Genomic DNA, 57671 nt, shown 5'->3' with positions numbered 1-57671 from the left:
GCGCCCGTACTTCTTTAGATATTGGATATCAAAAACAGACCGTTCACGGTATGCGTACTGATGTTGCCATTGGTAGTGCGACGGTGATTCCAGAACCACCGGCAGCCACCTTAAACTATGGTCAGCAGTGGGTCTATACCGATATGGCAACCACCTTCGGTATGCTGCGTAGTGAGTATGATTTAAGCCAGAACTGGACGGTATACGGTACCCTCGGTGCCAGCCACAATGACGAAACCGGGCAATATGGCTCACCAACGCTGACTGATAATAATGGCAACGCCACCATCAGCCGCCTGTATGTGCCTTATGTTTCTGACTCTATTGCTGGTTTAGGGGGGATTCGTGGTCATTTTGAAACCGGCCCAGTAACCCATAAGATGAATCTCGGTTATGCCGCTAACTACCGAACGGCTAAATCTGCCTGGAATATGTCAGGACCAGTAGACACCAATATCTATAACCCAGGGGTAATCCCATTCCCCCCAACTGCTTTTGCTAGCCCTAATCAAGACCCAACACTAAACAGTCAGGTTCGGGCCAGTAGCATCTCGGTGTCGGATACCCTGTCGGCAATGGATGATAAAGTGCAGCTGATGCTGGGGCTACGCCGTCAGGAAGTGGTTATTCGCAATTTTGACAGTGGTGTACCAGACAGTAAAAACGTGCAAGATGCCATGAAAGTGACACCAGTTTATGGCTTGTTGGTTAAACCGTGGGAAAATGTTTCCCTGTATGCTAACCACATTGAAGCATTATCGCCGGGGAAGGTCGCGCCTTGGTATACCGCCAATGCGGGTAATGTTACTGGCATTATTCATGCTAAACAGAATGAAGTCGGCGTGAAATTCGATAACAAACGCTATGGCGGTACCTTGGCTCTGTTTGAAATCACCAGACCTGCCGGTGCCATTGATGCAACAACCAATATCTACGCCTTGGGGGGTGAACAGCGTAACCGCGGCGTTGAACTGAACGTATTCGGTGAACCGGTATTTGGTACTCGTCTGTTAGGTAGTGCCGTGTGGTTGGACCCGATACTGACCGAAGCGCAAAGCAGCCAAAATAATGGTAATTATGCTGTGGGTGTGGCTCGCTATCAGTTAGTGTTTGGCGGTGAGTACGATATTAAAGCAGTAGAAGGTTTGACGGCTACGGGTACTGTCACACGTTCTGGTTCGCAGTATGCTAACCAGGAAAACACTTTAAAACTAAAACCATGGACCCGTTTGGATCTGGGTATGCGTTACACCATGCCGCTGAAAGAGACCAATCTGATCTGGCGTGCGAATCTCGAGAACGTGACCAACGAACGTTACTGGGAGTCGGTTGAAGATACCGGTACTTATATGTACCAAGGTAATCCGCGTGAGCTAAAACTGTCTGTTTCCATGGACTTCTAATCAGAGGTTGATGCCCGTTTGCTAAGCGGCATCTGAACCATAAAAAACCCCGCTATTCTTTGAATGCGGGGTTTATTTTTGCCCAATGATTTTATCAGCAGAATAGACGCGTTTTAGCCATTAAGCGACCCGATAGATGTGCTCATACAGAATATTAAAGCCGATCGCTATCAAGACTATCCCACCAATGATTTCGGCACGCTTACCCAATAATGGGCCAATATAACGGCCAATCAGCATACCTAAGGTAGCCATAATCATGGTTGCCAGACCGATCGCCATGGCGGTGTGGACAATGTTCACTTGTAAGAAGGCTAAACCGACACCAATTGCCATGGCATCAAGGCTGGTAGCAATTGCGGTCATGACCAAAACCCAGAAGCTGTGGCTGCGCATTTTTTCAGTCTCTGCAACTTGTTGTTTCGCACCCTCAAAAATCATGCGACAACCAAGAATAAACAGCAAACTGAAAGCAATCCAGTGGTCCCATTCCAGAATATATTGACTGGCGAACAGGCCGATACACCAACCTATGAGTGGGGTAATAGCTTCTATTACGCCAAAAATAAGGCCAGTACGTAGTGCTTCTCGAAAACGGGGTTTGTGTAGACTGGCGCCTTTACCAATAGATGCAGCAAATGCATCCATAGACATAGCAAAAGCAAGGATAAGAGTTGCAGATAGATTCATAGCAATAAACTCGGCCGGGCGGCTCCATATACACGTAACCCACCCCCAACCTAACGACGGAGCTACGTGTCTATGGTCTCGCCAACCTTACCTGGCTACCCGTACCACGTTTCAATAGATGAAACGAGTATGTTGATACGGGCGTTTCTGCTTATCAATAAATACCCTTCAATTACGTTAGGTACAATTGCACAGAAACCGGCTACTCCCCATGAACGGCGCAACCTTAACATATAAATTATTATATCGACAACCCCAAAGATAATAAGACAAACCACTATTACTGATAATGATTTTCATTATCGAGAGTTTTGTGCGAAATAGTACATATAAACATCGATAACAATGTGGGAATAAGCAGGAGAAGAGACAAGAGTATTGCTGGGAAATTAATCAGTTAAGTAGGCACTCAATAGACACATTTCCCAGGAGTGTTTGTTTATTGTTGATTTTCAAGGAGAAAATTATAAATTCTCTCTAGATCATCTAATTGTTTAACCTGGATTAATAATCTGCGCTGCTCTAAATCAATGACTAAAATTCCATCTTCAGATAAATTCATACTTTTTATTCGGCTATATTCAATAAAAGCATTAGCGTAGAAGAAACCGGTATTTTTAAACAATAATTTGGGCCAACGGATATAAGAGATATAAACCGCAATGAGCGCTAAACCCACTAATAAATAGGTGGTTAACGGTGCACCATTCGCCATGACATTATTGTAAATGAGGATAGCTATCAGTCCGACAAAGATGGCGCAGTCGATTTTGCTTTTACGTTTTAAGTGAACTTGCAGCCGGGTCTTCCCTTTCATCATGTTCATGATGAATTCATCATAAATAGCATAAGCGAGCAGTAGGGCGATAAAAACAATTAAAACGAAATCAGTAACCGACATGCAACAACTCCCAAGAGATACATCCCCATCATCTTTCAAACCACAGGTGTGTTGCTGCCACCTTCCTGCACTTTGAAATCTATTGGGTATTGGTATCTATCCTAAAAAAAACCGGGAGTAAACCCCCGGTTTTTACCAAATCTAATCAGAACATTAAGGTGCCAGGAAGCCAATCCAGTAACCGAAGATACCGATGGCGAAGAAGCCCATAATAATCCACAACGCGTTAACTTTACGACGTAATAGCCACATACAGCCGAACGTTAACAGTAATGGCACCAAACCTGGCATCAACTGGTCAAGAATGGTTTGCACCGTAGTTACTGTGGTCTGCCCATTCTGATTGGTTATCTTGGATACCACCACCGGTATGTTGACGTGGGTCCACTTGTTAACCAAGGCCCCCATAACAAACAGGCCGAGGATAGACGCCCCTTCAGTCAGTTTTTGCAGCAGGCCACCGTCCATATCGCTGACGATATTGACGCCTTTTTTATAGCCATAGGCCACACCGTAATAACGGGTCAGCAAACGTACCAGGTTAAACAGCACAAAGAACAGCAATGGGCCAAGCAAACTGCCGCTCATTGCGATACCGGCACCGAGAGCTGCCAACACCGGGCGCACAGTACCCCAGAATATTGGGTCACCGACACCTGCCAGCGGCCCCATCAGACCGACTTTGATCCCGTTAATTGCCGCATCGTCAATCTCGGCACCATTGGCTTTCTGCTCTTCCATCGCCAGCGTTACGCCCAGAATTGGCGCGGCAACGAAGGGTTGGGTGTTGAAGAATTCCAAATGACGTTTGATTGCCTGCTTACGCTCTTCCGAGTTCTCAGGGTATAGACGACGGATCGCCGGCACCATTGAGAAGCAGAACCCCAGCGCCTGCATACGTTCGAAGTTCCACGACCCTTGGAAAAGGTTAGAGCGGATAAACACCCCGCGAATATCAGCAGGCGTGAGTTTCTTTTCACCAGTCGCTGTGGTTTTATCAAGCACAGTTGTTGTATCAACCATTTCTCTCACCTTTTCCTAGTCTAATTCGTTATCAAGGTCATTATTGGACGGGCCAGACTGTACAACCTGAGACTTGTTGTATTTAGGACTGAGCTGGATATAAAGAAGGGCCATAACCACACCAATAACACCCAATGCCACCAGGTTGAAGTTGGTAAATGCGGCGGTCACGAAACCTAAGTAGAAGAATGGCATCAGGTAGCCGGCACGCATCATGTTAATAACCATGGCGTAACCTACTACGACGATCATACCACCGGCGATATTCAGGCCACTGGTAACCACATCAGGAATCGAACTGAGCAGCATCTGAACTTCAGATGTCCCAACAGACAGGGCAACGATCAGGGCAGGGATAGCGATACGCATCGCCTGCAAGAACAGGGCTGAAATGTGGATCCAGGTTATCGCTCGTAGGCTGCCACGTTCGGCGGCTCCGTCGGCGGCGTGCTGGAAGGCCACAGTAATGGTACGGACGATAATGGTTAATACCTGACCGGCTGCTGCTAGCGGAATAGCCAGTGCGATACCTGCACCGATGTCTTGGCCACCTGCAATAACCAGAATAGTAGAGATAATCGAGGCTAACGCGGCATCAGGAGCTACTGCGGCCCCGATGTTCATCCAGCCGAGCGCGATCATCTCCAAGGTACCACCGATAATAATACCGGTTTTCATATCACCTAAAACCAGACCTACCAGAGTACAAGCGACCAGGGGACGGTGAAATTGGAACTCATCCAGAATGGAGCCCATCCCGGCGATACATGCAACTATGAATATCAGCACAATCTGAAGAGTTGTGATCTCCATTGTACTTCTCCTATGACCAAAAAAGCTGAGTAAAAATAACCGTGTTCCAAACAGAACAGGGCATTACCTTTCTACGTAGTTTTTAATAAAGCTATTTATTAAGTTTGCTGATTAAATCCATCATCTTGAGTCGGCTATCCGAAGAGACTTTCCGAACTTCCAGCTCAATACCACGGGCATTTAATTTATTAAAAGCTTCAATATCTTTTTCATCAACGGAGACCGCATTATTCACCTGGGTTTTACCCTGACGGAATGCCATACCACCGATATTGACTGACTTGATGTCTACACCACCCTCAACCATACGGACGACGTCAGTTGGGTTAGTAAATAACAGCATGACCCTGTCTTTGGCATATTTCGGGTTGTCATAGACGCGAATCGCTTTTTCAACATCAACGACGTGCGCGGTGACGCCGGGAGGAGCAACTTGCTTTAGCAATGTACTGCGCACTTTGTCGGCAGCAACTTCGTCGCTGACGACAATAATGCGGTTTACGTTGGTTTCTTTGGTCCAGCGGGTGGCGACCTGACCATGTATCAAACGGTCATCAATACGCGCCAACACAATCTTCATATGATCATTGGGACCTAAAGCGACGGCTGGGGCCGCGACTTTACGTGCAGCGGCAGGGGATTGCGGGTGAGTGGTATCCACATCAGGTTCGACGGTTTTTAATGCTTTAACCCCCTCACGACCGGTTTGCACCGCGATGTTAACCAATTCAGCAAATGATGGGTTATCATCACGAGCCATAAAGGTTTCAACCAGCATCGGGATATTAACCCCGGCAACGACCTCATAATTTTCTTTATCAGTAACAATTCGACTGGCAGCGTTAAACGGGCTACCACCCCAGGTATCAACCAGGAATAGAACACCACTGCTGGTATCAAGCCCGGTCAATTTACCGTTGTATTTCTCAATCAACGTTTCGGCATTTTCACCGGGGACGAAATCGATATAAGCGACGTTAGCTTGCTCGCCTAAAATCATTTCAGCTGTTTTCAGCAGTTGTTCTGCCGCAGCCCCATGTGTGCCGATGATAATAGCTATACTCACTCGCTACCCCCTCTGTTAACTCAGAATTGAGTCCTAGCACGTAACAGAAAATCCAGTAATCACCCACAGCACTTCGGTATACATTGAATCTATTATGATAGTCACAATATCAGCGTACTGCTGATGATTTATTCGCAACACAAATGAATCGATTCAAGTAGGCCGCTTAATGTTGTTGGATGTGATTTATTTTAGTCAGTGAAAAAATAAATTATGTGACGTTGTTCATTTATTCGGACATGTTATGAATGATTTAGCTTACTTGGGTAATTAATCAACAGTTATATAAACGACATTGATGTATTCAGTTGGGCTGCTAGCGCCATATTAGACTTTTTGTGTTAACTATTTGTGTAATCGGTATAAAAATTGATTCATAACCACTTTTCGGCGAGGGATAAATTTCAGGTATAGAAAAATAGAAGCGCGGCTGATGATGAACCTTAAGGTGATGAGATGACTGTTTATCGTGGGTCAGGTAATAAATCCCCCTATGCTGATAAAAAAAATCCTGATAAAGTTAACGGCTATATTAATTGTCAGGAGTTAAGGGCCTCAGCTCTCCCTATGGACTGTCACCGAAGTTACTGTTTATTTAGCGTTAATACCCAACCAGTGGGTTTAAATCTGGTGACTCAATCACGCACCTTTGCTGCGTACAATCTCACCCAATCTTTCTGCGTATCTATACTGACAACCGTGCTACGGCGTTTTGCTGTATCTGTTGCAGTGCGCACATCATCTAAATCGTGTTCTTATTTTCGGAGTCTGACATGGAATTTCTAATGGACCCCTCAATCTGGGCAGGGTTATTGACACTGGTGGTGCTGGAAATTGTTCTGGGTATTGATAACCTGGTCTTTATTGCCATTCTGGCTGATAAACTCCCCCCCAAACAAAGAGACAAAGCGCGAATTATCGGGTTGTCGCTTGCGCTGATAATGCGCCTGGGGCTGTTGTCGGTCATTTCCTGGATGGTCACGCTGACGACACCACTGTTTAGTGTCGGCAGTTTTAATTTCTCGGGGCGCGACCTTATTTTGCTGGTGGGGGGGCTGTTTTTGCTATTTAAAGCCACCACCGAGCTACATGAACGGCTGGAGGGTAACCAGCACGATGACAGTGCCAATCGAGGCTATGCCAGCTTCTGGGCGGTAGTGGCACAGATTGTGGTGCTGGATGCTGTATTCTCACTCGATGCAGTGATTACTGCGGTGGGGATGGTGAATGACTTGGCGATTATGATGACTGCGGTTGTCATCGCCATGGGCGTGATGTTGTTGGCATCGAAAACACTGACCCGATTTGTCAATGCCCACCCTACGGTGGTGGTGCTGTGTCTGAGCTTCTTGCTGATGATTGGCCTGAGTCTGATTGCTGAAGGCTTTGGTTTCCACATTCCGAAAGGCTATCTGTACGCTGCAATTGGCTTCTCTATTCTGATTGAGCTGTTTAACCAGATTGCGCGCCGTAACTTCATTAAGCATGAGTCACGCTTGCCAAGACGCCAGCGCACGGCTGAAGCCATCATTCGTTTGATGGGGGGGCGTCAGCAGCAGGAACCACAAAATGGTGACTCGCAACAGATGATACCTACCGAGGCATTTGCACAAGAAGAGCGCTATATGATAAGTGGTGTGTTGACATTGGCATCCCGCTCGATGCGTAGTGTGATGACACCACGGACAGAGATATCCTGGGTCGATTGTAATCGCTCACAAGAGGAGATCCGTGAGCAGCTCTTAGATACACCACACAGTTTGTTCCCGGTTTGTCGTGATTCATTGGATCAGATAATCGGCGTGGTTCGCGCCAAAGATCTGTTAGTTGCCATTGAGCGAGGTGACTCTATTTGTGAGTTCGCGGCGACAACGCCACCGATTGTGGTACCCGATACCATGGACGTGATTAATCTGTTGGGTGTATTACGCAAAGCAAAAGGCCGCTTAGTGGTGGTCAATGACGAATTTGGTGTGGTACAGGGTCTGGTAACACCACTTGACGTGTTGGAAGCCATTGCCGGTGAGTTCCCGGATGAAGATGAAACACCAGACATTATCACTGACGGTGATGGCTGGTTGGTGAAAGGGGGCGCGGATTTACACTCTCTGGAACAGGCTCTGGACTGTCAGGAACTGGTAAGCCCGACCGCCGATTATGCCTCACTCGCCGGGATGCTGCTGTCTCACTCAGGCCATATGCCAACCGCCGGGGATGTGGTTGAACTGCATAACCTGCGTTTTGAGATTATGGAGGTTTCGGATTACCGTATCGAGTTAGTGCGAATCACCAAACTGAATAACGAACTGGAAGAGTAAAACCGGTAATTATCAGATTGCTGAAGTGCCAGGGCCAACACGCCAGTCGTGTCGTAACGGCGTAGGTTTTAAATCTTGGCCCACCGTCTGGTAATGACAGCATTTACTATCAAAGAAAAGGGGAGCTTCGGCTCCCCTTATTGATCAATGCATCACTTACAAACGAAATTAATTACATTGCACTTTGATAGCCAGACCGCCACGGGATGTTTCGCGGTATTTAGCATTCATATCTTTACCGGTCTCAAACATGGTTTCGATAACTTTATCGAGGGAGACGCGTGGATCACTGGTGCGGCGCATCGCCATACGTGCAGAGTTAATGGCTTTTACTGATGCGATGGCATTACGTTCAATACAAGGCACTTGTACCTGGCCGGCAACCGGATCACAGGTCAGCCCCAAATTGTGTTCCATGCCAATTTCAGCGGCAATACAGACCTTTTCTGGGCTAGCACCCAGTAATTCAGCCAGACCCGCGGCTGCCATTGAGCAGGCAACGCCCACTTCACCTTGACAGCCTACTTCAGCGCCAGAAATAGAGGCATTCATCTTGTACAAAATACCGACAGCACCTGATGACAGGAAATAGCGGATAAAGATTTCCGGGGTGACCGGCTCAATAAAGTGGTCGTAATAGGCCAGCACTGCGGGGACGATACCGCAAGCGCCGTTGGTTGGCGCGGTAACAACACGCCCGCCCGCCGCATTTTCTTCATTAACTGCCAGTGCAAACATATTGACCCAATCAATAACGTTCATTGGATCACTGGACAGGCTATCGGAAGAGACTAGCAGGCGGCGCAATGCGGAGGCACGGCGCGGTACACGCAGAGGACCCGGTAATACGCCCTCGGTGTTCAGACCGCGATCAATACAGGCGCGCATGGTCTGCCAGATAGCGGTGAAATAGGTTTCAATCTCTTCTTTGCTGTGCATCGCCAGCTCATTCTGCATCACCATACCGGAGATAGACATGCCGGTTTGCTTGCAGTTTGCCAGAATTTCTTCAGCAGAATTAAATGGATAGGGCACGCTGACGGCATTTACCGCAGCTTTGCCGAAATGCTCTTCATCAACGATGAAACCACCACCGATTGAATAATAAGTTTTGCTCAGGACTTTCTCATCACCGGCAAAGGCGTGGATTTGCATGCCATTTTCGTGCAGTGGCAGATTATCGCTGCGGAACACCATTCCGCCTTCCCGTGGGAAATCAACTTCACGCAACCCATTGGCAAGCATCAATTTCTGGCTTAATCCCACATCACGGATAAAGGCTGGGATGCTGTCGATATCCACGGTGTCAGGCATATTGCCGGCTAACCCCATAATAATGGCGATATCGGTGTGATGACCTTTCCCTGTCAATGAGAGTGAGCCGTAAACATCAACGGCAACACGCGTGACAGATGGCATCAGGCCCTGAGTCACCAGCAAATCAGCAAACTCCTTGCCAGCTTTCATTGGCCCAACAGTATGAGAGCTGGATGGACCGATACCAATCTTAAACATGTCAAAAACGCTAATCACGCTATAACTCCTTAACAACGCATTTTGTTATTCCCAGTGCATATGAATGTGACTGAGAATATCTATATTAAGTATAAGAGTTCTGTGGATAGCAGCAGGTTACTTCGCATGATAAATATTTATACATGAAGTATTGCCATCACAGACCCTTGTTTATTTGGGTCCTACTGGTGTTAGCCGCATCGATTTGATGCCGCAACAGTTACATATCACGATCAATTCAGGGCTAAAAAACGATCAAAAACCATATGAAATTAACTACATATGGTGTCCGCCTGTGTTATCACCCACGAACTAAATCGAGAACAGCTTAGGATGACATCAGTAGCGCTCACTATCAGGTTTTAACCTTACATTTTTAGTGGTTTATAGTGATGAATGTTATTTTACAGATATTTCATAACGCTGACAGGCCAGTTTACAGTTTTTTTAAAATGGTTGTGCAGGGAAAATAGAGTAAAAATCGATGTGATGGGGTGATAGGGATCGCTTTATGCTGTAATTCAGCTTTTTTAGCGGCAACGCTGTGAGGTATGTCACTCATTACCCATGCTTGAGTGATGGTTTTAGATTAAATACTCACCTGTTGTGCCAGCCGCCGGATAATTGCCGCCGTCAAGCCCCAGACAAACTGGCTCTCATACCAAGAAAGATAGACCCGGTGATTGACACCTCCACGATGTATATCCAGAGAATAGTAGCGTGAAAGGCTAAGCGCCTCGTGTAAGGGCATTTCAAACAGACCAGCCACCTCTTCTTCATTAGCATGAAAGGCAATATTAGCGGGGATCAAACCAACAATCGGGGTGACCTGATAACCACTGGAACTGTCTAATGGCGCCAGTTGCCCGAGGACATGTACCGCCGAAGCAGGAATAGCGACCTCTTCTTGCGCTTCACGCAGTGCGGTATCAATCAGTGAACTGTCTTCCCTGTCTGCTTTGCCGCCGGGGAAGGCAACCTGACCGGCATGTTTACGCAGATGATCAGAGCGCCGTGTCAGCAGCAAAGTAGGCTCTGGTCGACAAATTATCGGAATTAAAACCGCGGCATGGTGGCTATTGGCCGTAAAGCTGCCAGCTTGGGGCAGTTGCAGTTGAAACCGGCTGATAAATTCAGACAAAGTTTGCCCGATAAATAATTCACTCACAGAATGGCTCGCTTATAAGCTGTCTTTTTCAAAGCCAGGCATTTCCAGTTGCGGCAAAATGCGGGCGATTTTATCAAATGTTTCCTGATATTCAGCCTGCTCCTGGCTATCAGCCACAATTCCTCCACCGGCAGAACAATAGATTTTGCCGTTTTCGGTCAACAGCGTGCGGATGGTGATGTTGGTATCCATCGTACCACAGCAACTAATATAGCCAATGTTACCGCAATAGGCATTGCGCCGCTGTGGCTCCAGTTGTTCGATGATCTCCATGGCACGAATCTTCGGTGCTCCGGTTATTGAACCACCGGGGAAGCAGGCTCGAAGCAGCGCCGTCGCCGGGCATTCAGCAGGCAGGGTCGCGGTAATGGTGCTAACTAAATGGTGCACTGCCGGGAAAGGCTCAACGACAAATAACTCAGGCACCCGCACGCTACCGGGTTGCGCTACACGGCCGATATCGTTGCGCAGCAGGTCCACTATCATCAGATTTTCAGCCCGATCTTTCGGTGAGTTAGCTAAGCGTTCAGCCTGCAAGCGGTCCTGCTCGGGGTGCTCCAAACGTGGCAGTGTGCCCTTGATCGGGCGGGTTTGAATGTGATGGTTTTCCAGCCATAAAAAGCGCTCCGGCGAGACACTCAGTATGGCGTTGTGTGGCAAGCGGATAAAGGCCGAAAACGGTGCGCGATTACTGCGACTCAACGACAGAAAGGCTTGCCATTCATCACCTTGATATTCAGCACTGAATCTCTGTGCCAGATTAATTTGATAACAGTCACCACTGTGTAGGTACTCTTGAATCTGGCGGAATTTTTCGCCATATTCCGCTCGTGACATATTGGCCAGCCATGGGCTGGTCAGTGTGAATGGCTGGGGAGCTTCAGGACTCTGTTGTTGCTGTAGCCAGAGTAGGCGCTGCTCGGCATCCCCGTGACACACCAGCGTCAGCTTCTGCAAATGATGGTCGGCAATCAGCGCCCAGTCATACAAGCCGACCGCCATATCCGGTAATGCGATATCTTGTTCGGCCAGTGTCGGCAACTTCTCAACTCGACGGCCCAGGTCATAACCAAATAACCCCAATGCGCCGCCCAGAAATGGCAGGTCAGGGTGTGATGGCAGTGGCAAGGCGAATTTATCGAGCTGCTGCTGTAATAAACAGAAGGGATCTGCCGGGGAGCAGACTCGGCCGTGCGCGCTGATTATCTCCGTTTGCTGGCCCCGGGTGGTGAGTGTTACCTGCGGGTCAGCGACCAATATATCAAAACGATTATGGGCATGTTCTGCGAATCCCGAATGCAGCAGCATTGCCCAGCTTTGATTGGCGAGTGGAGCAAATTGTTGGAGCAGGGCGTCAGGCTGATAAGGCAAGGCTTTGATGGTCAGGGATTTCTCACTCATGAGTCACTATTCTTTTCTTTCGGATGGACATATTGGGGGCGCGATGACGCCGTTCGCAGCGAGCCGCAGGGAAGATTAGCATAAATTGGCGGGCGGGTCGTCTGGGGCAGTCAATTCACCGCAGACCCGAATAAACAGGTATACTTAATCAATTATATGTTGGAGATGAATCAATGCTAGCGGGTATGCCTTCACTTTCCCATGAGGAACAGCAAGAAGCTGTCGAACGTATTCACAAATTCATGTCGGAAGGTATGAGCAGTGGTGAAGCGATCGCACTGGTGGCCGCAGAAATCCGTGAGCGGCACCAAGATGATCCACAAGCCATGGCTATCTTTGAAGATACTGATTTTGATGATCATGATGAATCTGATTATCGCCGTGATAATGAGCAAGATGCGGATGACATTGAGGATCCGTACGAGGGATAACCTCGGGATATCAACGGATTAAACCCGCCGTTAATTGGCGGGTTTTTTTATGGGATAACCAGATGAACGGGCTGAGGGTTACCCACTGACCACGACAGCCGCTGCGGCCCGTTTCGCTACTTCGATGGCGGTAGTGATATCATCAGCGACGGCCAGCGCCACCCCTAAACGCCGTTTGCCGGCAATGTCAGGTTTACCAAATAAGCGAATTTGCGTATCACCAGCCAAAGCAGTTTCTAAGCCATGATAAGCAATATTCTGGCTGGTCAATTCAGGTAAAATAACCGCTGAAGCGGCCGCGCCATATTGACGGATAGTGCCAATCGGGAAACCAAGAAATGCCCGGACATGTAATGCGAACTCAGACATATTTTGTGAAATTAACGTCACCATGCCGGTATCGTGCGGGCGCGGTGACACTTCACTGAAAATCACTTCATCGCCACAAACAAATAATTCCACGCCAAATAAGCCATAACCGCCGAGAGCTTTCACCACCTGAGACGCGATCGCTTTTGCACGCGCCAATGCGGTCTCACTCATCACCTGTGGCTGCCAGGACTCACGGTAGTCGCCATCTTCCTGACGGTGGCCAATAGGCGCACAAAAATGGATGCCATCAACAGCATTGATTGTCAGCAGGGTAATTTCAAAATCAAAACGAACCAAGCCTTCAACAATCACTCTGCCACCCCCGGCGCGGCCACCTTGTTGGGCATAATCCCAGGCGGTTTGCAGTTGATCAGCATGGCGGATCAGGCTTTGGCCTTTACCGGAAGAACTCATTACTGGCTTAACGATACAGGGATAACCCACTTCACTAACGGCCTGACGGAATGCGCTATCAGTGTCGGCGAAACGGTAGCTAGAGGTTGGCAATTGCAGGGTTTCTGCCGCTAAACGGCGAATGCCTTCACGGTTCATCGTCAGCCGGGTTGCCTCGGCACAAGGCACGACCCGTTGGCCCATCTTCTCGAGTTCAACCAGCATATCGGTGGCGATAGCTTCTATTTCCGGCACGATATAGTGCGGTTTTTCCTGTTCGACCAACTGTTTCAGCGCCGAGCCATCCAGCATATTAATGACATGGCTGCGATGGGCAACATGCATGGCGGGTGCATCTGCATAGCGATCCACGGCAATTACTTCCAGCCCCAGTCTTTGGCATTCGATAGCCACTTCTTTACCCAACTCGCCAGAGCCAAGCAACATGACACGGGTAGCGCCTGGGCGCAGAGCGGTTCCAATAGTTAGCATAGTTAGGTACCTACATCAGTGGGATAGTTGCACATTTATTTGTCGCGCGATCAATTTTACGGGCGCCAGTATACGGCAAAATGGCAACGAAAACGATTGCGTATCTGGCCAATGGCAGTGAGTCGATATCAATATATGCGCAGCGCATTGCGTATTTGGTCTGTTTTTTGCGGTTTAACTCCGGCTATGCCCCCATTTCTGGTATTATCGCGCCAAAATCTTGCGCTTGCCTTCAGGCTGTCGCTGCCATTCCATCCAGTTATAAGAGTTACTGCCGTGAGCACAACTTCCTTTTCTTCCCTGACGCTGCCTGCTGAGCAGTTGTCCAATCTTAATGAACTTGGCTATACCGAGATGACACCGGTACAGGCCGCGGCTTTACCGGCAATCCTCAACGGGCAGGATGTCCGGGCGAAAGCCAAAACCGGCAGTGGCAAAACTGCGGCATTCGGTATTGGTTTACTCGATAAAATTGCGGTCGGTGAGTTTGTTACCCAGGCATTGGTACTGTGCCCGACCCGCGAATTGGCTGATCAGGTCAGCAAAGAGTTGCGCCGCTTGGCCCGTTTCACGCAAAACATTAAAATCCTGACCTTGTGCGGTGGCCAACCGATGGGGCATCAATTGGATTCACTGGTACATGCGCCACACATTGTTGTGGGCACGCCGGGGCGTATTCAGGAGCATTTGCGTAAGAAAACACTGGTACTGGAAGATCTTAAGATTCTGGTATTGGATGAGGCTGATCGCATGCTGGATATGGGCTTTACCGATGCCATCGACGATGTCATTGCCTATACCCCGCCACAGCGCCAAACCCTACTGTTCTCAGCCACCTATCCGGTCGGTATCGAACGAATCAGTGCGCGAGTTCAACGCCAACCAATCAATGTTGAAGTTGATGATGGCGATGAAGTTCCTGCCATTGAGCAGGTGTTCTTTGAAACCACCCGCGAAAAACGTTTGCCGCTACTGATATCAGTTCTCAGTCATTATCAGCCGAGTTCTTGTGTGGTTTTCTGTAACACCAAGAAAGATTGCCAAAGTGTCTATGAAGCATTGGAATCTCGTGGAATCAGTGTGCTGGCTTTGCATGGTGACTTAGAACAACGTGACCGTGATCAGGTGCTGGTACGTTTTGCCAACCGCAGTTGTCGTGTGCTGGTGGCAACCGATGTAGCAGCCCGAGGCCTGGACATTAAAGATCTGGCGCTGGTGGTTAACTTTGAGCTGGCCTTTGACCCAGAGGTTCACGTGCACCGTATTGGTCGTACTGGTCGGGCAGGGATGAGTGGTCTGGCGGTTAGCTTGTGTACACCACAAGAGATGTCCCGCGCGCATGCCATTGAAGATTATCTGCAAATAAAACTGAAATGGACCCCGGCGGAACAGGTGAGCCGTAGTGCTAACGCGATGCTAGAGCCTGAAATGGTCACGTTATGCATTGATGGTGGGCGCAAAGCAAAAATTCGCCCAGGTGATATTTTGGGTGCTTTAACCGGTGAGGCCGGTCTGACCGCCGCTGACGTCGGTAAGATTGATATGTTCCCAGTCCATGCCTATGTTGCAATCCGTAAAGCCAGTGCCAAACGTGCCTTACAGCAATTACAACAAGGCAAGATTAAAGGCAAAAACTGCAAAGCCCGTTTATTGAAATAATTACACGAAGGGGAGATGACTGTTGCATCCCCCCGACAACTCACATTATACTGTTTATATGTACAGTTACTTGTGGGCGTGAAAGACATGAAAAGGACATACAGCAATGGCCGTTGAAATAAAATTCGTCGTGGTAAGACAGGGTGAGGAAAAAATGACTTTCACAACCAAAAAAGAAGCCGATGCTTACGATAAAATGCTGGATTTGGCTGACAATTTGTCTGAGTGGCTGTCACAGGCTCCCTTAACCCTTGAAGAAGATCAACGCGAGGCGCTGAGTTTCTTCCTGGCAGAAAATAAAGAGGCTTTGGGGCAAATTCTTCGAGGTGCTAACCCTGCGGCTCCTATCGATGGGCAAGCAAAAGTGAAAGCGGAAAAGAATGTGCCAGAGAAAAAAAACAAATCTGAAGAAAATCAAGCCGCTTAATTTGCCAACTTTCAGCAGAAAGTGAAAAAGGGATCTAAAATGAATCGTGAAATCACCTTCTTTAGCCGATTTGAGGCGGATATTCTGGCAGATCGTAAGACGATCACCATCCGGGATAGCAGTGAATCCGATTTCCGCCCAGGGGAAACCTTGCGCGTATGTCGCAATGAAGATGGCGTATTCTTCTGCCACATTATGGTCAAATCAGTCACGCCAATCACGCTGGAGGCACTGTCTGACCGTCATGCGGAGCAAGAAAATATGTCATTGGATGAGCTGAAAAAGGTGATTAAGGAGATCTATCCTGGGCTGGAACAGTTTTATGTGATTGAATTTACGCGGTGTTAATTAAACGGCGTTATCATTATTACCCTGCAACGCTGTTCACTCTGTAACCTACCTTTCAATCATCGTTCCTGCCATAGGATAGAAATAATAATATTTGGAGGAATGATGAGAAAGACAGGATTAGCCTTGGTATTGATCACTGCATTGGCGGGTATCACCAGTGGTGTACAGGCCCAAGAGCCGCGAGTAGCGAAATTACCTACTTGCCCCGGTTTAAACCAATCTCAGGTAGCAACGCAGGTTAAGCGAGATTTTCTGCAAAACAGAATTACGCGTTGGGAAGCGGATAAGAAACAATTGGGTACTGATAGCCCGGTGGTTTGGATTAGCGCGGTAGACATTACAGGCCAGGATGATGTCTGGCAGGTTCCAATGACTGTTCGTGGTAACAAAGGTGACAAAACCTACCAAGTGGTACTTGACTGCAAAGCTGGCAGCATTACCTATAATGGCCCTAAATAGGTATACCTCTCATTAGTAATTGACTCAAATAGGTCTGGGTAGAATAACGTCTGCATAAAGTTAATTGCTGCCAAACAGGTGCTGGAGGAAACGTATCTGGTACCTGTTTATCCCCCCCTCACGGCGGATACCCTCTCAGGTCTCTTTTATAATCATATTTATCATTTAATTAGCTCCCTTCAGCTAAATTATAAGCATATGCTGGTACTTGGCATCCACAGGTAATCGTGTCACTCTCGCGTTAACGAACACAGATGGATAACTCAACCAATGACCATACCTCCAAAGGCCGATAAACGCCCTTATCCAATAACTATGCACGGCGATACCCGTGTAGATGACTATTATTGGCTACGTGATGACCAGCGTACTGACGCCGATGTTCTGAACTACTTGCAAGCTGAAAATGATTTCACCAACGCAGTGTTGCAGCCACAGCAACCTTTGCGAGAAACCCTGTATCAAGAGATGGTTTCGCGAATTCCGCCACAGGAAGAATCAGTCCCCTATATCCGCAACGGCTATCGCTATCAGACGCGTTTTGAGCCGGGTAATGAATATGCTATTTACGTGCGTCAACCGGTTTGGGCTGATAGCAGTTGGGAAACGTTATTGGATGGCAACCAACGGGCAGCGGACAGTGAGTTTTATACCTTGGGTGGGTTGGATGTTAGCCCGGATAATCATCTATTAGCGGTTGCAGAGGATTTCTTATCGCGTCGCCAATATGATATCCGGGTGAAACATTTGCAAAGTGATGTTTGGCACGAAGAAGTTATCAGCAATACCTCAGGTAGTTTTGAGTGGGCCAATGATTCAAAAACGCTCTATTACGTGCGCAAACATGAAAAAACATTACTGCCTTATCAAGTGTATCGCCATGTAGTAGGAACCGACCCTCAATTGGACCAACTTATTTATCAGGAAACCGACGATACATTTTATGTTGGGCTGGAAAAAACCACCTCTGAACGTTTCATTGTTATTAATCTGAGCAGTACCACTACATCTGAAATCTTGTTGCTGGATGCTGATAAGCCTGAATCCGCACCACAGATGTTTGCACCGCGCCGTAAAGACCATGAATACGGGTTGGACCACTATAAGCAACATTTTTATTTACGCTCAAATAAAGATGGCAAGAATTTCGGTTTGTACAAAATAGCCGAAGAAGGTAAGGAACAACGTGATTTTGCCGATGAATCTCAATGGGTGTCATTAATCGCGCCAACAACTGATGTTATGTTGGAGGGCTTCAGCCTATTTCGTGATTGGTTGGTAGTGGAAGAGCGTAGTGAAGGGCTGACGCATTTACGACAGATTCACTGGGCCACTGACGAAGAGAAATACATTACTTTTGATGACCCAACCTATGTTACCTGGCTGGCTTATAACCCCGAGCCAGAAACAGAATTGCTGCGCTATGGCTACTCCTCTATGACCACACCAAGTTCAATGTTTGAACTTAATATGGATACAGGTACGCGCCAGCTACTGAAACAGCAAGAAGTGAAGAATTTCACCCCGGAAAAGTATCGCAGCGAGCGGATATGGGTCACTGCAACCGACGGCGTAAAAGTGCCGGTTTCATTGGTTTATCACCAAGATCACTTTGTTTCAGGCAGTAATCCACTGTTGGTTTATGGCTATGGCTCATATGGCAGCAGTATGGATCCCGCATTCAGTGGTAGCCGATTAAGCCTATTGGATCGTGGTTTTGTCTTCGCTCTGGCTCATATTCGGGGCGGCGGAGAATTGGGGCAGCAGTGGTATGAAGACGGTAAATTGCTCAACAAGTTAAATACTTTCAACGATTTTATCGATGTTACCAAAGCACTGATAACAGAGGGTTATGGTGATGCTAACCGTGTATTTGCCATGGGAGGCAGTGCTGGTGGCTTGTTGATGGGGACGGTCATCAATCAGGAACCCGGGTTATATAAAGGCGTAGTGGCACAGGTGCCGTTTGTTGATGTGGTAACCACAATGTTGGATGAATCGATTCCTCTCACCACTGGCGAGTATGATGAATGGGGCAACCCGAACGATAAGGCGTATTACGACCATATTAAGCAATACAGTCCTTATGATCAGGTAAAGGCTCAGGATTACCCGCACATGCTGGTGACTACCGGCTTACATGATTCACAGGTTCAATACTGGGAACCGGCAAAGTGGGTCGCCAAGCTGCGTGAAATGAAAACGGATGACCACCAATTATTGCTCTACACCGATATGGATTCAGGTCATGGCGGTAAATCAGGTCGTTTCAAAGCGTATGAAGACATCGCTTTGGAATATGCATTCATACTGGCTTTGGCTTAATCTAGTCAGGAATATTATGTCAGGTAATAGGTCAGGGTATGGCGCATATCTGGCGTAAGGTCAGTTATTGAAGCTAACATCCAACGCAGATAGTCCGGGTCTTGCCGGGCTATCTGTTCAATGCTTTTGCCCCGGTATCTCCCAAATTTAAATGTCTGTAATAACAGCGGCTGCTGTGTCATCTCGGCCATTTGTTCGGCGTTCCAACCAGAGTCTTGCATAATGCGCTGTAATAGCGCCGCAGTGACATAGCAGTCGTATAAAGCACGATGCGGGTATAGATTATCCGGTACTGAAACATTCAGTCGCAAAGCGTAACGCAGATATTGATTACTGTGCTTAATGTCAGGATAGAGCATTCGTGCCAGCTTAAGCGTGCAAATCCATTGGCCGCCCATCTCCGGTAATACCCCACGATCAAAAGGCGCATTATGGGCAACATAATATGGGCTGCCTTGATATCTTCTAATCGCAACCGCAATTCGTGGTTTACCTTCGACCATTTCTTCAGTGATATGGTGGATTACCATCGCATCAATGCTGATTGGTCGGTCTGGACTAATCAGATCACTCATAGGGTTAGCCAATGCTCCATCAACTAAATCAATAGAAGCAACCTCAACAATCCCACCGGCTAAACCACAGGTTTCGGTATCGATAACACGAAAATACATTTCTATCTCCCACCGACTATTGCTAAATAATAGCAACAAAAAACCCGCCTAATATGGCGGGTTGACTGACGAGACGAAAAGCCCGTTTATTCTGCGCTGGTAGAAGATGACTTCTTAGCGCGTTTCTCCGCTTTTTTCTCAGCTGGAGTTTTTAGTGGCTTTTTCTTCGCGTTCTTTTTGCTGTCCATTCCCTTACTCATGGCTTGCCTCTCTTTACCTTCGGTTAGGTTGGTACGCCCACCTATTAACCACCTTATGAGGGTAAGTTGCAAGGAGATAAAGCATCAATGCAATTAATCTATTGTTTAACAACAGTATTATTAAATCTTAATCTATCTTGTTACCGTTTAAATCGTGTTATCCCGAGGATATAACTGCGCAGAATGCATTGAGATATGGCGTAATTATCGCCAGTTGGAGGAATTAATTGGCTGATTGGCGTAAATGTGATGTTTTATCGTTGACCCTGCGTGCTGTATAGGCTTTGATAACTTTAATGTCTAATAACAAACATGGAAAAATAATGGAACAATTACGTGGGCTTTATCCAGCGTATGAACCCTACGACAGTGGTTTATTAGACACCGGCGATGGGCATCAGATTTATTGGGAACTCTGTGGCAACCCAGAAGGTAAACCAGCTGTATTTATACATGGTGGACCGGGAGGGGGTATTGCACCTTATCACCGGCAACTTTTTAACCCTAAAAAATATAAAGTGCTGCTGTTTGATCAACGTGGATGTGGTCGTTCAAAACCCCACGCCAGTCTGGACAATAATACAACCTGGCATTTGGTCGATGATATCGAACGGCTACGCAAAATGGCGGATGTAGATAAGTGGCTAATCTTTGGTGGTTCATGGGGCTCAACACTCGCATTGGCTTATGGTGAAACACACCCCGAACGGGTCAGTGAGATGGTTCTGCGTGGAATTTTCACACTGCGCAAAAAAGAGTTGAATTGGTACTACCAGGATGGGGCCTCTCGTTTTTTTCCAGATAAATGGCAACGTATACTTTCCATTTTATCGCCAGAAGAACGGAGTGATGTTACTGCTGCTTACCGTAAGCGGCTGACATCACCTGACAAGGCGGTACAACTGGAGGCTGCCAAAATTTGGAGTTTATGGGAAGGTGAAACTGTTACATTATTACCGACCAAAAGCTCTGCTTCCTTTGGCGAAGATGATTTTGCTCTGGCCTTTGCCCGTATTGAAAATCACTATTTTACCCATCTAGGTTTTTTAGACAGTGATAACCAATTGTTGGATAACGTGACACGTATTCGTCACATTCCAGCAGTTATTATTCATGGTCGATATGATATGGCGTGCCAGCCACAGAATGCCTGGGATTTAGCACAAGCCTGGCCAGAGGCTGAATTGCATATTGTCGAAGGTGCTGGGCATTCCTTTGATGAGCCAGGAATTCTGCACCAGTTGATTCTGGCTACAGATAGATTTGCGCGTAAGTCATAATTGTCTTATTCGGTTCACTCCCGCAACTTAATACCTGCGGGAGCTTTTCGTCGCTTACTTTATTTTGGGCTCATAGGGTAAACGTGAGAATTTAATTGATTCAGCACGGTAGTGAGCTAAGCGTTGTAAAAAATACTCACGCAGTTCTTCCGGCTGTTCCCGGGCGATCATTTCAGCAATCACTGGCATATTGTAACGCTCTTTAAACGCCACGCCTGAAGCGGCTAAATCAACATTCATTTTTGCCGTTTCTTCGTCAGAAAGCTCCGTCAGATTATATCCCATCGTTTTCTCCTTCTTAGGCTGTGGGGGGTATGGCGCAAAAGGTAATGCAGGTAACGTGGATTGGCAAGTAGCGGATGTGACCAAACCATCACATTAATCGGTTATCTGTATTGGGATAATATTAATACCCACTGTAATTAATTATTACTTTAAGGTGAAAATCAAATAATAATCATTCCCTTTAGTATTTCGTCGGTAATGTGAATGATTCTTATAATAATTACGGTAATTTGTTTTTTATTATTTTTTTGATTTAAATCAAATGGTTGAGTTGTCTTTATCTTTTTAATGTTTTTATTGTAAATGGGGTGTTCTTATTTTGTATTTATCTTGGCATAATACGAAAAATAATCGTCACTTACCTGCATTATAAAAATAAGGGAATTATTATGTTGAAAACAGAAATGGCAAAAAAGCTCAATGAGCAGCTTAATCTGGAATTTTACTCTGCGAATCTTTACCTGCAAATGAGTGCCTGGTGCAGCGATAAAGGTTTTGAAGGTGCTGCGGCATTTTTAAAAGAGCATTCTCAAGAAGAGATGCAACACATGCAGCGTTTGTTCGAATATCTCAGCGGAACAGGCTCTATGCCGGTTTTGGGTACGATCAGCGCCCCACCAATTGATTTTGCTTCTCTGGCTGATGTATTCAAGCAGACTTACGAGCATGAGCAGCTTATTACTACTCAAATTAATGAACTCGCTCATGCAGCAATGGAAAACCACGATTATTCCACGTTCAATTTTCTGCAATGGTATGTGGCTGAGCAGCATGAAGAAGAAAAACTGTTCAAATCCATTCTTGATAAACTGGCCTTGGTGGGTAACAGCGGTAATTCATTGTTCTTCGTTGATAAAGATCTGAAAACAATGGCGGCCCAAAGCCACGTTCAAGCTTAAACTGTATTGTTAGAGTGATTGACGCAGTTTTTGATTCTCGATCAACAGAATCAGGAACTGCGATTTTCGTTTTTCCCCCGCTAACTTAGCTACACAACTCCCTCCATCTTATTGTTTTCGTGCTAATTGCATATTGTTTAGCTATGGTTTCTCGACTTGCCATATTCAAATCGTTATCATTTGCAATAACGACAAGGCAGTGAGTTGAATTGCTGCCCAATTATTGGTGATATTTCAATCACCACTCAGAATTTGGCGTTTTGTTTTGTGTGCTATCTCACAGGTAGTGCAATTGACTGGAAGTGATAGGGGTTCGCGCTGCCAATATAGGATATGGTTGGTAGCAGATTGATTTTTTCCCCCATTGATTAAGGGATACTATGTTTATTCGCAAAGTCCGTTCTTCTTGCCGCATGCTTTCGGCGCTTATTGTGTTGTTTGTTGGGCTATCTAGCCAGCAAGCTCTGGCTCACGCACACCTGAAGATAGAGTCGCCGGCTGCCGATACCACTATCGGTTCAGCACCAGAAGCAGTGACGCTGGGTTTCTCTGAAGGTATTGAACTCAATTTCAGTGACGTGAAAGTTACCGGGCCTGATAACAATGTAGTGAAAACTGGTGCGTTAAAATTGGATCCGGTGAATAACACACAGTTGATTTTGCCTATTGATCATGCATTAACGGCAGGGAAATATAATGTTTCATGGCACGTGGTGTCTGTCGATGGTCATAAAACCAAAGGCACATACAGCTTCACTGTGAAATAATATGTCTCTGGCGGCTCTATTCGTTCTGTGTCGCTTCTTGCATTTTCTGGCGGTGATGCTGATGTTTGGCATCAGTATATTCACCGCTGTATTAGCACCAGATCGATTCTCTTCAATACTCAAAAACCGTCTGTCACCTCTACTTATCTTCAGTACTTTTCTGGGGCTTATCTCTGCCGTGGGGCTTTTAGCCGTTCAGGCTGGAATGATGGGTGATGGTTGGGCTGATACTTATCGATTGACCGTTTGGTGGTCGGTATTTGGTACACGCTTCGGCCAGGTGTGGCAATGGCATATGGGTTTATCCATTTTGATTATGTGGATAGTGTTGCTGGGTTCAACTCGTAGCAACTATCGACTGATAGCGGGCTGCTCAACGCTGTTACTCGCGAGTCTTGCTTTTACCGGGCATGCGGCGATGCATGCCGGAGTAGTGGGATGGATTCACCAAACTAATCAAATCATACATCTGCTCAGTGCGGGTTACTGGCTGGGTTGCTTGCCAGCGCTGCTGATTTGCCTCGTTTATACCCGCAATAATGATGTCAAACGTGAAGCAATCACTACGTTGATTCGATTCTCAAGCTGGGGACATCTGGCCGTAGTATTGGTACTGGCGAGTGGTGTTATTAACAGCATCATTATACTGGGCGATACCGCGCTGACGCTGACATCTACTTATCAGATACTTCTGCTCTGCAAAGTGATATTGGTGATGTTTATGATTATTGTTGCACTGATTAATCGTTATCTCATCGTTCCATTGCTTAAGCAATTACCCGCTAAAGCTCACTATTGGCTAGTGGTAAATAGTTGTGTGGAAATTATCCTCGGTGTAGCGGTATTACTCTTAGTCAGTGTTTTTGCCACTATGGCACCGGTATAGGGTAAAGCTATAAGTAACAGATATTGCTACTGAGCTTGCATTGGAGCCTTTGGATGCGAGAAAATCTAAGCAATCAATTAATTGAGGATAATTAAGATGAAAGGTTTTGTGCTGACGTTATCGTTGCTGATGCTATCAATTAACGCTATTGCTGCTGGAAAGATAGTGACGGTCAGTAAATTTGAATTTGGTAAGCAATGGGCATTTACCCGGGAAGAAGTGATGCTGGAATGCCGCCCAGGTAATGCTTTATTTGTGATTAACCCGAGTACGTTAGCGCAATATCCCCTCAATGATATTGCTACCGAGCAGATGAAATCTGGCCTTGTATTAGCGAAGCCGTTAGATATTTTGTTGTTAGATGACAGTAACAACCCTGGGCAGAAGATGAGTTTGGTGCCTTTCCAGCAGCGTGCAATGTCATTGTGTCAAAATTAAACCTGAGATTGTGAGACTCACCAATATTAACCCGTATTTTTCAAATGATTACTATTACTAGTAATAGGTTTGAGTTTTCGCCATTCAGATTAGTTTACAACCGTAATTAATTAGTTCTATTGCCAAGTTGGCGAAACACATGTACTCGACTACGCTTAAGGAGTACGGCTGAATAAGCCTACGTTAATGCCAACTTTTAGCGCACGGCTCTCTCCCAAGAGCCATTTCCCTAGACCGAATATAGGAATCGTATTCGGTCTCTTTTTATCTTATTGATTTTAAATAATTTTTTTTCACAACAAACGAAAATAAACGAAATTTCCACGAAATCCTATACTCGGCCTAAATCTCAACCCACTCATTTTTACGTGAATCCAGGTATACATTCGTCATTTTCATCGATTTGTGTCCAAGCAATTTCTGTGCAAATTCCTTACCGTATTCTGCTTCATACAGCCGCGATGCCAGGCTGCGGATCTCGTGAAAACTGGGCGGGGATATTTCATAAACCAGATTGGTGGCCTTCAATGCTTTAACAAATGCTTTGGTGAGCGAGTCCGCATTTAAGGCTCCGGGTTTTCGGCCTGAGCTTTTACTGGATGAGCTGATGAGATATTCACTTTTACTGTCATTCAGGCACTTTTCTATAATGTCCCCAACGTTAGCGTTCATTATTTCCAACCGTAAAGAGAGTGATATAGCAATTTGATTGCCGGTCTTGCCCTGAATTACCCAAAGTTTGCCGTCATGCACATCGCTGGCCAGTAATTAGCGCCAATGCCAGGCTGAGTTGAACCCAGTTCTGCTGTTGGCCGACAGCCTCATAAATCTTGCAAAAGGCAGCATAGTCGAGCCGTTCCCGCTTAACTTTTGGTGACGGCGTGCGTGTTGCTTCCACTGGGTTGGTGCTAATTAAACCATCAGCTATTGCTTCGCGAAAAACATCCGACAAAACAGAACGTAGATTTACCGCCATCGAGCTTTTACCATTATCGACATAGGCATTAATAAAATCAGCAATATGCCTGGTGGTAACGGTCTCGATCGGTCTCTCGCCAAATTCTTGCTTAATATATCCTATTTGCAAGACTCTCATTTTCATGGTGTTCTCAGCCAGCTCGCGACGCTTTAATAGTTCTGAATAGCTCTGAATAGCGCTTTAGCCAACTTGCTACGGTATTAACTTCAGCTTTAGCCGCAGGAGTTGGGGCAGGGGCTTGCAATCGTTCAAGGAGGGCTACTGGCTGAAAGTTTGATTCAATATAGTTGTTAGCCTGAATGGCCTGAGAGATGGCATCCCTCCGGGCAATTTGCCCTAAAGATATTTCAGAGCCGGTTATTGGATTGCGCCAGCAAAATGATTTTTCTCTACGCCGATATGTCAGGTTTCTTGGCAAATTGGCATCATACTTTTTTGGCCTCTTTGCCATGAATAATTCTCTCTATTAATGGTGAGTTAACATCGGGTGATGCTTTTATTATTTTTTTAGCTAAGCGATAGCTTTTAGGTTGAATATAAATAGCACAAGGTTGTACCCGATATTCGCGCCCATGTTTTTCAGGGGCCGGATAAATATTGCCACCTCGCGCCCAGCGCTGAAGTGTCTGGGGGGTTGGTTGCTTGCTGTGATAGGTTTCTTCCGCCCATTCTTCTAATGTCAGTAGTTTGGTCATTGGTCTTTCCTCAGTAGGAAAGGGCGCAAAGATGTTACGCCCTATTATGGTCGTTTAGTCTGGGGTGGTAAGGGGCTATGTTTTAGTGATACTGCTATCGAATGCTACGGTCGGATATGGTTAAACCTCCCGAATTAACCGGTTGATAATGTCTCTTTTGGAGGGAATGCGAAGCTGGTGTGCCAGTTGCCATGCTTTGCGCTGATTCTAGGTTTTATGCTCCAACATTTTGCGGATAGTGGTCACCAGGATACCATATGAATGGAGGGCGGGAGAGAAGGAGCAAACTCTGTTGTTAGCATTGTACAAAACAATCGAATTGTGGATAAAATCGGGAAAGGCATTTAACGGATAAGGGACTATTGATGCGTCATAATATATTGTTTTTTAAATATTTCTATTCCACGATATTCGGTTTTTTTTCTATTACTTCGGTCGCTTTATCAACTGTAAGTAATGTGGACTCGTACATCCAATATGCATTTATATTTGGAGTGTTTGGGGCTTTTACTACAGGGTATCATGCTGGTTTGGCTTTAATAGCCGAACAGTTATCTATGTCCAAAAATGCGAGAAAACGACAAAAGGGACGCTTATTTTATAATAGATTAACAGGAAATAACCCTTCACCAGTAAACCTATTCATAATAGCTATTCTCTATGCGTCAGCTTACTTTTCGTTTCTTGTTCATCATATATTTTCCAATGATGCTCACTTTGGTTGGGCCATCGTGTTATCACTGATTTCGCTCTCTTTATTTATATGTCATCAGCTAAAGAAGCTTGATTCTTTTACCGTAAGCAAAAATGCTTAATATCATAGATGCCATTGGCATCATCGGAACAGCAGCAAAGCTGGAAGTGCGTAACGGGAAAGTTCGTAAAGTTAACCACCAGGCGGAAACCGAGGAACAGGCCGCGCTTATTGAATGGGCAGATAAAACTGTTATTGATGGTATTTGTATCGGGGACTATCTGATCCATATACCCAATGAGGGGAAGCGTGGGCCAAAGGCGGCAAGGGATGCCAAGCGGCTAGGGTTGAGGAAGGGGGGGCCGGATTTGTTTTTGGCGCTACCGCGCGGTGGGTATGCGGGGTTGTGGATTGAGATGAAAGCTAGCGATGGAAAACCCACCAAGGAACAGGCCAAGTGGATCGACAGAATGATAAATGCTGGGTTTTTTGCTGAAGTATACCAAGGTTCCAGAAATGCTAAAGATTCAATAGAGTCTTATCTTACATATGGTTATAGTGATTTCCCGAATGCGAATATATAACTGCTGCTATATTGGAGATTAAATATGGAACATATTGATATTATATATACCTTGATACGAAATCACTGCTTGAAAAATTTCCCATCAAGAGCTTGGTTTGATGTAAAAGAGATCATAGATAGTGGCCTTAAAATAGTTCTCTTCGGTGAAGAGTTTACGGAGTGAACAACTCATGCTGTTGTCTCAGGAACTGATAGTTACGGTTCACCAATAAACCAATATTGCTTTATGGATAATTCTAATAACGCTGGCAACATAAAAGATAATCCTGCTAATTATTATGCTGACTACATTAAAGCTATGTATAAATGGTTGTACGATGAAAAATATATTTCTTTTACTCAACCTGATGGATATTTGGCAACGGAAAAGATGTTATTGACTAATCATATCAAAGTACTTCAGTAATTTTATTTTTTGCAATAATTCTGTTTTTGTTGCGATTTATGCAATGAAATATAGAATCAGTCTTGTGAATTTAAAACACAGGACTGACCAATGACTACAGCAATTGAACGACTGATCAAAATACATGATCCTCGCTGTGTCAGCATAGAATCGCTGAATATTGGCTGGGGTCGTGCAGTTCTGACCAAAGACCAGATATTAGGTACTTTTGCTACCTGCCAGCATCTACACCCTGTCGGATTCGATATTTTGATGACCAAATATCGCAATGACGGTAAAGCCGAGCAACGCTTACGGGCCGCAATTAGTGTGTGGCTGCATAAGCGATCGCATCCACCTCGTGCCATTGCTGCCTGCCAGTTAGCGCTGAATATGGTATTGGATAGAAATCTCCCGGCGCAGGTAGAGCAAATTGCAACTGTATTACGACGTTACGGCTCCCGTACTGGAATAACCAGAAAAGTCGTTGATGGGCTATATGGGCCAGATATTCTTCAGAACTCGATTACTCTGCTATTGCCGCAGGGTTTAAGGGATTATTACCCGACACCTCTGGTACTCAACAGTCATGCTGTGATGATGAGGGTCTAATTGTTGATGGTTGTGTTGCCCGACTAAATCAATATCGACCTGATGAGTACGAACTGATTATACGGCATTATGTGTAGAATCAGTCAAAACGGGCCATTGCTCGGCAGCATAAACGGGATGAAAGAGCCGTCAGGGTGAGCATGCAGATGGCCGAAGGATTTGTTGATGGTTGCTTGTCGATGATAGACGTTTGCCTGGAAATGGACCCGGCAACAATGAAGTCAGAAATTTATGATAAAAGTGTTGGTGCGGCCGCAAAAAGTGCATTAGTGTGATAAGAGTTGGTTATGCAGTAGCGCTTATCCAGTCAAATAAACCTCGCCTTTGTGCGGGGTTTTGTCGTTTCTGGAGTTTGCATTAGTGGGCTGAATTATCTGAAAAGTAACCTTGCTGATGGCGTGCTTATAAATTGATGCGTAGAATCCGCTTCCTAACCGCCACTAGCTCAGCTGGATAGAGCCGATAACCATAGTTGTTGTAGGTGCGAGGTTCGAGACCTCGGTGGCGGGCCAAATTTCAGCCCTTAGCTTAACAGCAGGGGATTTGCCGTTTTGTGAGTCATGCCCACTATAAAACTGGTCATGTTTAATGTTTGTTTATTATTGCAATGTAAATTATACAGTGCTGTGATAGTTACCTTGGTGCAAGGATTGCATTATCATTGGTACGGTTACAGGGTCAGCTATCACAGCACCAAATTCAAAGCCTCGGTTAATCGCCGAGGCTTTTTATTTTAAGTAAATCACTATTCGTTTAAAAATGGGTTATTAATATTTTGATATATTCCCTTAACAAATGATAGGGATGTGATTTATGAGAATGTTAATTGCTGTTGTTTTGTGTTTAGCATTGTCTGCTTGTTCTTGGAGTTGGATACCAATGCCGTACCCAAGTTCTTCAGAGATATGCCCTCGCGGGACGGATAGTATCTCTCAGCAATGCCGTTGAATTATTGGTGGGAGCTGTAATTACTGGAGGGCTCATTCGCATGAGCGCTGGGTAAATCAACGATACACACTATCGACTTTCCAAAAGAAGCTAAGTGTACCTTACTGATGTGAAGTGACGGTCGGGAAAGACAGGCAACTTTCCAGCCCTTGAGTTAATTGCTCAGGGGCTTTTTATTAGCTATCGATGTTGTTCTCCACCATATATACAAAGTGCGTACCAGGGCTCTGACCAAGAATTACAATCTTTATTACACGTGTGACTAACACCCATAGAGACACAAGCAAACGTAGGGGTTGCTATTGTAAACAACAAGGCTACCGCTCCATACTTTATAATTTTACACATAATGATTTCTCCAAATTTGCAGGTGAGCTTTTATATGCTCACGTCCATATACTTGAAATATTTAATGAGTGTCAAAATAAATACATTGGTCATTGATGAGTTGTATACTAGTTAATAATGCAATAATTATGGTGCTATTTAATTTTGGTCTTTTTTCATTTCTACATTCGCATGGGTACTGGATTGGTTAATCCAATCGTTGTGAAACAGTATCCAGCCGAATGTGGTGAAAGCCGGCGCCGATATGTGGGGATACCAGTGGAACACCAGTGAAACGACGTCGGCGAATTCCTCGCCACCACAGAAGTACATTTAAAGGTATGTAGTCAGCACATCGTTAGATGTTGACGCCGGAACCGTAACCGACTTCAAAAATGATAAGCCCCGACATAAGTCAGGGCTTTTTTGTTTGTGGAATGGGCGGATACCTTCATTGAAAAGCGCATGTTTTATTAATGATCAACAGCGTCACCATTAGGCATTCTTTGTATTACTCGCCACACAACAGTAATGACGGATTGGAATCATCACCTTAATTTACTATTTATTTCGACCACATGGACAAATAATCCTGAAAGGTATTCATCATGTCTAATTCATTAAAATATCCCATTATTCTCGTTCACGGTTTCAGTGGTTTCGATAAGATTGCTGGAATCTATCCTTATTTTTTCGGTATTCAGCAAGCACTGGAAAAAGCCGGAGCTACTGTATTCACTGCCTCTATATCGGCAGAAAACAGTAATGAAGCTCGTGGTGAACAATTGCTCAGTTTTGTAAAACAAGTCACCCAGTTAACCGGATCCCACAAGGTCAACCTGATTGGCCACAGCCAAGGCCCTTTGGCCTGTCGCTACGTCGCCGCCATTCATCCCGAACTGGTTGCGTCTGTTACCTCCGTTAATGGGGCAAACTTTGGCTCAGAAATTGCCGATCTGGTCCGTTTGGCGATGAAACCAGGCTCCCTTCCAGAAGATATTGCGGGCGCAGTGATGAACGCTTTTGGCTCATTCCTTTCCATTATGACTGGTCGTCCCTCCCTGCCACAAGACAGTGTCGCAGCGCTTAACTCGCTCACCAGCGAAGGCGTCGCTAAATTCAATGCCAAATATCCGCAGGGTTTGCCAAGCAACTGGGGAGGAGAAGGTAAAGAATATGAGAACGGCGTTTATTATTATTCTTGGGGTGGGGTGATTAATTACAACCCGATTGAGCAGGGGCTCAATAATTTTGATCCGCTGCATATTTCAATGGTTGCCCTCTCATTTCTGTTCACAAAAGAACGTTTACAGAATGATGGGTTGGTTGGGCGCTATAGTATGCATCTCGGCAAAGTTATACGCTCTGATTATTCAATGGATCACCTGGATGCTATCAATCAAACTGCGGGGGTTGTTACCAGCAGTACCAACCCTGTTCAACTATTTGTCGAGCACGTGGCACGATTAACATCGAAAGGGTTATAACTTTCGGATAAGAGTGCTTGCGAGCTCTGTCCCGTTTAGCTAATTGACACTGCTACAGTCAGGGCTACACCGAGTGCTTTTATAGTGTAATAGATTTAATTTTAGTCACTAGTTTTATGCAACGCTAAGCGATCAATTCACGACATTTTTTAAGGCTCGCTTCGGTGATTTTTTTGTTTATTTTTTTGGGGGGTGACGAGGAGCTCAATAAAAATGAGTGATATTTACTAATTGTTTATGTTGTTGGTGTAAATTATAACTTGCCGTGACAGTTGCTTTTTGATGATTGTGGCTCAGTCGTCCTACCTGTGGTAGTTAGCTATCACTGCACTTTATTTTATCGACCAATCCAATATGATTATTAGGCGCAAAAAAAAAAGCCCTTACCTCTATCTTATTTGGTAAGGGATGCCAATTCGGCCAACACCAGGGAAAGTTATGTTGATTTCATTTTACCGAAGGGATCGTTCCCGTCAATGAATATATAAGTTCAATTAATTGAATTAAAATAGATTATTTATAAATGGGTTTTATATAATTAGCTCGTTATTAATATCTATAGATTAAAACTGATATAGCCAGAGAACATCCCGATCACTACAGAATAATTTTAAGGCTACCAATTTGGTGGCCTTTTTTATTTAGCTCCCGTCAAAACAGTCAATTACTGAAAACACCCTCATATCTCCGAGTGACTACGACGGGAGCTATTACCTACTTGATCCAGTTGTGGCCCCCAGAATCAGCATTGGTCATATGCGAGGTGCCGGAGTTCGTTGGTGCTACATGGGGTGATAGTGGGCTGTATACACTAGCTCTCAAGCGTGAGCTGCGGATCTGCAAGGGTCGGCTCGATGAAGTCATTAGTTGGCGGAAAAACGCCGGAAAGAAAACGTAATAACTAATGGTTAGCTGCCAATCGGGACGCTAGCGAAGATAGGTGGCACTATAAATACCACCTAAAATGATAGTTGATAAGCTATAGGGCTAGCTGTATTGCACGGTCTCTGACCTGTCGTGCGATTGATAATCCATTAGTGAAACGTTGCTCTGCCGACGGTAAATCGCTTGGGTGATTAATATAAGCATCTGGCAAGTTTAGGTATAACTTTTGAACGATAGAGAGAAAGTATCACTCATGTCTCATGCATCTGACATGATAGGCGCATTGTCAGATGAAATTGAAGAGCTGGAAGATAGCGATGATGTTGTACCGGATAAATTCCGAGCCGACTTAAAAGCCTGGAAACAGTATCGGGTAAAAGTGAAGAACATCGATGTTTCCCTAGTGCCCGATATTGAGTGGCCAGAGTCACCGGATACTGTTTTATCTGAAGCATGAAATACAAAACCGGGCTTAATTGCCGCCCGGTCTGTCAACTTATTTAGTTTGAATGTTGCAATCAGTATTAAAAGTTATATTTAACCCCTAACATCACCGCTGTATCGCTGTAACCTTTGTTGCCCACTTGCTGGCCAACATTACCCCAGAGATTGACTTGCTTGTTGATCTGACCTTCAACCCCCACTTTCACTTCCGCAATATTCGCTGCGCCTTCTTGTTTCACGGTCACACCATCCATATTGGTGCCAAAGTCTTTGGTGTTATGAACCCAGTTAATTTCAACAAACGGCTGGAACACACGATCTTTGCCTTTATCCTGAGCAGCGTACCCATTCATAAAGGCTTTCACACCCAGACGAGTCTGGATATTGCCATCACCTTCACCAGACACATTGGTGCCGTTGGTTTCTTTATGGTCGTCTGCTTTCACCCCCATCCAGGTAATCTGTGCTTTGGGCTGGATAAAGTAGGTGGCGTTTTTAGCTGCATTCTCGCCAACTTTAAAGGTATAGCCACTCTCAAGCGAGGCAGTCACACCCTTAGATTTGTACTCCTCACTTGCCAAATCCTGACCTTCAACGGTATTGTTGAACCAACTGTATTGTGCCCAACCGTCGACATACAATCCGGACTTGTCTTCATCGTTGGCATACCAGGTGCTGTACACGCCGACAGTGTAACCATCAACAGAGCCGTCTGACTGGTAACCGGATTTCGAGCGTGTATTGCTCTTGCTGTTACCGTAACCGGCCATGACACCTAAATGTAAACGGTTCAGGTCATTGTTACTCCACTGCGCGATATCGCCACCTAATTGCATCACATAGCGGTTACTTTGGGTTTTCAACTGCCCGCTGGTATCACGTGAGCGGTTATGCCCACCTTCATTGCGTAACCACATGCTGGTCACTTTATGCTCGCCTGTCAGGGCATCGATATATTGAGTTTCCCCTAAACGATCGTGCAGACGGGTGACAAACATATTGTTAGCTGCCGCCAAGTTCGCTGTATAACTTCCCGCCTCAGGGCGTTTCATTTCTTCACCTGGACCAACGGGATTTTCAGGGTCAACCGGTTCATTGCTTAGGCTAGTCAAATACCAGTTGGTGGTATTGCTACCTATCCCGCGGGCCAGTGAGTAATCATAGGCCCCGGCCACGATGCGACCACTTTTGACAAACTCACCGTCAGATAAACCGTTTACTTGGATAAGTTCAATACCGTTCAGGGTTTGTGCACCGCTGCCGCCGAGGTTATCCACCCTTACATGTGTATTGCCGCTCGTATTGCCGTTAATCACCAGTTTATCGGTGGGAGAGTTATCATCGGACAAATGACTGTTGAGTATTAACTTACCGTTGTTACTAGTATAATCACCATTAATGGTTAATGTGTTAAATCTGGAACCTATTCGAGTAGGGGAGTCAATACTCGATGACGATAAAATGCTCGGTGCGATTAATCCGGAATTTTCAACATTACCATTAATTATACCGCTACCACCCAACATACCTAACTCGGCAATATTAACTTGTCCGCCTAATACGTTATTCACAATCAGGCTACCACCATAAACCTGAGTTTTACCGGCAAAGTAACGACTATCACCGGTCAATGTGGTGGTACCTGCCAACTGGTTAATCGTGCCATTACCGTCAATTACCGCAGCCAATATATAGTCGCCGGTGTTATCTGTATGGTTCAGGTTAAGAATACTTTTATCAGCGGTGAACAGCTGAATGGCCGGAGCATCAAGATAGCCTGCGGCATGAGGCGCACTGATTTCAGTACCACCAATATTAATAACGTTGGTGCCGGCACTTGCCAGACTAGCATTATAATCGCCATAGCCCACACCGATCGCCTGACCGACAGAAACTTTACCACCGTCATTAATGGTTAATGCTCCGCTAGCGTTGCCCCGGCCAATAAATAAATTCGTACCTGCGTTCCATTCTGAACCTTGCCCAGTCACTAGCACACTATTTTCTACATCGTTTTGCTGGTCAGCCAGATAAGAAGATGCGGTACTCAGTACATTAACTTTAGCACCGTTAGAAACTGACATATTGCCTGATGCGGTATTGCCAATATAAACATCACCAGTAATATTCAAGGTCGAGCCAATGCCGTCGACCGCCACCACTCCACCACCGCGGTTATCACCGTTATATCCGCCAATCAGTAAACCGTAACCATCATATGAACTATGAGCATTTACTGTGCCACCATTGGTAATATTCAGATAGCCTTTGCCATCACCGCCAACGGTAAGATTACCCGCTATATCGATCAATGAACCCTGACCGTCGACTTCAGCAATGCCTGTGGCACTAAGATGGTCAGCTAAAACTAATCCCCGACTGGCATTTAGCATATACATTTTTCCGCCGTCGATAATCTGTAACTCACCGTAGCCGTATAGGCCAACATAAAGAGATGCATTAGCCATGGTTAACGATGCATTGTCGCCACTCACGACTATTTTGCCACTACCATTACTTCCACTTTCGCCACCGACAGCAATAATGTTAGTGCCGACCATCGTTAAATGACCATTATCTGAAATGGTTAATTGGGAATTATTATTTAAAGAGGGTGCCAACTGAAGCTGAGTAATAGTGGATATACCATTACTAAGATTTACTAATCCATTATTAATTATCGTTGTGGTAGTGGTGTCGGGTATAGTATTCGGCAACCAGTTACCACCCTCAAACCAATTATCAGAGACTGAACCGTTCCATGTCCCGGCTAAAGTCGATGAACTTATACTGACTAATAATAATGACAACGTGATATTATTTAACTTTAAGGCGCTGAATGTAAACATTATATTTAATTTCACTCTTAAAATAGGTGCAAATAGCCACTTAGGATAAAATGGATTTTTTCCTAAAAGGCCTTAGAGGCAGATAATGTAATTTACCAGATACATTTCATCTTGGGGATAACCCTGGTACTAGGGTTCTTATTGAGTTTTACGCAACGTTCACATTACCTCGATACGCTAGATCGTGGCGTAAATTGTCTTCAACTTATAGTGGGCATATACAACCACATCATTTAGGTATTTAATCTGAAGGTCGGCACTTTCCTATTTTCCAACAAAGAATAGCCTTTATAGCTTTGTTTAAAATAATGTACTTATCGTCCGTTTTATACGATTGAGCTTCAGACTACTCCTTTAGCCCAAAAGGAACTTCAGCTTATCATCCCTCGATTTTTACAACAGTGTATTTTCAGTCGCTAAGGCCTGAGACTATATCTTACATGAGACCCATATGAAATGAGATGTCGCCCTAACTTTTGTAGGAAATTTCAATAATAAAGTGCTTGATCCGACAACTTTCATTACAGAAGTATGGCAGCGCCAAAAATGCCGCCAACTGTGGTAAATTGAGGGGAATTCAGATGGGAGCAGCTATGAGCACAAAAGATTCAGACGTGCTATATAACGAAATGTGCCGAGTAGTGGGGAAGGTGGTGCTTGAGATGCGTGATCTTGGACAAGAGCCAAAGCATGTGGTCATTGCGGGAGTGTTGAGGACATCATTAGCTAATAAAAAGATAAAGCGTTCAGAGATTACAGAAGAGGCGATGAGGGCTGTGGTGGAAGCGCTGGCTAGGAAGCAATAAAACCTGGCAGCGGGGCCGGGTCTATATTTATGCGGCTTGATTCTCAGCTTTAATTATACGACTTGCAGCTTGGTGTACTGTTGTTACAGGGACAACCCTAATAGAGTGTTTATCATCGATCTCTTGTATTGAGAATAGGGCTTCATTGAGTTTTGAAAATTGAGATTTACTATATGTCGGCTCATCTTCTGGTGGGCGATAAACAATGAATTCATAAGTGCTGCTATCCAGCAAGTCATAATCTTTTACAGAAAGTAAATCCAATATTCTAGCTGTATTACGATCAAGGTGGGTTGCTAGGTTATTGGGTATCAGTCTATCTGTGTTAACTGCCACTTTGTCGCCACTCTCAAATCGAGCTAATGGATTAAAGTGAATCGCGTCTTGCAGGTGGTCTGGCGCGAAGTGAGAGTAGCGCATGGTGACCCGAATATCTGAGTGGCCGAGGATACGTTGCAGCACGATGATATTGCCACCGGCCATCATATCCTTCGAAATCGTCTTTATGACTTTGCATTCTCTCTGTTAAGCTGCTCTGCCGGCTTCATAGCCTAACGTGATATAATCTTATTTTTACGGAAGATTTATGCTGACCAACTCATCCACTCGTCTTAACAAATATATTAGCGAGAGCGGTATCTGTTCTCGTCGTGATGCCGATCGTTATATTGAACAAGGACATGTTTTTATTAATGGCAAACGGGCCGCTGTTGGCGATCAAGTATATGGCGGGGATGTAGTCAAAGTTAACGGTCAGCTTATCGAACCGCGTGACGAAAACGACTTGGTGCTGATCGCACTGAATAAACCGGTTGGCATCATAAGCACCACCGAAGAGGGGGAAAACGATAACATCGTTGATTTCGTTAATCACAGTAAACGAGTCTTCCCTATCGGACGTTTGGACAAAGACTCGCAGGGGTTGATTTTTTTGACGAATCACGGTGATTTGGTTAACAAAATCCTGCGCGCTGGGAACGACCACGAAAAAGAGTACGTGGTGACGGTCAACAAACCGGTGACTGACGAGTTTATTCTCGGTCTGGGTGCTGGTGTACCGATGATGGGAACCGTGACCAAAAAATGCAAAGTGAATAAAGTCGCGACCTTTGTATTTAATATCACGCTGGTGCAAGGGCTTAACCGTCAAATTCGCCGTATGTGTAAACATTTTGGCTATGAAGTCACCAAGCTTGAGCGCACTCGTATCATGAACGTCACCCTGAAAGGGCTGCCAATGGGTGAGTGGCGAGATTTGACTGATGATGAGTTAATCGAGTTATTTAAGCTGATTGAAAATTCATCATCTGACGAAAAACCGGTGAAAAAAGCCAAGGCTAAGCCCGTGGCAGATAAAAAACCGAGTGTTAGTGGGGCGAAAAAGGCCGAAAAACCCGATGGTAACTCAGCTTCCCGCAAGCGCTTTACCCAGCCCGGACGTAAGAAGAAAGGGCGCTAAGCTCACGTAATTATTATCGGTCTCAGTACTCAAGCATATAAACTCGGCAATGGCCGAGTTTATATTGATGAAACACCCGGTGTGAAACCAATCATCAGTCTTTTTCCTCATGTCCTGTCAAACCTAACCTGACGCTATGCCCTGAGTACGGCATTAGTTCCCAATATTTAATATAGAGCATACTTTCTTGCTCGTATTGACGTCACAATAATAGTAGGTAGACTGGTATACCTATAATAATCCAAAGCAGGAAGAAATTTGCCATGTCCTCACGCGAACTATCAGAAAGTGCCCGAGATCGGCTGCTGAGTGCTGCAAGGGTGTTGTTCTATAACGATGGCATTGCGGCAACGGGTATTGATGCCATTGTTAAAAGGGCAGGTGTTGCCAAGAAAAGTCTCTACAACAACTTTGAGTCCAAAGCAGAACTAGTTGCTACTTATTTACAGATTCGTCATGAAGAGTGGCTCGCACTGTACGCTAATCGTCTGCAACAAACGGCGAGTCCGAAAGAGAGCGTGATGGCTGTTTTTCTTGCTTATGCAGACCATGCTGAATTTGCCTATGAACGTGGATTCAGAGGGTGCGGACTACTGAATGCCGCGGCTGAACTGCCCGCGGGCGCACCGGGCAGACAGGCAGTGCGCGGGCACAAGGAGCAGGTAGAGTCGATTCTGACTGAACATCTTTGTGTGCTTCTCTCTGGTGATGAACAACGTGCCATACGGATGGCCAGGCACTTTTCATTTTTACTCGAGGGGAGTATGTCTCGCGCGGGCTTGGAAGGGAATGGTGAGTGCGTTCGTCAGGCAATGACAATGGCCGCCGAAATGATGGAGTCGCTATGACTGTCACGCCAAGAGATCGCATGATGGGCAGGGTGGGAGTATTGATTGCGGCCATCTTGTGGGGAACCACTGGAACAGCGGCAACATTTGCTCCTGCGGTTAGTGCTGTTGCCATAGGCGCTGTTGCGATGGGACTTGGGGGGCTACTCCAGGCGATGATAGCCGCTGGGAGTATCATTAGTTATGTAGATAAACTCCTTCAACAGTGGCGTTTACTGCTGATAGGGGTCATTGCTGTTGCCATCTATCCGCTGGCATTCTATGCCTCTATGCATTTAGCGGGTGTCACTGTCGGGACTGTCATTTCTATTGGTTCTGCCCCCCTGTTATCTGCTCTGATTGAATATGTCTTGGAGGGCGAGCGGCTGACGATTCGCTGGATGTTGGGGGCGGCTCTTGGCATTGCAGGCATGGTGTTGCTTTGTATGGCTGAAAGTGGGGGCCACGGCACTCTGGTTCAGTCACCCAATGTCACGATAGGGGTAATTCTAGGCCTTCTTGCTGGTTTTACTTATGCGCTGTATTCGTGGGCTGCTCGCCGTTTGATGCAGCGAGGGCTTCCTTCTCGCACAGCGATGGGGGCGACTTTTGGTCTTGGCGGCATTTTGCTAATGCCAGTACTCTTTATGACTGGAGCCCCGCTGCTGGAATCTTGGAGTAATGCTGCAGTGGGTGCCTATATGGCGTTGGTTCCGATGTTTCTTGGCTATATTTGCTATGGATATGGGCTGGCTCGTATAACGGCAAGTATGGCGACCACCATTACCCTCATCGAGCCTGTTGTTGCTGCCATATTGGCAGTGATTATCGTGGGAGAAAGACTGCCTATTACGGGGTGGGTGGGGATCGGGCTGGTGGTGGCTTGCCTGATATTTATTACTGCCCCGATAAAATGCGCTCTAATTGTTCGGGTAAGAGAAAACAATAGCCTGTAGTGGCACAATGATGCCTGATCTTGCCCGCTTGCAGCTAGATTTCTCCATTATTGCCACCTTCGCTTCAATTGTTGTTCCGATGATCAATCGTCCCTCTGTGCTATTGAGGGGAGTTCATCCAGGCACTTAAGTACGCCACAGCCTGTTTATTAACCACAATTTGTGGGCCAATTATCTATTTCAGGATGGTGTACTACGCTCATTCCCGGATAATCCCTATTTATGGGCGCACTATTTAGTGTGATGTTTGCTTTGTTCATTAACAATGTCGTGGTTGTGGTGATATCTAGTCTGTTAATGTTTTATATCATTGGTTCGGTAATTTAGTCAGGCAACTAATATCAGCAGTGTGTTTATCACTGGTTTTCTGTGATATTACATTTAACTCAGCAGGCCATTTAACACTTTATTTTGGTGATTAGCATTAATGATTGGCAAATGTAGTTAACGTCACCTTGGTTGTTTTTTTGTGAACTTCCCAATTTCTTACAGAATAAATGTAGGAAATAAAGCACATCCTCTAATATTAAAAAATAATATCGGAACAGATGTTCAGCAGATCGAATTAATACAGTGAAACCCTCAATGAGATTGATCGCTGTCAGGCTGGCGGTATACTTCACCGCAAATCAAAACCACATCAGGTCTGCGTTCATGAAGACGAGTAGCTACAGCCATGCATTCGTGGCGTGTTGTATAGACATCATCGGTCACGGGCAGTGCCTCGCAAGCATCCATACCGCAGGTGCTAACCAATAAAACAAATCCTATGAGCATATATTCTCCTTATTTATAGGATTTATATGAGTATAGCGCGTTTGCTGAAGAAGTAGTCTTCTCCTTTTCTAAGAAATGGCGTTTACATTTTTTGGTTAAGTATTAGCCAAGTTTGGTTACTGCTACCCCCATCAGAATAATGGCACTGGCGATGAGTCGTAACATCGATGGTTTCTCTTTTAGCATCCAGATTGAGATTATCATGGCGAACAAGACACTGGTTTCACGTAGAGCGGCAACGAGGGCGATTGGCGTGCTTTTCATGGCCCAAATGACAATGCCATAAGCCAGTAATTGCATCGCGCCACCAATCACGCCGTGTCGCCAGTGCTGGCGTATTTGACGAAAAACCACATTGCGGTGCATTATCCAAAGTAATGCAAACATGGCTATGCCGTTGCACATAAACAACCAAAAAATATAACTGAGTGGTTCAATGCTGGCGCGGCTGCCAGCCCCATCAGATAGGGTGTAGCAGGCAGTAAAAGTCGCCGTAATTAAGGCATAGATAATAGCCCTGCCATTGACTTTGTCAGTGCCACGTCGGCCATCAAATGTCATCATGATGACACCGGAGACTAAAATAGCCGCCCCAACTAAAGCTAACGACCTGGGGATTTCCGACAAGATTAACCAAGAGAGCAGAGCACTTAATAAGGGGGCAACGCCACGTGCGATAGGATAGATTTGACCAAACTCGGCTTGTTCATAAGCTTTACTTAGAAACAGGCAATAACCTGTGTGAAAAGCAACCGACAACAGTAACCAGGGAAGCGCGCTCAGCGAGGGTAACGCCACAAAAAAAAATACCGAACAGTGAAATCACTCCGGAGAAAATTGCCATCAAAGAGATAGCGACAAAACGATCATTGCCAAATTTAACAAGAGCGTTCCAGCAAGCATGTAACAGTGCCGCGCCCAGCACGGCAAGAAATATTTCACTACTCATTCTATCCCCTTATTTAGGCGTCTCAGTTTACCTTAATTGCATTTATTTTCACGTCTGTAACACGTAAAAATTGTTGCAGATAGCTGATTCTTAGTGAGGGAAAAGATGAAGAAATGAGTTCAATGTCCCGATTTATTGCAAGAGTAAATATAACTAACTAACAACATCTGTATCATCTTATTTACTTTCTTAAGCAATAAATAAGGTTGGATTACGCCAAGGTGACATTGGTCTGATTAAGTAAATGGGGGTGTTTATTGCATATGATATTCGTTGTTTTTTCCTTATCATTGATAGTAGTCGTGTTTCTAATTTTATTTATGATAAAAGGGAATAATTAATTAGGACATATCTTGGATGATCTCAATGGACTAAAAAGAATACCAGTGGATATAATTCAACGGCAATAAATTATTATCAAAAACAGGGTCTGGCTATTATTAACCAGAGTCTACATTCATTTTATTCTGGGGTGTCTATTTTGTTAAAAAAAAGTGTTTTCCTATTATTTGCTATGGTCGTTGTTCTTGCCGGTTGTTCTGAACCTGAACCAACAGGCACTAAAGTTTTTGGTGGCAAAGCTTACATTGAGATGCCAGCTGAATTCACTTTAATGTCTAAAGAAATGCTGGCAACTAAATACCCTCAGCAGAATGCACCACAAGAAGCCTATTCCGTTGAACAGGGCAGTGTGTCCTTCGCATTCAGCGATAGCAATAGCGCCATACCCGATGGCAAGCTCGCTGAAGTTGTTAATATGATGAAGAAACAATTTGCGCCATTCAAACCGACTCTGGAAGAGAAGGATGTTGATGGGCGTAAAGCTTATATCATCACTATGGATACCCCGGCTGCTGATGGAACCATCAAGAATGTGATGTTGCTCACTACGATTGATGGGAAATTAGTTATTGCTACGTTTAACACGACTGAAGCTTTAGCTGACAAATATATGGATGTTGGCAAGAATGCACTGCTTTCTTTAAAGTTTAAGAAGTAACCATTAGTTAATTCAGTTATTTTAAGTCTAAAAAAATAGATAAATAGTAATAAAGGTTGCCTGATTAACAGGGCAACCTTTCTCATTGCTAAAGCAACGTTGTTGAGCGCTAGTGGGGAGACGGTATGCCGAACACTTCCTAAAACAGCTATAAATTGGCATCATAGCGCTATGTTGTTTTTTTAGGATGAGTAATGAAACAGTTCCCTTTTGATAAACGTTATGAGATTGAAGATGCCAGTGGTGTTGTTGAGTACTACATTGATGGTGATGAGTATATTCGCCGCCAGGATGGCGTACCGGGCTATCGAATCACAGGTTATGAAGTATATGAACATGATGCAGAGGCTAAACTCGCTGGTTTTCTCGAAGGGAAGCATATAACAACCCCGGATGCGGATATTCTGCTGACAATTTTAGATGACCAACAACCTACGGATTAGATTTCATTACTTTGGCTTTCGTCTGTGCAATGTTGCTATATGAAGATCATCTGCGGTTTTTGAAACAGAAAATAGGGCGTAATTAGCGATAATATTTTTTTGCAGAAGCTGCTATTCAATCTGGCTAAAACCGATTAACGTCAATCTACTTAGTGATAATCAGTCGGGGTTTCGATGAGCCAGCAAACTATTACGTTGTATACCGATTCAGATTTTTTCAGTCCTTATGTGATGTCGGTATTCGTATCATTGACAGAAAAAGCACTCCCTTTCTCATTAAGCGTCATTAATTTGTCTGCCGGTGAGAATCTGCAACAGGCTTATGCCCGTCTGTCGGCGACACGTCGGGTGCCGACACTGGTTATCGATGATTTTCAACTCTCTGAGTCTTCAGCTATTGCTGAATATTTAGACGAGCGTTTCCCGGCGCCAGATTACGCTCGGCTGTATCCGCAAGATAGGCAAGAGCGTGCCAGAGCGCGTGAAATACAGGCATGGCTGCGCAGTGATTTTATGCCGATCCGCACTGAACGGCCAACTGAAGTGGTCTTTGCTGGGTTAAGGCTGCCTCCTTTGTCTGATAGCGCGCAACAAGCGGCGAATAAACTTATTTCTGGGTTGGAGCGTTTGCTGTCGGATGGCAGAAGATATTTATTCAGTGAATGGTGTATTGCAGATACCGATTTGGCACTGATGCTTAACCGGTTAGTTCTGAATGGCGACAACTTACCTGAGTATCTTCGTCAGTATGCAAATTACCAATGGCAGCGGCCTTCTGTGCAGCAATGGCGAGCATTATCGCAGAAATAGAGGTAAGAAAAATTGAGGGTGGGGGCAATCCTCCACCTTGAACCAAAGTAGGATTAGCTTCGCTAGAATGAAAAACGTTATTGAGTTTGAAACTGAGCGTTTACAGCTACGGCAGTGGCTACCGTCAGACCGGGCACCTTTTGCAGCGCTTAACGCGGATCCTCGCGTTATGGCATTTTTCCCAGCCCCTCTAACACGTGAAGCAAGCGATATGATGGCTTCACGTTGTCAATTATTGATAGCACAGCGTGGCTGGGGGTTGTGGGCTGTTGAACTGAAAGCTAGTGGGCAGTTTGTCGGCGCATTGGGGTTACATATTCCTACCGTTAAATTACCTTTTTCACCTTGTGTCGAGATAGGCTGGCGTTTTGCTTTTCCATTTTGGGGGCAAGGGCTGGCAACGGAAGCTGCATTGGCAGTATTGACGGTGGGTTTCGATCAATTAAAACTGGCTGAAATTGTTTCATTTACTGCTTTAATTAACCTGCGTTCACAAGCATTGATGGAACGAATCGGCATGGTGCGCGCGCCAGACCATTTTCCCCATCCAATTGTCAGCCCTGACAGCAAGTTAAGCCAACACTGTTGGTATCATCTTTCTCATCAACAATGGCATAACAGACAGGATGATTTTGTGAGACTATCATCAAATTAGTCTACGTTTAGTCAGTAATATTTGGCCGCATCTGCTAGGACATATAATGATAATAAGCTGGAAATTAGTTCGTTCCATGGCGTTGCTAACCGGAATTTCTTTATTGGCGGCCTGTAGCCAATTACCTAGAAATCCAGTGCCAGTGGAGTTAATGCCAGCGGCCGAAATCCCTGGAATGCCGGATATCCGTGCCGGCGCAGGGCACATTAGCCCGATATTTGAAGCGGATTTACTGCAATCTTATAAAGATGAATCGAAAGAGATGTTCCGAGCCGCGGATGGAACATTGGTTTATCCCCATCTGGCATTATCTGGTGGTGGCCCAAATGGTGCCTTCGGTGCTGGCTTTTTGAACGGCTGGACGAAAACAGGTAAGCGCCCCGTGTTTAAGGTGGTCAGTGGGGTTTCCACTGGCGCGTTAATCGCACCTTTCGCCTTTTTAGGGAGTGATCACGACCAGGCATTACATGACTTTTATACCACCACCACCACCCGTGATATTTTCCATCTGGATAATCTATTATTTCGCCTCTTTTTCCGCGAATCATTAGCGGATACCAGCCCGTTGTCTAAATTGATTGATGGGCATATTACTCCTGAGTTAATGAGTGAAATCGCCCAGGCACATCGGCATGGTCGGCGGTTGTATATGGGTACGGTGGATCTCGATTCGCAAAGATTTATTGTCTGGAACATGGGGCTGATTGCGATGAAAGGGACTCCTGAAGCCCTAATGCTATTTCGTAAGGTAATGCTGGCTTCCTCTTCAGTCCCTGTCGCGTTCTCACCGGTATTTTTTGATGTGGTGGCTCAGGGTAAGCATTACGATGAAATGCATGTTGACGGCGGTGTGGCGGCGCGGGTCTTCTATAATGGTGGTGTGTACAGCTCAAAAGTCGTACGTACCAGAGCGGGCCTGGCAGACAGTAAAGAAGATATTTATATCATCCATAATGGACAGCTTGGCCCACAACCAGAACCGACCCCACGGTTGGTGCGTAATATCGCTATGCGTACTCTTGACTCAACCAGCAAAGCGGCATTGGTCGGGGATTTGTATCGTATTTATGCATTCTCTTTGGCTGAAAATTCAGGATTCCACTGGATAACGATTCCATCAAATGTTGATACCAATGGCGCAGAGATTTTTGATCCCATCAAGATGGAGCGTTTGTATCAGGCGGGTTATGCAGAGGCATTACAGGGGCCAAAATGGTCACTACGGCCACCAGGTACCATTGAGATGAACTCCTTACTACAAGATGCTGCTGCCATGCACAGTAACTAGAGGGGGCGCTTTGGCGTTGATGCCATTGTCAGGCTGGTACTTGGGTTACATTAGGTCAAGCAGTGGGAGTGAGCCATCAATAAGCGCCGCGGTGATATAGATAATAAATAGTGAATAGAGAAAGAAATTGCTGATCATTCGGCACCTCAATTACTCACACAGATAAGGTCTTTGTCATGGCAAAGCCACTACAATATAGCATGTGAACTGACTAAAAAACGCACTGATAGTGAATAAATAATGAATCTGCTGAGGTGGATTTAGCATGATGAATGCTTTTTAAGCAACTTCTGAGCGCGTAGTAGGGTTTTAGAGTGACTGAACAATGAGGTTAGGAGCAGATCTTGCCTGTCAGGCTTGGTTGAATATGCTGTAATATCAAAACGTTATCTTCAATTGAAAACAATTTAAGCAGCATATGATCAGAGAGAGTGTAATTGTGCTACACTATGCGACCGATAATCAAGGATAAAACATGAAAAAAGTCTCAATCATTGCTCAGTGCTTAATAAACGCTAAGAGTTTCAGTGAGATGTCCGAAGCTGAATCCTCGATAAAAAAAGTTTTCAACGATAGTTACGCAGAACATTCTTTTGATGAATGGAATACCGACGTTTCTACGTTGAGTGCTAACCGTGTTATCAGTTTGGTTGCTGGTGCTTCCAAGGTTCGGGTCAGAGGGTTGATCCAAGAATTATGGAATCATTGACCCCAGACCAAAGGTTTCCAATAACCCGTCTACCACATCACTACGCCAAGCATGCAAGTCATGCTGCGTGGTGAATGATTTCCCCGTACTTTCCATTTTCCGCTTGTTTTTTTCCGTTGTCTCCTGCAAAACCGGCTATTTTCGTGAACAAAAATCTGGCCCGGTACAGATAATCTGAGTAAACGCTGACCACTCCACGGTTTATTGCCGTTGGTTAACGTAATCTAACGAGGTTGTACAACTGAGAGGCGAGCATATGTCATTTCTTGATAGCGTCAAAAGATTGGTTAGCAGTGTAAAAGTGAAGATTAAGTGCCCAGATTGTGGCGCAGTCTCTGAGCAGAGCTCAGAAAAAGTGCACAAAAATACGGCCTTGGTTTGCCCAAAGTGTGGTTGCTTATTTTTACCTAAAGACAAACGCTAGCGGTAGCAATATCAGCCAAAAATCATCGACGCCCACCGCAGCAGCATTAATGCGCCACAGATACAGAGTAACACCACAAACATCTTCCAATGTTTCGTATGCAAGCGTTTGGTCACCATAGGGTCCTTATTCAATTTAGTATTATGTCTGACGGGGTCAGCTCTGCGGAATTCATTTGTTTACTGCGACGCTGGTTACTTTAGGTATATACCCGTCATACATCAAGCTGCATGTGCGTTGGCTGCTTTCGTTCACCCCAGTGACTTACTTGAAGTAAGCTCTTGGGGATTTACTCAATTGCCGCCTTCCTGCAACTCGAATTATTTAGGGTATAGTAGCGAAAATTTATGCTGATGCGAGAGTTAGTCAGTTCGTACCAGTTAAGATAAAGTGTAATATGCGCTGCATCAATAAGATGACGAATAGGAATAATGAAACTATGGCTACAGTCCCACAAAAATATCAAGACGCCGAGCGTTGGGCATTTGGTGATACTGAACAAGTGGCAGATGATGTATTGGCATTAGTACTGAACGGTACGAAAACAGCGACCTGTGCGGCATTGGATGAAGATGGCGTGCCGCAGGCGGGGGATATCTTTGTTGTGGTCAATGGCCGCAATGAACCGGTTTGTGCGATAGAGTTGACCGACGTAGAATTGAAAACGTTTGATCAGGTTGATGAAACCCATGCTGTCGCTGAAGGTGAGGGCGATCGAACGCTGACGTTTTGGCGTAAAACGCAACAGCGCTTTTTTGAGGAGTACGAGATGTTTTCCCCAGAAATGATGCTGATTTGTATGCAGTTCAAAGTATTGGAAAAATTCTGATAGCTGGCTTCTGGTAGTCAGTAATTTGATTGATTTTGCCCTACAGATATTATCGAGTCGCAAGAGAAGAAACCGTCACTCATAAATTGTAGCTATGGGTTGACGGATCTTCTTATTGCAACAATCACGTTACCCTCATTACCCAAGCATCCTGATGTCGATCGTAATGTTGCTTAAAAAGCAACCGGTCTTTCCCATCTAACGTTGCGGGAATGCTGGTATGTTCATCCCACCCATCTAGCTGCATGCACAATTCAGGATCCGATTTACAGGGGATACTGAGGGTGTTTTCGCCTTTTGTCAGTGGTGCAGACAACTCTGCGTCATCAACTTCAAAATCTCTGATTTTTACTAGGGTTTTTCCCATAAAGACTCCTTACCTACCAAGTGGTATGAGGTATGACCAGATTGGTCGCCTTATTGAGAATAGCTGAGTCAGAAAAAAGTGCCAGAGGCCGCATCTAAAAAATACCGCCTCGGCGTAAATTCTATCCGCATCGAATCTGATGGGGGTTAATTATTTAATACCGAGTATGTTTAGTCAGAGTAGCCTAATGGCTGCATTCGCAGGGGAGTTCAGCCAAATTAAATTGGTTACGGCCATTCTTTTTCGAGTAATAAAGTGCTTGATCTGCCGCGAGCATTAAATCCGCTTGATCCGTAATACCACTATGCTGATGGGCTTGATAAACAGTGACACCAAGGCTGATGGTGACTTTACGGAATTTACTGTCATTGTGTTTAATGCCCATAGCACGGATAGATTGCAATATATGCTCGGCCACCAGGCTGGCGCCCTGTTGGTCGGTATCTGGCAGAATAGCGGCAAACTCTTCTCCACCATAGCGAGCAACAATATCGGTGCTGCGTTTTAGTGATTTGCGTAATGCCCTGGCGACCAAGCGTAAGCAGGCATCACCAGAGATATGACCATAGCAATCATTGAAGTTCTTAAAGTAATCAATATCAATCATTAAAACTGCTAGCGGAGAGTCTGAGCGTTTTGCCCGCATAAATTCATGGGCCAGCACTTTTTTGAACGCCCGGCGATTAGGCAATTTAGTCAGTGAGTCTGTTCTGGCCTGAATTTCCAGACGTCGATTCGCTTTAACCAGCTTAAGTTCCAGCAATTTTCGTTCATGGATATCTTCTGCGGTTCCATACCAACACAACACATCGCCATTGTCACCTACGCTGGGAACTGCTCGGATTCGCATCCAGTTCCATCCCTTTTCAACATGACAAAAGCGGATTTCAACATCCAGTGGCTGCTGTGTTTGTAAGGAGTGTTCCCAACTGATTAAGGTGGGGTGGCGATCATCTAAATGGATGGTACGGAGCCATTTATCTGCCAGCGCCTCTTCGCGGGTTAATCCCGTAATTTTTTCAAAGCGAGAACTGACATCGGTAATCATGCCATCCGGGGATGCAGTCCAGGGAATTTGCGGATTCAGCTCCACCATATTGCGGTAATGCTGTTTACTGCTGCGCAGCTTTTCTTCCATCTCTTTCAATGGCGTAATATCGATCATCGCGACGGACAGCCCACTCACTTGACCACTGGGATATCTGGCGGCATTTATCCGCATAAAGAACACCCGTGCTTTATCCGGCATCTGAAACTCAGCATCGGGGATACTGTCATTGCAATAGGCTTTCAGCAGCGCACTCTGCAAAATAGGAATAATGCCCGGTAGGAAGTCTGCAATTTTGCGCCCATTAATCTCTACTGTATTTTTACCCAGAAGTTCAGCCAGATAATCATTTACAGTAATATAGCGCAGGGTCGTATCGATAAAGCACAGACCAGCCGGAGCACTGGAATAAATCGATTCCAACTCAAATAAGCGTTTATCCGCATCATAAGGTAAATTGCTCAGGTTTCGATCAATTCCGCGGTAACCTTTGAATTCGCCGTTATCATCGAACAGTGGGATACCACTGGTTTCAACTAAGACTTCGCTGCCATCAGCGCGAATATTACGGTTTTGCAAACCGGCAAAAGGGATACGTGCAGCCGCAATCTCTGCAAATATCTTTCCTACCCGGCTGGCTTCATCCTGAGGCATAAAGTCAAACGGCGTTTTACCGACCACCTCATGGGGTAGGCGACCAAGAAGCTCGATGGATTTTGCAGATGAAAACGTATAACGGCCGGAAGCATCAACTTCCCAGATCCAGTCTGAATTATTTTCGATGATGTCCCGTAAGCTGTTCATTTCTTTTAACAGACCAATGTCAGCTGATTCTTCCCGATTATCGTAGTCAGTCATGATGTCCACTCCTGTTTAATCTCGGCTTTCCTTAGATAGAAATATGTCGGCTATTATTTAAGCCCGCAGATTGTATAACAGGGACAGATTTAGTACAGCCCAATCGGATTTTTCTTATAAATAAACAATAACTAAAAATTTCAATCATAAAAAAATAAAAGATTAAAAGACCAATAGTGCATAAAACACAACGAGTTAATGGCTTCTCATCCTCTGTATTCCGGCAGCACACTAGTATTCCAGCACTACACTGACATTGTCCTGATAGGTGCCAACGGTTCTTTGCGTTTGTTGTGCATTGATCATCGCTTTATAAGGGATCTGTTGAGCTGAGCCTGTCGCGGTATCTGATCTTTTGTTGGTTATATTCCAGGGAATCGACCCCGAGCCCTGATACAGTTGATACTGTAAATAGTCGGTAGGGGGTGCCGGTATAACACTCCCTGGGAGCAATTTCATTTGGGGCCAAGGGGCAGAGAAATTATCGCCATTTGTTATGTAGGTAGTGAAGGTGGCGTTCTTGGTACAGGTAGCGGTGATAAATTGATTTACAGGAATAAATTGTGACATTAACGCGTAGCTACCAAAATCGACATTGGGCGCGGCGTTTATGACACAATCGTTGTTGACCACCAATGTGACAGTGACTGTTGATGATGCCGTTCCTTTGAATGTGCCACCGATACAGACGCCAATAACGGCAGAGCATAAATCATAATTCCAGTTCAAAGAGATAGTATCGGTATAAGTGCCAGCACTGATATTGATGTTAATGGCATTATTACTGCCAGTACGGATATAGATAGGTAAATTGGCTTTTATTTTCCCCAGCACGATGGTGAGTAAATTGCTGTTAGCATAGTTAATATTCCCCCCGACTATAATGGGATTGTTGTAGCCTGGGTCAGAATAGATTGAATAAGGAATTAAGTCGCCGGCGGCATTCTTAAGATTAAGATTATTAGCAGTGCTGGTGATGGTGCTGTTCAATACGGGGGTGGATAATACGCTCAGCGCTGTTCCATCACAGCCAAGTGCCGTTATACCACTGGCACTTTCGGGGAGGGTATTGACATTAAACGATGAATTTTGCGGCAGTTTTACTTCTGCGGCAGCAAAAGTGCACGCAGTGGCACTGCTGACAGACAATAACCACAGTACAGACAGAACTAACCAGTAAGGTAGCCTGTATGGCCGAGGTAGCTTGCTGGCAATTCGCGTCGTGAGCGATATCATTAGCTGCTCCTTAAATAAAGTTGTCGATAGCCAGGTACGGCAATTATTGGCATATGGCTGTACCAGCATCTTGTATCCCTTTAGTATTTTTCAATTGGAATTGGCTGTAGCAGCGGGTGCCATTATCAGCTCGCACGATGGTGAGTTTATTCAACTGGGTGGCTTGCTCAATATAAGCCATACCATCCCAACCGACATAACCGCTAGGTGTGTCGCCCGTGGTATATATCGCGCTGCCTTTCGGTAAGTCTTGACCGGATTTATCGGTAAGTCTGATATTTGCGGCGGTAATCTGTGTTATGGGAAAATCAATTAAATAGCCACTGCGTTCGCTGATCGCTAAATTTCGCTCTACTGTTGGCAATATGACATCGGCAGGTAAATTCATGGGATCAATCTGGAATTTGGCCTGATAATATGAAGAAACTGTCGGAATCAAGATATATCCGTTGTTGTTCGTAGTACCAATCAGTTGATTTTCGTAACTGACCGGAATATTGCTAAAACCATTGGTTGATACCAAGGCAAATGCATCGTTAATCATATTACTGGCATAAACGCCGCCATTCATCATAACCAGCGAGCCACTTAATTCACCCCAACTATTATAGTTATCACTATTGCCATAAACACCGGCGCGACTTTCCATTATCCGAGTGCGCCAAATAATATCTGCTTGTTGGTAACTGCTATTTTCACTGTTGCCGTTGGCATAAGCGAGATTCCAACCCAGCCCGCCATTAGAAGGCGCTGCCCGGCTATAATTCACGCGTTGGGACCACTGGTTATCAACATCACGGCTGGTACTGGCGCTGGCTGATCCCCATTCACCCAGCGGGATACTCCAGATCAGTTGTGCGTTGTAACCTTTGGTCCCCAACTCACGATTGAGGGAGAGGTAAATACTGGTATTACGGAATATTGAGGTGCTATAGCTGATATTGACCAACCGGGTTCGCTCACCGAGCGCATCCCTGACATCGAAATAACCAGATCCAAGTGTCCCTAAGTTTCCAAGGCTGATACTGCCGGTTATCTGGTCGGTACGTCGGCTCAGACGAAAGTCGCTTTTGTAATTAGCCAGATCGCCATAATTATCGCTGCGGCTAATGCGCTGAGCATTCAGATTAAAGTAGGAATTACTGTAGGTATAACCTAATGAACGCTGGTTACCGATACCACCACGGGTATTAATGGCAACCTGTGAGGTATTAATGGTTGAATTGTTAATATCAGTGGCTGGTTGACTGATGACATCACTAAATGCATCGGCAGAGGTATTACTCATACTGTAGGCACCATTCAGTACCCCAAATAGGCCCAGCCGAAATCCGGCTCCGCCACCTACCACATTCATGCCTTTGGCAGCATCTCCTCGGCCTTCTAGTGTCAACCAAGACGTTGTGCCATAACGAACCACGCCACTGGCGACAGGATCAGCATAATCAGCAGAACGGATGGCATAATTGCGGCGTAAAGCACCGGCTGACAGGCTAAAATCCCACATGCCGGGTTTTAGCAGTGAACTGGCAACATAAAATGGCACTGAGGTGCTGATTTGTCTACCGAGGGCATCGGTTGTAATAATAGTCGCTTGGCCAGCACCATTAATACGAGGGGCATTATCGATAACAAAAGGGCCGGGGTTAATATTGGCTGATTGTGTTCTGAAGTTATCAATATACAGTTCGACAGTGCTAGGTACCACAGCTTGACCGGCAAATTGCGGCATCGGATAGGTAATAAGGTCGGGGCGAATAGCAAAATTACGCGCGATTTGAACACCACCCAGGCGCACCGCGCTACTCCAGGGCAAGGCTCCGGTGATCAGGTCACCTGCGGTATAACGTAGCAGGTTTTTTTCATCATTCCTCTGCCATTGGGTATCAAACCGAATATAGCCGTTATTATCCGTGTCGCCGTTATTACCTGAAAAGTTAGTACGATAAACGCCGGTATTACTGATCAAACCAAAACGGTCAAAAATACGTTGCTCGCTCCAGGCTGAGGCATTACCTGACTGTGGGTTACCACTGTTCTGGCTGACATAAAAATCATAATTTAATAAAAATCCTAGGCTACTTTGTGCAAGATTAAAATCATCAGTTGCGGCAGAGTTAATTTGCTGTTTCGGTAACCACTCGCTGGGAACATCAATCAATAACCGTTGGTTTTCTCCATCATATTTCACGGCCACCTTATCCATCTTATCAACCGCAACCTCTGCACTAGAGGGTAATCCGATGGTTTTTAACTGTGCTGGTGAAAGATAGTAATGTCCCCCGCGATAGATGACTGGCACAGCATCACCAAAGTTACGGTCATTGACCACTAACTCAAGATATAAGGTACTGTCGGGCATTGTTGCCATAGGTGGCGGCAGATTATCCCCCCAAACCTCCCAGGGGATGAGTGAAGGCAACAACACTGAGCCATACATCAATATTAATAATGGTGACAGCTTGAATCTGATAGTCATTCCCAACCCTAGGTTATTATTAAACACACCTTATCTGCTGTATGCGAACACCTTATTGGTGTGGGATGACTATGGGTTTGGTGCTGTTATTGATAATGGCGCTTAATTCTCCTGTTCTGGCTGTTGGGCTGAGCGGGAAACTCATTTTTGCACCGGCTAACACATAACCGAGTAAACCTTTATTAATGTCTTTCTCTTGCAGGGTCACCCGCGAAATCCGTGCATGAACAGCACCCTGATTAGAGATATTCAACCATTGTTTCTCGCCTTGTGAATGCACGCTATAACTGAGTTTCGTCGGCATAACACCGGGGGCTGGTGTGGTATCAGATGCCGCCAGCACACCACTGCCGTAAACAAACAAGGGAACGGAATAGCGCATTTGGAATTTCAGCCCTAACTGAGTGGCAGCGGGGGCGGTTTTATCGTTTGGGTCCTTATAAGGTATTTCATCAATTAATATGCGGTAGGCTTGTTCTTGCCCGGCGGGAACGGGGGCGTTTTTGACTAAACGAATCAGTTGACGCTTACCGGGTTGAATAGTTGCAACCGGTGGGCTGGCGATAATTCTTGATTGCGGGGTGTAATCGTCTTGGGTGTTGACCTGCTGCCAACCTAATACCCGAATCTGCATATAGATAGGCTGACTATCTTTATTTTCCAACCACAATGCAGTGGCTTTATCACTGTCTGAAATTATCGGGTCAATGGGCCAGATCAGAACGGAGGCCGCAGCATACAGTTGGCTACTGGTCAGTGTGGCCGAAAGCAATATTACCCGAGATAGTAGGTTAAATGGCGTCATAGTGAAATCTCCTGCGGCATCGTGCCAGTAATCAATAAGTAACTGTAACTAATAAAGTATCTGTGTAGACGCCAGCGCTAGGTTGCGTACTACTGGCAGACAGTTGTGCATATAAAATGACTTGTTGCAGGGTGCCATCGGTGGTCACTAAACGTGTCGATCCCCCATTGGCACCATCCCCCCAGATCTGGGTTCGGGCAGAGTTTTGATATATTTGATACAGCAAATATTCGCCCGTTGTGCTGTTGAGTAAGCGCCTGCCGGCAGAAATGTTACCTGAGGTATTGGCCCCGGAATTAAGTGCCAGTGTGACCGTGGGATTACCACTGCACTGGAGGACGATACTGCCTGAGTTGAGTCCAGATATTGCGTTAGTGGCGTTTGCCAATGAAGAGACGGTGCCGAAATCCAATGTGCCAAAGTTGCTGGTATCGGTGGCTCCGCCCCCAAGGCTACAGCCGGTTTGCACTATTGCATTGACAGTGAAACTTTTAGATACCGGTGAGGTGGCAGCATGGGCAACGGCGATGCTGAGTACTAAAATAAGTAGGGCGCGGGTGAGGTTATACTGAGATAAAGCATATTTCATTGTCAGCATCCTCCATAATATTTACCAATTCACCGTGACCTGAATGGTGTCGGTATAAGTCCCAACCGCCGGGGTCGGTTGGGCAAAAACCAGACCATAAACCGGAATGACCACCACTGATCCGGTAGCAATCTGGGAAATGCCAGTCAGGTTATCCCAAATTTTGCTATGTGCCGCATCGGTATACAGGTTGTAATTAACATGCTGGCCTGACGGGCCGCCGGCCAAATAACGGCTGGCAGTGCTACCACTCTGCCCACCACTGAGTAGCACATTAAAACTGGTCCCCTTACTGCATTGGACGGAAATGGCACCGTTATTTCCCTGACCGGCGACGGCAATCGGGGTGGTTAACGCAACCACGGTGCCGAAATTCAGGGTGCCAAAACTGGTTGCGCCATTAACAATGGTGCCCGCAGTACAAGTGGGCAATAGCGTGGCACGGACGGTGATATTGGCATTTTTCGTTATAGCCCCAACGGGAAAAAGTGGCAGCAGTAATAAGCTGCAAGTGGCGGCCAGAGCAAACAAGCGGCCTGCCATTACCAGGTAACAGTGACGGTAACAGTATCGAGATAGGTGCCGACACTGGGGGTCGCTTGAACAGGGACGCGGGCATAAATAGTCAGTGGGATCGCGGTGGCCAACCCAGTGCCCGTTCCATCAACCGTGCCGGATACTGGCGTCGCATTCCATGGCTGGAGAAAACCGTTGTCTCTGTAAAGGTTATAATTGACGAATTCTGATGTTCCGCCAGCCAGTCGTCGTTGCCCTGAGTTGTCATGTAGCCCATTATCTATTGCGATGGAATAAGCGGTATTATTGCTGCAATGCAATTTAAGTGAATCGTTGGTGGTGCCACTGAATGTCACGCTAAGAGGTGCGGTTAGGTCGCTCACTGTACCGAAATTTACAGTGCCCAGATTACTTAAGTTGCCACTCCCGAGGCCATTATCGATGTAACAGCCGGCGATGATGTTGAGTGTTGCGTTTAGTGTTCCACTGGCAGTACCTGCACCTTGCACTGGCGCTGTCTGTAGTACCATCACCGCACCTAAAATAAGTAAGATTTTCTTCATTATTGCTTCCTTAATCATCTAATTTGCAGCCAGGTAAGCGAGAACAGAGTTGCGCCAATAACGTAGCGAAACTAATGTTTATGTAACAAAACATTAAAAATTTAGATATTTAATTAATAGCAGCAAGATTTAGAAAGTGTTTAAAATTAATTAAAAAATCTTTATCCATCTCATTTGCATCATTTATTCCTATTTGTACTGGCAAAAATTCAAAAATGGGTTAGCTATTTTATTCAAGATAAATTGATGTTTTTATATCGGGGGTTTTCTGGCGTGAATCCATTCAGCCAAATAAGGATATGCTGAGATTCATATCAAAGAGCCTGGCTATTGATTAGATTTATTTTTTGAATATATTGCAGAAATAGCTAAAGCTAAAGCAGTACCGCCCAATAGGGCGGCTATGCGGTAAGTAAACTGCATTCCCTGGGTGATATGAGCCACGGTTGCTAATTGAATGTCTTGCTGGGCGCAGGCAAAGGCGAAAATAGCCCCCATGACCGCGGCGCCAGTAATCAGCCCGAGATTGCGCGAAAGATTCAGCAGGCCGGATGCAATGCCTCGCTGTTGCGCGCCAACAGATCTAATCACCAGCGTATTATTCGCAGCCTGGAAAATAGCATAGCCAGCTGTAATCAGGCAGACCGGCAAAATATAGCCGGGCAGGCCGGCAATTGGCCCGATCATCGACAGTGCAATTGCCCCGGTAGTGATCGCCGTTAATCCTGTAATCACCATCATTTGAGCACCGAATCTGTCGACCAGATAACCCGCAGGAACCCCGATGAGTGCCGCGACTATCGGGCCGGCGGACATCGACAATCCAACCCATGGTGTACTCATGGCAAAAGCCCGTGAAAGATAGAATGGCCCAACGACTAAGGTTGCCATCATGATAGTGGTGACCAATGCACTGACTATCAATGCACTACGCAGCTGTGAGTGGCGCCACATAGCGGTTTGAATTAATGGGAATGGAGTGTTCTTTTCCGCCCAGATGAATAACCCGATGCCAATTACCGCAGCGAGTAATAACACTAAATTAAGTGTACCGAAGGTGCCATGGCCCAGCGTCATGGCAAGGGCATACAGTGCCAGAGTCAGGCCCAGCAAGAGCATCCCAAGAGGATCAAAACCACCATGGGCCTGTTGTAATTCGTTGTTAGTGCTAGTGAATGAGTCGGAGATGGGTAAATAGCGTGATAGCAAAAATAAGGCTAATAACCCAAAAGGGATGTTAATCAGGAACATCGCTGGCCAACCGAACCCGCTGATTAACATGCCACCCACTGAGGGCCCAAGTGCCGTGCCGATAGCCGAGATGCTGCCGAGCATGCCCATCGCCCGCCCGATTTTTTCTTTACTAATCGCCTCACCGACCAGCGCCAGAGTCAGTGTCATCATGGTGGCGGCCCCTAATCCCTGTAACACACGGGCAGCAATTAACACTCCGATATCAGGGGCTAACGCGCAACCCAGAGAGGCCACTGTGAATAAACCAATCCCCGCATTCAACAATCGGCGTTTGTTAGTGATATCCCCCAAACGGCCAATGCTGATGGCCGAGGTGGTAATCGCCAGTAAATAGGCTAAAACGACCCACTGCGCCGCTTGAAAAGAGGCACTGAAAGTGAGTGTTAACGTGGGTAAGCCCACATTGGCGATGCTGGTTGCTAATGAAGAAAGCAGCATCGGCAGGGAGAGGCTGATAATTATTCTGCTTAGCGCACTGTTGGCGATGATGTCACTAT

54 protein-coding genes and 4 pseudogenes (2 of these 58 running past the window's edge) are annotated in these 57671 nt (G+C 45.6%); 31 read left to right on the top strand and 27 right to left on the bottom strand.

Annotation, left to right across the window (positions count from 1 at the left end):
- A protein-coding gene (locus tag Q2T71_RS11925; protein WP_193784645.1) for a TonB-dependent receptor crosses the window boundary here: on the top strand, positions 1 to 1403 show its 3' portion. Its footprint begins 859 nt before the window's first position; the window shows 1403 of its 2262 coding nt (coding positions 860-2262); its start codon lies beyond the left edge, outside the window; its stop codon occupies positions 1401 to 1403.
- Positions 1404 to 1523: 120 nt separating this feature from the next.
- On the opposite strand, the gene mntP is transcribed toward Q2T71_RS11925, so the two are convergent.
- From mntP to manX, 5 genes are all read right to left on the bottom strand, one after another.
- Complete coding sequence (gene mntP, locus Q2T71_RS11920; protein ID WP_083158590.1) at positions 1524 to 2093, bottom strand: manganese efflux pump MntP; 570 nt, start codon at positions 2091 to 2093, stop codon at positions 1524 to 1526.
- A gap of 439 nt (positions 2094 to 2532) precedes the next feature.
- Positions 2533 to 2994 carry a DUF986 family protein gene (locus Q2T71_RS11915; protein WP_372559212.1) on the bottom strand — a complete coding sequence of 154 codons (462 nt, stop codon included), beginning with the start codon at positions 2992 to 2994 and terminating at the stop codon, positions 2533 to 2535.
- 153 nt (positions 2995 to 3147) lie between these two features.
- Positions 3148 to 4017 (bottom strand): PTS mannose transporter subunit IID, encoded by an 870-nt coding sequence (locus Q2T71_RS11910; RefSeq protein ID WP_083158592.1) that lies wholly within the window; start codon positions 4015 to 4017, stop codon positions 3148 to 3150.
- Between the two features lie 15 nt (positions 4018 to 4032).
- Entirely contained in the window at positions 4033 to 4830 is a 798-nt protein-coding gene (locus tag Q2T71_RS11905) for a PTS mannose/fructose/sorbose transporter subunit IIC (protein ID WP_004701713.1), read from the bottom strand.
- Between the two features lie 91 nt (positions 4831 to 4921).
- The gene (gene manX / locus Q2T71_RS11900; protein ID WP_372559211.1) at positions 4922 to 5896 is read right to left on the bottom strand and encodes a PTS mannose transporter subunit IIAB; all 975 of its coding nucleotides are present in this window, start codon (positions 5894 to 5896) and stop codon (positions 4922 to 4924) included.
- Positions 5897 to 6669: 773 nt separating this feature from the next.
- On the opposite strand from manX, the gene Q2T71_RS11895 reads away from it, so the two are divergent.
- Entirely contained in the window at positions 6670 to 8214 is a 1545-nt protein-coding gene (locus tag Q2T71_RS11895; protein WP_372559210.1) for a TerC family protein, read from the top strand.
- A 168-nt stretch (positions 8215 to 8382) separates the two neighbouring features.
- Here the strand turns inward: Q2T71_RS11895 and Q2T71_RS11890 are convergent, their stop codons facing one another.
- From Q2T71_RS11890 to pabB, 3 genes are all read right to left on the bottom strand, one after another.
- Entirely contained in the window at positions 8383 to 9747 is a 1365-nt protein-coding gene (locus Q2T71_RS11890) for an L-serine ammonia-lyase (RefSeq protein ID WP_372559209.1), read from the bottom strand.
- Positions 9748 to 10318: 571 nt separating this feature from the next.
- A complete protein-coding gene (locus Q2T71_RS11885; protein ID WP_083158596.1) occupies positions 10319 to 10897 on the bottom strand; it encodes a CoA pyrophosphatase in 579 nt (192 codons plus the stop codon).
- A gap of 12 nt (positions 10898 to 10909) precedes the next feature.
- Positions 10910 to 12298: an aminodeoxychorismate synthase component 1 gene (gene pabB, locus Q2T71_RS11880; RefSeq protein WP_372559208.1), complete on the bottom strand. Its 1389-nt coding sequence runs from the start codon at positions 12296 to 12298 to the stop codon at positions 10910 to 10912.
- Positions 12299 to 12471: 173 nt separating this feature from the next.
- On the opposite strand from pabB, the gene Q2T71_RS11875 reads away from it, so the two are divergent.
- On the top strand, positions 12472 to 12729 hold the full coding sequence (locus Q2T71_RS11875; RefSeq protein ID WP_083158598.1) for a YoaH family protein: 258 nt from the start codon (positions 12472 to 12474) through the stop codon (positions 12727 to 12729).
- A gap of 78 nt (positions 12730 to 12807) precedes the next feature.
- Here Q2T71_RS11875 and purT read toward each other — a convergent pair whose 3' ends face one another.
- Positions 12808 to 13986, bottom strand: coding sequence for a formate-dependent phosphoribosylglycinamide formyltransferase (gene purT, locus Q2T71_RS11870; RefSeq protein ID WP_372559207.1), 1179 nt, complete (start codon positions 13984 to 13986; stop codon positions 12808 to 12810).
- A gap of 276 nt (positions 13987 to 14262) precedes the next feature.
- Between purT and dbpA the strand changes: the two genes are divergently transcribed.
- The 5 genes from dbpA (at position 14263) to Q2T71_RS11845 (ending at position 19207) form a co-directional block, all read left to right on the top strand.
- Entirely contained in the window at positions 14263 to 15645 is a 1383-nt protein-coding gene (gene dbpA / locus Q2T71_RS11865) for an ATP-dependent RNA helicase DbpA (RefSeq protein WP_372559206.1), read from the top strand.
- Between the two features lie 106 nt (positions 15646 to 15751).
- A complete protein-coding gene (locus Q2T71_RS11860; protein ID WP_372559205.1) occupies positions 15752 to 16072 on the top strand; it encodes a YebG family protein in 321 nt (106 codons plus the stop codon).
- 39 nt (positions 16073 to 16111) lie between these two features.
- Positions 16112 to 16420 (top strand): N(4)-acetylcytidine aminohydrolase, encoded by a 309-nt coding sequence (gene yqfB / locus Q2T71_RS11855; RefSeq protein ID WP_083158603.1) that lies wholly within the window; start codon positions 16112 to 16114, stop codon positions 16418 to 16420.
- 105 nt (positions 16421 to 16525) lie between these two features.
- Positions 16526 to 16882: a protein YebF gene (gene yebF / locus Q2T71_RS11850; RefSeq protein ID WP_372559204.1), complete on the top strand. Its 357-nt coding sequence runs from the start codon at positions 16526 to 16528 to the stop codon at positions 16880 to 16882.
- A 270-nt stretch (positions 16883 to 17152) separates the two neighbouring features.
- Positions 17153 to 19207 carry a S9 family peptidase gene (locus tag Q2T71_RS11845; protein ID WP_372559203.1) on the top strand — a complete coding sequence of 685 codons (2055 nt, stop codon included), beginning with the start codon at positions 17153 to 17155 and terminating at the stop codon, positions 19205 to 19207.
- A gap of 14 nt (positions 19208 to 19221) precedes the next feature.
- Here Q2T71_RS11845 and exoX read toward each other — a convergent pair whose 3' ends face one another.
- Positions 19222 to 19881 carry an exodeoxyribonuclease X gene (gene exoX, locus Q2T71_RS11840; RefSeq protein ID WP_372559202.1) on the bottom strand — a complete coding sequence of 220 codons (660 nt, stop codon included), beginning with the start codon at positions 19879 to 19881 and terminating at the stop codon, positions 19222 to 19224.
- A 523-nt stretch (positions 19882 to 20404) separates the two neighbouring features.
- Between exoX and pip the strand changes: the two genes are divergently transcribed.
- Complete coding sequence (pip, locus tag Q2T71_RS11835; protein WP_372559201.1) at positions 20405 to 21361, top strand: prolyl aminopeptidase; 957 nt, start codon at positions 20405 to 20407, stop codon at positions 21359 to 21361.
- Between the two features lie 54 nt (positions 21362 to 21415).
- Here the strand turns inward: pip and Q2T71_RS11830 are convergent, their stop codons facing one another.
- On the bottom strand, positions 21416 to 21646 hold the full coding sequence (locus Q2T71_RS11830; RefSeq protein ID WP_083158608.1) for a DNA polymerase III subunit theta: 231 nt from the start codon (positions 21644 to 21646) through the stop codon (positions 21416 to 21418).
- 389 nt (positions 21647 to 22035) lie between these two features.
- Between Q2T71_RS11830 and ftnA the strand changes: the two genes are divergently transcribed.
- The 4 genes from ftnA (at position 22036) to Q2T71_RS11810 (ending at position 24636) form a co-directional block, all read left to right on the top strand.
- A complete protein-coding gene (gene ftnA / locus Q2T71_RS11825) occupies positions 22036 to 22545 on the top strand; it encodes a non-heme ferritin (protein WP_083158609.1) in 510 nt (169 codons plus the stop codon).
- Between the two features lie 380 nt (positions 22546 to 22925).
- Positions 22926 to 23312, top strand: a complete 387-nt coding sequence (gene yobA / locus Q2T71_RS11820) for a CopC domain-containing protein YobA (RefSeq protein WP_372559200.1) — start codon at positions 22926 to 22928, stop codon at positions 23310 to 23312.
- Position 23313: 1 nt separating this feature from the next.
- Complete coding sequence (copD, locus tag Q2T71_RS11815) at positions 23314 to 24198, top strand: copper homeostasis membrane protein CopD (RefSeq protein ID WP_372559199.1); 885 nt, start codon at positions 23314 to 23316, stop codon at positions 24196 to 24198.
- A 96-nt stretch (positions 24199 to 24294) separates the two neighbouring features.
- Positions 24295 to 24636 (top strand): YebY family protein, encoded by a 342-nt coding sequence (locus Q2T71_RS11810; RefSeq protein ID WP_372559198.1) that lies wholly within the window; start codon positions 24295 to 24297, stop codon positions 24634 to 24636.
- 342 nt (positions 24637 to 24978) lie between these two features.
- On the opposite strand, the pseudogene Q2T71_RS11805 reads toward Q2T71_RS11810, so the two are convergent.
- Together Q2T71_RS11805 and Q2T71_RS11800 are read right to left on the bottom strand one after the other, a co-directional pair.
- Positions 24979 to 26066 (bottom strand): annotated as a pseudogene (locus Q2T71_RS11805) (tyrosine-type recombinase/integrase).
- Complete coding sequence (locus tag Q2T71_RS11800) at positions 26041 to 26310, bottom strand: excisionase (protein WP_372559197.1); 270 nt, start codon at positions 26308 to 26310, stop codon at positions 26041 to 26043. The pseudogene Q2T71_RS11805 and the gene Q2T71_RS11800 overlap by 26 nt, the downstream one beginning before the upstream one ends.
- A gap of 365 nt (positions 26311 to 26675) precedes the next feature.
- Here Q2T71_RS11800 and Q2T71_RS11795 point away from each other — a divergent pair, with 365 nt between their 5' ends.
- The 6 genes and pseudogenes from Q2T71_RS11795 to Q2T71_RS11770 all read left to right on the top strand — a co-directional run bounded on the left by Q2T71_RS11795 (position 26676) and on the right by Q2T71_RS11770 (position 32691).
- Positions 26676 to 27125, top strand: a complete 450-nt coding sequence (locus tag Q2T71_RS11795; RefSeq protein WP_372559196.1) for a hypothetical protein — start codon at positions 26676 to 26678, stop codon at positions 27123 to 27125.
- A complete protein-coding gene (locus tag Q2T71_RS11790) occupies positions 27118 to 27588 on the top strand; it encodes a VRR-NUC domain-containing protein (protein ID WP_372559195.1) in 471 nt (156 codons plus the stop codon). The genes Q2T71_RS11795 and Q2T71_RS11790 overlap by 8 nt, the downstream gene beginning before the upstream one ends.
- Positions 27589 to 28086: 498 nt before the next feature.
- Positions 28087 to 28587 (top strand): TIGR02642 family protein, encoded by a 501-nt coding sequence (locus Q2T71_RS11785; RefSeq protein ID WP_372559194.1) that lies wholly within the window; start codon positions 28087 to 28089, stop codon positions 28585 to 28587.
- Positions 28473 to 28862 (top strand): annotated as a pseudogene (locus Q2T71_RS11780) (antiterminator Q family protein). The gene Q2T71_RS11785 and the pseudogene Q2T71_RS11780 overlap by 115 nt, the downstream one beginning before the upstream one ends.
- 1608 nt (positions 28863 to 30470) lie before the next feature.
- A complete protein-coding gene (locus tag Q2T71_RS11775) occupies positions 30471 to 31349 on the top strand; it encodes a lipase family alpha/beta hydrolase (RefSeq protein ID WP_372559193.1) in 879 nt (292 codons plus the stop codon).
- 1111 nt (positions 31350 to 32460) lie between these two features.
- Positions 32461 to 32691, top strand: coding sequence for a tail fiber assembly protein (locus Q2T71_RS11770; RefSeq protein WP_372559192.1), 231 nt, complete (start codon positions 32461 to 32463; stop codon positions 32689 to 32691).
- A 67-nt stretch (positions 32692 to 32758) separates the two neighbouring features.
- Here Q2T71_RS11770 and Q2T71_RS11765 read toward each other — a convergent pair whose 3' ends face one another.
- The gene (locus Q2T71_RS11765) at positions 32759 to 35527 is read right to left on the bottom strand and encodes an autotransporter outer membrane beta-barrel domain-containing protein (protein WP_372559191.1); all 2769 of its coding nucleotides are present in this window, start codon (positions 35525 to 35527) and stop codon (positions 32759 to 32761) included.
- 593 nt (positions 35528 to 36120) lie between these two features.
- On the opposite strand from Q2T71_RS11765, the gene fumD reads away from it, so the two are divergent.
- The gene (gene fumD, locus Q2T71_RS11760; protein ID WP_372559190.1) at positions 36121 to 36333 is read left to right on the top strand and encodes a fumarate hydratase FumD; all 213 of its coding nucleotides are present in this window, start codon (positions 36121 to 36123) and stop codon (positions 36331 to 36333) included.
- A gap of 330 nt (positions 36334 to 36663) precedes the next feature.
- On the opposite strand, the pseudogene Q2T71_RS11755 reads toward fumD, so the two are convergent.
- Positions 36664 to 36819: pseudogene (locus Q2T71_RS11755) on the bottom strand (site-specific integrase); the annotation flags it as partial.
- A gap of 100 nt (positions 36820 to 36919) precedes the next feature.
- Here Q2T71_RS11755 and rluF point away from each other — a divergent pair.
- The 3 genes from rluF (at position 36920) to Q2T71_RS11740 (ending at position 39575) form a co-directional block, all read left to right on the top strand.
- Complete coding sequence (gene rluF, locus Q2T71_RS11750; RefSeq protein WP_083158636.1) at positions 36920 to 37792, top strand: 23S rRNA pseudouridine(2604) synthase RluF; 873 nt, start codon at positions 36920 to 36922, stop codon at positions 37790 to 37792.
- Positions 37793 to 38055: 263 nt separating this feature from the next.
- A complete protein-coding gene (locus tag Q2T71_RS11745; RefSeq protein WP_083158637.1) occupies positions 38056 to 38640 on the top strand; it encodes a TetR/AcrR family transcriptional regulator in 585 nt (194 codons plus the stop codon).
- Positions 38637 to 39575: a DMT family transporter gene (locus Q2T71_RS11740; protein WP_372559189.1), complete on the top strand. Its 939-nt coding sequence runs from the start codon at positions 38637 to 38639 to the stop codon at positions 39573 to 39575. The genes Q2T71_RS11745 and Q2T71_RS11740 overlap by 4 nt, the downstream gene beginning before the upstream one ends.
- A 582-nt stretch (positions 39576 to 40157) precedes the next feature.
- On the opposite strand, the gene Q2T71_RS11735 is transcribed toward Q2T71_RS11740, so the two are convergent.
- On the bottom strand, positions 40158 to 40352 hold the full coding sequence (locus Q2T71_RS11735) for a hypothetical protein (protein WP_083158639.1): 195 nt from the start codon (positions 40350 to 40352) through the stop codon (positions 40158 to 40160).
- A gap of 102 nt (positions 40353 to 40454) precedes the next feature.
- Positions 40455 to 41301, bottom strand: a pseudogene (locus Q2T71_RS11730) (DMT family transporter).
- Between the two features lie 481 nt (positions 41302 to 41782).
- Here Q2T71_RS11730 and Q2T71_RS11725 point away from each other — a divergent pair.
- From Q2T71_RS11725 to Q2T71_RS11695, 7 genes are all read left to right on the top strand, one after another.
- Positions 41783 to 42301, top strand: coding sequence for a hypothetical protein (locus Q2T71_RS11725; protein ID WP_083158641.1), 519 nt, complete (start codon positions 41783 to 41785; stop codon positions 42299 to 42301).
- Positions 42302 to 42495: 194 nt separating this feature from the next.
- Positions 42496 to 42744, top strand: coding sequence for a hypothetical protein (locus Q2T71_RS11720; RefSeq protein WP_372559188.1), 249 nt, complete (start codon positions 42496 to 42498; stop codon positions 42742 to 42744).
- A 174-nt stretch (positions 42745 to 42918) separates the two neighbouring features.
- A complete protein-coding gene (yfcF, locus tag Q2T71_RS11715; RefSeq protein ID WP_372559187.1) occupies positions 42919 to 43554 on the top strand; it encodes a glutathione transferase in 636 nt (211 codons plus the stop codon).
- 67 nt (positions 43555 to 43621) lie between these two features.
- Positions 43622 to 44209 (top strand): GNAT family N-acetyltransferase, encoded by a 588-nt coding sequence (locus tag Q2T71_RS11710; RefSeq protein WP_372559186.1) that lies wholly within the window; start codon positions 43622 to 43624, stop codon positions 44207 to 44209.
- Between the two features lie 46 nt (positions 44210 to 44255).
- Positions 44256 to 45497 carry a patatin-like phospholipase family protein gene (locus Q2T71_RS11705; protein ID WP_372559185.1) on the top strand — a complete coding sequence of 414 codons (1242 nt, stop codon included), beginning with the start codon at positions 44256 to 44258 and terminating at the stop codon, positions 45495 to 45497.
- A 475-nt stretch (positions 45498 to 45972) separates the two neighbouring features.
- Positions 45973 to 46206, top strand: coding sequence for a hypothetical protein (locus Q2T71_RS11700; RefSeq protein WP_005182969.1), 234 nt, complete (start codon positions 45973 to 45975; stop codon positions 46204 to 46206).
- 256 nt (positions 46207 to 46462) lie between these two features.
- Positions 46463 to 46630, top strand: coding sequence for a YnfU family zinc-binding protein (locus Q2T71_RS11695; protein WP_227746530.1), 168 nt, complete (start codon positions 46463 to 46465; stop codon positions 46628 to 46630).
- 11 nt (positions 46631 to 46641) lie between these two features.
- Here the strand turns inward: Q2T71_RS11695 and yniD are convergent, their stop codons facing one another.
- Complete coding sequence (yniD, locus tag Q2T71_RS11690; RefSeq protein ID WP_086018937.1) at positions 46642 to 46749, bottom strand: small membrane protein YniD; 108 nt, start codon at positions 46747 to 46749, stop codon at positions 46642 to 46644.
- A 320-nt stretch (positions 46750 to 47069) separates the two neighbouring features.
- Here yniD and Q2T71_RS11685 point away from each other — a divergent pair, with 320 nt between their 5' ends.
- Complete coding sequence (locus tag Q2T71_RS11685; protein ID WP_372559184.1) at positions 47070 to 47459, top strand: ASCH domain-containing protein; 390 nt, start codon at positions 47070 to 47072, stop codon at positions 47457 to 47459.
- Positions 47460 to 47583: 124 nt separating this feature from the next.
- Here Q2T71_RS11685 and Q2T71_RS11680 read toward each other — a convergent pair whose 3' ends face one another.
- The 9 genes from Q2T71_RS11680 to Q2T71_RS11640 form a co-directional block, all read right to left on the bottom strand.
- A complete protein-coding gene (locus Q2T71_RS11680) occupies positions 47584 to 47826 on the bottom strand; it encodes a DUF1480 family protein (protein WP_083158647.1) in 243 nt (80 codons plus the stop codon).
- Positions 47827 to 48010: 184 nt separating this feature from the next.
- On the bottom strand, positions 48011 to 49732 hold the full coding sequence (locus tag Q2T71_RS11675) for a diguanylate cyclase (protein WP_372559183.1): 1722 nt from the start codon (positions 49730 to 49732) through the stop codon (positions 48011 to 48013).
- A 231-nt stretch (positions 49733 to 49963) separates the two neighbouring features.
- Positions 49964 to 50968 (bottom strand): spore coat protein U domain-containing protein, encoded by a 1005-nt coding sequence (locus Q2T71_RS11670; protein ID WP_372559182.1) that lies wholly within the window; start codon positions 50966 to 50968, stop codon positions 49964 to 49966.
- Positions 50969 to 51011: 43 nt separating this feature from the next.
- Positions 51012 to 53447, bottom strand: a complete 2436-nt coding sequence (locus Q2T71_RS11665; protein ID WP_372559181.1) for a fimbria/pilus outer membrane usher protein — start codon at positions 53445 to 53447, stop codon at positions 51012 to 51014.
- Positions 53448 to 53499: 52 nt separating this feature from the next.
- Complete coding sequence (locus Q2T71_RS11660; RefSeq protein WP_372559180.1) at positions 53500 to 54252, bottom strand: molecular chaperone; 753 nt, start codon at positions 54250 to 54252, stop codon at positions 53500 to 53502.
- A gap of 31 nt (positions 54253 to 54283) precedes the next feature.
- Entirely contained in the window at positions 54284 to 54841 is a 558-nt protein-coding gene (locus tag Q2T71_RS11655) for a spore coat U domain-containing protein (protein ID WP_372559179.1), read from the bottom strand.
- 21 nt (positions 54842 to 54862) lie between these two features.
- Positions 54863 to 55384, bottom strand: coding sequence for a spore coat U domain-containing protein (locus Q2T71_RS11650; RefSeq protein WP_372559178.1), 522 nt, complete (start codon positions 55382 to 55384; stop codon positions 54863 to 54865).
- Complete coding sequence (locus tag Q2T71_RS11645; RefSeq protein WP_372559177.1) at positions 55384 to 55920, bottom strand: spore coat U domain-containing protein; 537 nt, start codon at positions 55918 to 55920, stop codon at positions 55384 to 55386. Before Q2T71_RS11645 ends, Q2T71_RS11650 begins: the two co-directional genes overlap by 1 nt.
- A gap of 327 nt (positions 55921 to 56247) precedes the next feature.
- On the bottom strand, positions 56248 to 57671 hold the 3' portion of the coding sequence (locus tag Q2T71_RS11640) for an MFS transporter (RefSeq protein ID WP_372559176.1). The gene runs 25 nt beyond the window's last position; the window shows 1424 of its 1449 coding nt (coding positions 26-1449); its start codon lies beyond the right edge, outside the window; the stop codon is at positions 56248 to 56250.

It is taken from the genome of Yersinia sp. 1652 StPb PI (assembly GCF_041538345.1).
GTDB classification, from domain to species: Bacteria; Pseudomonadota; Gammaproteobacteria; order Enterobacterales; family Enterobacteriaceae; genus Yersinia; species Yersinia enterocolitica_E.
This window is presented reverse-complemented; position numbering and strand designations above follow the sequence as displayed.

Coding starts and splice junctions, on each gene's coding strand:
- mntP (WP_083158590.1), bottom strand. CDS start 2,093: ATGAATCTATCTGCAACTCTTATCCTTGCTTTTGCTATGTCTATGGAT.
- Q2T71_RS11915 (WP_372559212.1), bottom strand. CDS start 2,994: ATGTCGGTTACTGATTTCGTTTTAATTGTTTTTATCGCCCTACTGCTC.
- Q2T71_RS11910 (WP_083158592.1), bottom strand. CDS start 4,017: ATGGTTGATACAACAACTGTGCTTGATAAAACCACAGCGACTGGTGAA.
- Q2T71_RS11905 (WP_004701713.1), bottom strand. CDS start 4,830: ATGGAGATCACAACTCTTCAGATTGTGCTGATATTCATAGTTGCATGT.
- Q2T71_RS11895 (WP_372559210.1), top strand. CDS start 6,670: ATGGAATTTCTAATGGACCCCTCAATCTGGGCAGGGTTATTGACACTG.
- pabB (WP_372559208.1), bottom strand. CDS start 12,298: ATGAGTGAGAAATCCCTGACCATCAAAGCCTTGCCTTATCAGCCTGAC.
- Q2T71_RS11875 (WP_083158598.1), top strand. CDS start 12,472: ATGCTAGCGGGTATGCCTTCACTTTCCCATGAGGAACAGCAAGAAGCT.
- purT (WP_372559207.1), bottom strand. CDS start 13,986: ATGCTAACTATTGGAACCGCTCTGCGCCCAGGCGCTACCCGTGTCATG.
- Q2T71_RS11860 (WP_372559205.1), top strand. CDS start 15,752: ATGGCCGTTGAAATAAAATTCGTCGTGGTAAGACAGGGTGAGGAAAAA.
- yqfB (WP_083158603.1), top strand. CDS start 16,112: ATGAATCGTGAAATCACCTTCTTTAGCCGATTTGAGGCGGATATTCTG.
- yebF (WP_372559204.1), top strand. CDS start 16,526: ATGAGAAAGACAGGATTAGCCTTGGTATTGATCACTGCATTGGCGGGT.
- Q2T71_RS11845 (WP_372559203.1), top strand. CDS start 17,153: ATGACCATACCTCCAAAGGCCGATAAACGCCCTTATCCAATAACTATG.
- exoX (WP_372559202.1), bottom strand. CDS start 19,881: ATGTATTTTCGTGTTATCGATACCGAAACCTGTGGTTTAGCCGGTGGG.
- pip (WP_372559201.1), top strand. CDS start 20,405: ATGGAACAATTACGTGGGCTTTATCCAGCGTATGAACCCTACGACAGT.
- Q2T71_RS11830 (WP_083158608.1), bottom strand. CDS start 21,646: ATGGGATATAATCTGACGGAGCTTTCTGACGAAGAAACGGCAAAAATG.
- ftnA (WP_083158609.1), top strand. CDS start 22,036: ATGTTGAAAACAGAAATGGCAAAAAAGCTCAATGAGCAGCTTAATCTG.
- yobA (WP_372559200.1), top strand. CDS start 22,926: ATGTTTATTCGCAAAGTCCGTTCTTCTTGCCGCATGCTTTCGGCGCTT.
- copD (WP_372559199.1), top strand. CDS start 23,314: ATGTCTCTGGCGGCTCTATTCGTTCTGTGTCGCTTCTTGCATTTTCTG.
- Q2T71_RS11810 (WP_372559198.1), top strand. CDS start 24,295: ATGAAAGGTTTTGTGCTGACGTTATCGTTGCTGATGCTATCAATTAAC.
- Q2T71_RS11800 (WP_372559197.1), bottom strand. CDS start 26,310: ATGACCAAACTACTGACATTAGAAGAATGGGCGGAAGAAACCTATCAC.
- Q2T71_RS11795 (WP_372559196.1), top strand. CDS start 26,676: ATGCGTCATAATATATTGTTTTTTAAATATTTCTATTCCACGATATTC.
- Q2T71_RS11790 (WP_372559195.1), top strand. CDS start 27,118: ATGCTTAATATCATAGATGCCATTGGCATCATCGGAACAGCAGCAAAG.
- Q2T71_RS11785 (WP_372559194.1), top strand. CDS start 28,087: ATGACTACAGCAATTGAACGACTGATCAAAATACATGATCCTCGCTGT.
- Q2T71_RS11775 (WP_372559193.1), top strand. CDS start 30,471: ATGTCTAATTCATTAAAATATCCCATTATTCTCGTTCACGGTTTCAGT.
- Q2T71_RS11765 (WP_372559191.1), bottom strand. CDS start 35,527: ATGTTTACATTCAGCGCCTTAAAGTTAAATAATATCACGTTGTCATTA.
- fumD (WP_372559190.1), top strand. CDS start 36,121: ATGAGCACAAAAGATTCAGACGTGCTATATAACGAAATGTGCCGAGTA.
- rluF (WP_083158636.1), top strand. CDS start 36,920: ATGCTGACCAACTCATCCACTCGTCTTAACAAATATATTAGCGAGAGC.
- Q2T71_RS11745 (WP_083158637.1), top strand. CDS start 38,056: ATGTCCTCACGCGAACTATCAGAAAGTGCCCGAGATCGGCTGCTGAGT.
- Q2T71_RS11740 (WP_372559189.1), top strand. CDS start 38,637: ATGACTGTCACGCCAAGAGATCGCATGATGGGCAGGGTGGGAGTATTG.
- Q2T71_RS11735 (WP_083158639.1), bottom strand. CDS start 40,352: ATGCTCATAGGATTTGTTTTATTGGTTAGCACCTGCGGTATGGATGCT.
- Q2T71_RS11720 (WP_372559188.1), top strand. CDS start 42,496: ATGAAACAGTTCCCTTTTGATAAACGTTATGAGATTGAAGATGCCAGT.
- yfcF (WP_372559187.1), top strand. CDS start 42,919: ATGAGCCAGCAAACTATTACGTTGTATACCGATTCAGATTTTTTCAGT.
- Q2T71_RS11710 (WP_372559186.1), top strand. CDS start 43,622: ATGAAAAACGTTATTGAGTTTGAAACTGAGCGTTTACAGCTACGGCAG.
- Q2T71_RS11705 (WP_372559185.1), top strand. CDS start 44,256: ATGATAATAAGCTGGAAATTAGTTCGTTCCATGGCGTTGCTAACCGGA.
- Q2T71_RS11700 (WP_005182969.1), top strand. CDS start 45,973: ATGAAAAAAGTCTCAATCATTGCTCAGTGCTTAATAAACGCTAAGAGT.
- Q2T71_RS11695 (WP_227746530.1), top strand. CDS start 46,463: ATGTCATTTCTTGATAGCGTCAAAAGATTGGTTAGCAGTGTAAAAGTG.
- yniD (WP_086018937.1), bottom strand. CDS start 46,749: ATGGTGACCAAACGCTTGCATACGAAACATTGGAAGATGTTTGTGGTG.
- Q2T71_RS11685 (WP_372559184.1), top strand. CDS start 47,070: ATGGCTACAGTCCCACAAAAATATCAAGACGCCGAGCGTTGGGCATTT.
- Q2T71_RS11680 (WP_083158647.1), bottom strand. CDS start 47,826: ATGGGAAAAACCCTAGTAAAAATCAGAGATTTTGAAGTTGATGACGCA.
- Q2T71_RS11675 (WP_372559183.1), bottom strand. CDS start 49,732: ATGACTGACTACGATAATCGGGAAGAATCAGCTGACATTGGTCTGTTA.
- Q2T71_RS11670 (WP_372559182.1), bottom strand. CDS start 50,968: ATGATATCGCTCACGACGCGAATTGCCAGCAAGCTACCTCGGCCATAC.
- Q2T71_RS11665 (WP_372559181.1), bottom strand. CDS start 53,447: ATGACTATCAGATTCAAGCTGTCACCATTATTAATATTGATGTATGGC.
- Q2T71_RS11660 (WP_372559180.1), bottom strand. CDS start 54,252: ATGACGCCATTTAACCTACTATCTCGGGTAATATTGCTTTCGGCCACA.
- Q2T71_RS11655 (WP_372559179.1), bottom strand. CDS start 54,841: ATGAAATATGCTTTATCTCAGTATAACCTCACCCGCGCCCTACTTATT.
- Q2T71_RS11650 (WP_372559178.1), bottom strand. CDS start 55,384: ATGGCAGGCCGCTTGTTTGCTCTGGCCGCCACTTGCAGCTTATTACTG.
- Q2T71_RS11645 (WP_372559177.1), bottom strand. CDS start 55,920: ATGAAGAAAATCTTACTTATTTTAGGTGCGGTGATGGTACTACAGACA.